General features: G+C 66.2%; 49 protein-coding genes and 1 pseudogene (2 of these 50 cut by a window edge). 12 read left to right on the forward strand and 38 right to left on the reverse strand.

All coding sequences use genetic code 11. The features are described 5' to 3' along the window. Nucleotides 1–344: the 5' portion of a hypothetical protein gene (locus DIE21_RS07105; RefSeq protein WP_124497015.1), read on the reverse strand. 199 nt of this gene lie to the left of the window's left edge; 344 of the gene's 543 nt are visible here — the first part of the coding sequence; it begins with the start codon at nt 342–344; the stop codon falls past the left edge of the window. Between the two features lie 475 nt (nt 345–819). On the opposite strand from DIE21_RS07105, the gene DIE21_RS07110 reads away from it, so the two are divergent. Continuing rightward, nucleotides 820–2,073, forward strand: a complete 1,254-nt coding sequence (locus DIE21_RS07110) for a LysR family transcriptional regulator (protein ID WP_124497016.1) — start codon at nt 820–822, stop codon at nt 2,071–2,073. A 166-nt stretch (nt 2,074–2,239) separates the two neighbouring features. Then, a complete protein-coding gene (locus DIE21_RS07115; protein ID WP_124497017.1) occupies nt 2,240–3,157 on the forward strand; it encodes an NAD(P)-dependent oxidoreductase in 918 nt (305 codons plus the stop codon). Between the two features lie 134 nt (nt 3,158–3,291). Here DIE21_RS07115 and DIE21_RS07120 read toward each other — a convergent pair whose 3' ends face one another. The 20 genes from DIE21_RS07120 to hisD form a co-directional block, all read right to left on the reverse strand. Further along, nucleotides 3,292–4,539: an MFS transporter gene (locus DIE21_RS07120; RefSeq protein WP_124497018.1), complete on the reverse strand. Its 1,248-nt coding sequence runs from the start codon at nt 4,537–4,539 to the stop codon at nt 3,292–3,294. 266 nt (nt 4,540–4,805) lie between these two features. Next, nucleotides 4,806–5,135, reverse strand: coding sequence for an H-NS family nucleoid-associated regulatory protein (locus DIE21_RS07125; RefSeq protein ID WP_124497019.1), 330 nt, complete (start codon nt 5,133–5,135; stop codon nt 4,806–4,808). 343 nt (nt 5,136–5,478) lie between these two features. Beyond that, nucleotides 5,479–6,828: a reverse transcriptase family protein gene (locus tag DIE21_RS07130; RefSeq protein ID WP_124497020.1), complete on the reverse strand. Its 1,350-nt coding sequence runs from the start codon at nt 6,826–6,828 to the stop codon at nt 5,479–5,481. A 469-nt stretch (nt 6,829–7,297) separates the two neighbouring features. Then, nucleotides 7,298–8,242: an SDR family oxidoreductase gene (locus tag DIE21_RS07135; protein WP_124497021.1), complete on the reverse strand. Its 945-nt coding sequence runs from the start codon at nt 8,240–8,242 to the stop codon at nt 7,298–7,300. 166 nt (nt 8,243–8,408) lie between these two features. Beyond that, on the reverse strand, nt 8,409–8,822 hold the full coding sequence (locus tag DIE21_RS07140) for a DoxX family protein (protein WP_124497022.1): 414 nt from the start codon (nt 8,820–8,822) through the stop codon (nt 8,409–8,411). A 1,005-nt stretch (nt 8,823–9,827) separates the two neighbouring features. Continuing rightward, nucleotides 9,828–10,895 carry a porin gene (locus DIE21_RS07150; protein ID WP_124497023.1) on the reverse strand — a complete coding sequence of 356 codons (1,068 nt, stop codon included), beginning with the start codon at nt 10,893–10,895 and terminating at the stop codon, nt 9,828–9,830. A 443-nt stretch (nt 10,896–11,338) separates the two neighbouring features. Continuing rightward, on the reverse strand, nt 11,339–12,448 hold the full coding sequence (iolG, locus tag DIE21_RS07155; protein WP_311767435.1) for an inositol 2-dehydrogenase: 1,110 nt from the start codon (nt 12,446–12,448) through the stop codon (nt 11,339–11,341). Continuing rightward, entirely contained in the window at nt 12,381–13,247 is an 867-nt protein-coding gene (locus DIE21_RS07160; RefSeq protein ID WP_185642731.1) for an SMP-30/gluconolactonase/LRE family protein, read from the reverse strand. The genes iolG and DIE21_RS07160 overlap by 68 nt, the downstream gene beginning before the upstream one ends. Next, nucleotides 13,244–14,167: a TIM barrel protein gene (locus DIE21_RS37125; protein WP_185642732.1), complete on the reverse strand. Its 924-nt coding sequence runs from the start codon at nt 14,165–14,167 to the stop codon at nt 13,244–13,246. Before DIE21_RS37125 ends, DIE21_RS07160 begins: the two co-directional genes overlap by 4 nt. Next, entirely contained in the window at nt 14,164–15,297 is a 1,134-nt protein-coding gene (locus DIE21_RS07170; protein ID WP_124497025.1) for a Gfo/Idh/MocA family protein, read from the reverse strand. The genes DIE21_RS37125 and DIE21_RS07170 overlap by 4 nt, the downstream gene beginning before the upstream one ends. Nucleotides 15,298–15,377: 80 nt before the next feature. Further along, the gene (locus tag DIE21_RS07175; RefSeq protein WP_124497026.1) at nt 15,378–16,190 is read right to left on the reverse strand and encodes an ATP-binding cassette domain-containing protein; all 813 of its coding nucleotides are present in this window, start codon (nt 16,188–16,190) and stop codon (nt 15,378–15,380) included. Next, entirely contained in the window at nt 16,191–17,309 is a 1,119-nt protein-coding gene (locus tag DIE21_RS07180) for an ABC transporter permease (RefSeq protein WP_124497027.1), read from the reverse strand. 12 nt (nt 17,310–17,321) lie between these two features. Further along, a complete protein-coding gene (locus DIE21_RS07185; RefSeq protein WP_124497028.1) occupies nt 17,322–18,269 on the reverse strand; it encodes a substrate-binding domain-containing protein in 948 nt (315 codons plus the stop codon). Nucleotides 18,270–18,321: 52 nt separating this feature from the next. Beyond that, nucleotides 18,322–19,602, reverse strand: coding sequence for an MFS transporter (locus DIE21_RS07190; protein WP_124497137.1), 1,281 nt, complete (start codon nt 19,600–19,602; stop codon nt 18,322–18,324). Between the two features lie 145 nt (nt 19,603–19,747). Further along, the gene (locus DIE21_RS07195) at nt 19,748–20,518 is read right to left on the reverse strand and encodes an HpcH/HpaI aldolase/citrate lyase family protein (RefSeq protein ID WP_124497029.1); all 771 of its coding nucleotides are present in this window, start codon (nt 20,516–20,518) and stop codon (nt 19,748–19,750) included. After that, complete coding sequence (locus DIE21_RS07200) at nt 20,505–21,488, reverse strand: hydroxyacid dehydrogenase (protein WP_124497030.1); 984 nt, start codon at nt 21,486–21,488, stop codon at nt 20,505–20,507. The genes DIE21_RS07195 and DIE21_RS07200 overlap by 14 nt, the downstream gene beginning before the upstream one ends. 26 nt (nt 21,489–21,514) lie before the next feature. Further along, entirely contained in the window at nt 21,515–22,342 is an 828-nt protein-coding gene (locus DIE21_RS07205) for an NAD(P)-dependent oxidoreductase (RefSeq protein WP_185640686.1), read from the reverse strand. A gap of 8 nt (nt 22,343–22,350) precedes the next feature. After that, on the reverse strand, nt 22,351–24,198 hold the full coding sequence (iolD, locus tag DIE21_RS07210; protein WP_124497032.1) for a 3D-(3,5/4)-trihydroxycyclohexane-1,2-dione acylhydrolase (decyclizing): 1,848 nt from the start codon (nt 24,196–24,198) through the stop codon (nt 22,351–22,353). Nucleotides 24,199–24,236: 38 nt separating this feature from the next. Then, nucleotides 24,237–25,004 carry an SDR family NAD(P)-dependent oxidoreductase gene (locus tag DIE21_RS07215; RefSeq protein ID WP_124497033.1) on the reverse strand — a complete coding sequence of 256 codons (768 nt, stop codon included), beginning with the start codon at nt 25,002–25,004 and terminating at the stop codon, nt 24,237–24,239. Between the two features lie 10 nt (nt 25,005–25,014). After that, nucleotides 25,015–26,346, reverse strand: coding sequence for a histidinol dehydrogenase (gene hisD, locus DIE21_RS07220; protein ID WP_124497034.1), 1,332 nt, complete (start codon nt 26,344–26,346; stop codon nt 25,015–25,017). Nucleotides 26,347–26,639: 293 nt separating this feature from the next. Here hisD and DIE21_RS07225 point away from each other — a divergent pair, with 293 nt between their 5' ends. Further along, nucleotides 26,640–27,443, forward strand: a complete 804-nt coding sequence (locus tag DIE21_RS07225) for an IclR family transcriptional regulator C-terminal domain-containing protein (protein ID WP_124497035.1) — start codon at nt 26,640–26,642, stop codon at nt 27,441–27,443. Nucleotides 27,444–27,810: 367 nt separating this feature from the next. Here the strand turns inward: DIE21_RS07225 and DIE21_RS07235 are convergent. From DIE21_RS07235 to DIE21_RS07270, 8 genes and pseudogenes are all read right to left on the reverse strand, one after another. After that, nucleotides 27,811–27,972 (reverse strand): annotated as a pseudogene (locus tag DIE21_RS07235) (TetR/AcrR family transcriptional regulator); the annotation flags it as partial. Continuing rightward, nucleotides 27,969–29,987 (reverse strand): sigma-54-dependent Fis family transcriptional regulator, encoded by a 2,019-nt coding sequence (locus DIE21_RS07240; RefSeq protein WP_260432333.1) that lies wholly within the window; start codon nt 29,985–29,987, stop codon nt 27,969–27,971. The pseudogene DIE21_RS07235 and the gene DIE21_RS07240, both read right to left, overlap by 4 nt. A gap of 383 nt (nt 29,988–30,370) precedes the next feature. Continuing rightward, nucleotides 30,371–30,877: an acetone carboxylase subunit gamma gene (locus DIE21_RS07245; protein WP_124497036.1), complete on the reverse strand. Its 507-nt coding sequence runs from the start codon at nt 30,875–30,877 to the stop codon at nt 30,371–30,373. A gap of 38 nt (nt 30,878–30,915) precedes the next feature. Beyond that, the gene (locus DIE21_RS07250; protein WP_124497037.1) at nt 30,916–33,240 is read right to left on the reverse strand and encodes a hydantoinase B/oxoprolinase family protein; all 2,325 of its coding nucleotides are present in this window, start codon (nt 33,238–33,240) and stop codon (nt 30,916–30,918) included. 11 nt (nt 33,241–33,251) lie between these two features. Continuing rightward, entirely contained in the window at nt 33,252–35,396 is a 2,145-nt protein-coding gene (locus DIE21_RS07255) for a hydantoinase/oxoprolinase family protein (protein ID WP_124497038.1), read from the reverse strand. A gap of 741 nt (nt 35,397–36,137) precedes the next feature. Next, on the reverse strand, nt 36,138–37,211 hold the full coding sequence (locus DIE21_RS07260) for a lysozyme inhibitor LprI family protein (RefSeq protein WP_124497039.1): 1,074 nt from the start codon (nt 37,209–37,211) through the stop codon (nt 36,138–36,140). A 36-nt stretch (nt 37,212–37,247) separates the two neighbouring features. Next, complete coding sequence (locus DIE21_RS07265; protein WP_124497040.1) at nt 37,248–37,517, reverse strand: hypothetical protein; 270 nt, start codon at nt 37,515–37,517, stop codon at nt 37,248–37,250. Nucleotides 37,518–37,597: 80 nt separating this feature from the next. After that, nucleotides 37,598–38,482 carry a LysR family transcriptional regulator gene (locus DIE21_RS07270; protein WP_124497041.1) on the reverse strand — a complete coding sequence of 295 codons (885 nt, stop codon included), beginning with the start codon at nt 38,480–38,482 and terminating at the stop codon, nt 37,598–37,600. A gap of 127 nt (nt 38,483–38,609) precedes the next feature. Here DIE21_RS07270 and DIE21_RS07275 point away from each other — a divergent pair, with 127 nt between their 5' ends. Together DIE21_RS07275 and wrbA are read left to right on the forward strand one after the other, a co-directional pair. Beyond that, on the forward strand, nt 38,610–39,335 hold the full coding sequence (locus DIE21_RS07275) for a pirin family protein (RefSeq protein ID WP_124497042.1): 726 nt from the start codon (nt 38,610–38,612) through the stop codon (nt 39,333–39,335). Nucleotides 39,336–39,396: 61 nt separating this feature from the next. Then, complete coding sequence (wrbA, locus tag DIE21_RS07280) at nt 39,397–39,999, forward strand: NAD(P)H:quinone oxidoreductase (protein WP_124497043.1); 603 nt, start codon at nt 39,397–39,399, stop codon at nt 39,997–39,999. Between the two features lie 132 nt (nt 40,000–40,131). On the opposite strand, the gene DIE21_RS07285 is transcribed toward wrbA, so the two are convergent. From DIE21_RS07285 to DIE21_RS07295, 3 genes are all read right to left on the reverse strand, one after another. Further along, the gene (locus DIE21_RS07285; RefSeq protein ID WP_124497044.1) at nt 40,132–40,467 is read right to left on the reverse strand and encodes a hypothetical protein; all 336 of its coding nucleotides are present in this window, start codon (nt 40,465–40,467) and stop codon (nt 40,132–40,134) included. A gap of 231 nt (nt 40,468–40,698) precedes the next feature. After that, a complete protein-coding gene (locus DIE21_RS07290) occupies nt 40,699–41,433 on the reverse strand; it encodes an LrgB family protein (protein ID WP_124497045.1) in 735 nt (244 codons plus the stop codon). Next, on the reverse strand, nt 41,430–41,798 hold the full coding sequence (locus tag DIE21_RS07295; protein WP_124497046.1) for a CidA/LrgA family protein: 369 nt from the start codon (nt 41,796–41,798) through the stop codon (nt 41,430–41,432). The genes DIE21_RS07290 and DIE21_RS07295 overlap by 4 nt, the downstream gene beginning before the upstream one ends. A gap of 388 nt (nt 41,799–42,186) precedes the next feature. Between DIE21_RS07295 and DIE21_RS07300 the strand changes: the two genes are divergently transcribed. The 4 genes from DIE21_RS07300 (at nt 42,187) to DIE21_RS07315 (ending at nt 45,472) form a co-directional block, all read left to right on the forward strand. Continuing rightward, entirely contained in the window at nt 42,187–42,468 is a 282-nt protein-coding gene (locus DIE21_RS07300) for a hypothetical protein (RefSeq protein ID WP_124497047.1), read from the forward strand. 78 nt (nt 42,469–42,546) lie between these two features. Continuing rightward, entirely contained in the window at nt 42,547–43,218 is a 672-nt protein-coding gene (locus DIE21_RS07305) for a cupin domain-containing protein (protein ID WP_124497048.1), read from the forward strand. A gap of 2 nt (nt 43,219–43,220) precedes the next feature. Continuing rightward, nucleotides 43,221–44,432, forward strand: a complete 1,212-nt coding sequence (locus tag DIE21_RS07310; RefSeq protein WP_185642734.1) for an FAD-dependent oxidoreductase — start codon at nt 43,221–43,223, stop codon at nt 44,430–44,432. Continuing rightward, nucleotides 44,429–45,472 carry an alcohol dehydrogenase catalytic domain-containing protein gene (locus DIE21_RS07315; protein ID WP_124497049.1) on the forward strand — a complete coding sequence of 348 codons (1,044 nt, stop codon included), beginning with the start codon at nt 44,429–44,431 and terminating at the stop codon, nt 45,470–45,472. Before DIE21_RS07310 ends, DIE21_RS07315 begins: the two co-directional genes overlap by 4 nt. A 19-nt stretch (nt 45,473–45,491) precedes the next feature. On the opposite strand, the gene DIE21_RS07320 is transcribed toward DIE21_RS07315, so the two are convergent. The 3 genes from DIE21_RS07320 to DIE21_RS07330 all read right to left on the reverse strand — a co-directional run bounded on the left by DIE21_RS07320 (nt 45,492) and on the right by DIE21_RS07330 (nt 49,220). Next, nucleotides 45,492–46,400: a LysR family transcriptional regulator gene (locus DIE21_RS07320; protein WP_124497050.1), complete on the reverse strand. Its 909-nt coding sequence runs from the start codon at nt 46,398–46,400 to the stop codon at nt 45,492–45,494. A 31-nt stretch (nt 46,401–46,431) separates the two neighbouring features. After that, nucleotides 46,432–47,697 carry an MFS transporter gene (locus DIE21_RS07325; RefSeq protein WP_260432334.1) on the reverse strand — a complete coding sequence of 422 codons (1,266 nt, stop codon included), beginning with the start codon at nt 47,695–47,697 and terminating at the stop codon, nt 46,432–46,434. A 200-nt stretch (nt 47,698–47,897) separates the two neighbouring features. Beyond that, nucleotides 47,898–49,220: a tetratricopeptide repeat protein gene (locus DIE21_RS07330; protein WP_124497051.1), complete on the reverse strand. Its 1,323-nt coding sequence runs from the start codon at nt 49,218–49,220 to the stop codon at nt 47,898–47,900. On the opposite strand from DIE21_RS07330, the gene DIE21_RS07335 reads away from it, so the two are divergent. Then, on the forward strand, nt 49,219–50,232 hold the full coding sequence (locus tag DIE21_RS07335; RefSeq protein WP_260432335.1) for a helix-turn-helix domain-containing protein: 1,014 nt from the start codon (nt 49,219–49,221) through the stop codon (nt 50,230–50,232). The two genes, DIE21_RS07330 and DIE21_RS07335, sit on opposite strands and share 2 nt — an antisense overlap. A gap of 24 nt (nt 50,233–50,256) precedes the next feature. Here DIE21_RS07335 and gcvA read toward each other — a convergent pair whose 3' ends face one another. Beyond that, a complete protein-coding gene (gene gcvA, locus DIE21_RS07340; protein ID WP_124497052.1) occupies nt 50,257–51,168 on the reverse strand; it encodes a transcriptional regulator GcvA in 912 nt (303 codons plus the stop codon). Nucleotides 51,169–51,434: 266 nt separating this feature from the next. Between gcvA and DIE21_RS07345 the strand changes: the two genes are divergently transcribed. Continuing rightward, nucleotides 51,435–52,208 carry an SDR family NAD(P)-dependent oxidoreductase gene (locus DIE21_RS07345; protein ID WP_124497053.1) on the forward strand — a complete coding sequence of 258 codons (774 nt, stop codon included), beginning with the start codon at nt 51,435–51,437 and terminating at the stop codon, nt 52,206–52,208. A gap of 187 nt (nt 52,209–52,395) precedes the next feature. On the opposite strand, the gene DIE21_RS07350 is transcribed toward DIE21_RS07345, so the two are convergent. Both DIE21_RS07350 and DIE21_RS07355 read right to left on the reverse strand, forming a co-directional pair. Then, the gene (locus DIE21_RS07350) at nt 52,396–53,829 is read right to left on the reverse strand and encodes an amino acid permease (protein WP_124497054.1); all 1,434 of its coding nucleotides are present in this window, start codon (nt 53,827–53,829) and stop codon (nt 52,396–52,398) included. Between the two features lie 306 nt (nt 53,830–54,135). Next, nucleotides 54,136–55,374, reverse strand: a complete 1,239-nt coding sequence (locus DIE21_RS07355; protein ID WP_124497055.1) for a MalY/PatB family protein — start codon at nt 55,372–55,374, stop codon at nt 54,136–54,138. A 578-nt stretch (nt 55,375–55,952) separates the two neighbouring features. Between DIE21_RS07355 and DIE21_RS07360 the strand changes: the two genes are divergently transcribed. Beyond that, nucleotides 55,953–57,671, forward strand: the 5' portion of a protein-coding gene (locus tag DIE21_RS07360; protein WP_124497056.1) for an ABC transporter ATP-binding protein. The gene runs 135 nt beyond the window's last position; the window shows 1,719 of its 1,854 coding nt (coding positions 1–1,719); its start codon is at nt 55,953–55,955; the stop codon falls past the right edge of the window.

Genomic DNA, 57,671 nt, shown 5'->3' on the forward strand with positions numbered 1-57,671 from the left:
GTCGCCTCGAAGCCGCGCCGGCGAAACCACGGCCAGATCGCCGCGAACACGATGCCCCACGACAGTGCGAAAACGAAGTGGATCGCGGTGCCGATGAAGTACGCGCCGATGCCCAGCGCCTCCTGCGCGGCCTTGCCGAACACGAGCCCCGTCGCGTTGCGCGGAATGCCGGCGAGCGGCATCAGGTGCTGCGCGCCGACCCAGACGAGCGCCTCGTACACCCAGATCAGCACCGCACCCGCGAGGCCGCCGCGAATACCCGCGCGTACCGTGTCGGCAAACGTCGTGCTGCCCCGCGCCGCGTCCGTCGATCCGCCGGCCCCGATGATGTGCTGTCGTCCCATTGCGCTGCCTCGCTCGTGTATGCGGGCGCCGCGCGACGCGCAACGCCCTTCGTGATCGGACGAACAATGAATCAGATGGCGGCCCGATGCGCCGGCAACCGCGTGCTTGCGGTCCCCGGGATCGAAATTACGCATTCGGCGGCCACACGAGACAGTCAGGGTAAACCCTTGCATTTCGACGAAACGGCCTGTCGGACAAGCTTTGAGCCACCATGCGAACCGCCACGCCGATGCCCGGGAAGCCCGCCGGACATGGCGCTCGCGGCTGGACACGCGCCGGGTCGCCGTTCGCGGCCGGTCGCCGGACGATTCACGACCGATAAACAAAACAGATAGGCGGATAAGCACGACGCAAGCTCCGCCGCCACCGTTCCGGTAAAGTCGGTCAACCCGCTCCGCCGCCGGCGCGGGCCGCACGGATGCAGGCATGTCATCCCCGCGTTCGCCGCCGCGACGCACACCGCCCGATCGCCCCATGGACAACACCGAACTCCCGAACCTCGCCTGCCTGTACGCGGTGCAGCGCGTTGCCGAAACGGGCAGCGTGAGCCGGGCCGCCGCCACGCTGTTTCGCGCGCAGTCGGCCGTCACGCGCGCGGTGCAGGAACTCGAAACGGCCCTCGGCGAACCGCTGTTCGATCGCAAGCCGTCGGGCATGCTCGCGACGCCGGTCGGGCGTGCGGTGCTGAAGCGCGGCGAACGCGTGTTCGCCGAACTCGGCGCGCTCGCGAACTGGTGCACGCTGCGCCAGTCGCGCCGCCGCGCATCGGCCGAAGGCGGCCTGCCCGCGTTCCTGCTCAACACGCGGCGGCTCCAGCTGTTCTCGACGCTCGCGCGGCACCGGCACATGCCGAGCGCGGCGCGTGCGCTCGGCGTCACGCAGCCGGCCGTCAGCAGCGCGATCCGGATTCTCGAGAGCGGCGCGGGTTTCGCGCTGTTCCATCGTCATCCGCGCGGCCTGCTGCTGACGACCGACGGCGAGACGTTCCTGCTGCACGTGCGGCGCGCGCTGAACGAACTGCGGCACGTCGCCGACGACGTCGCCGCGCTGCACGGCAGCATCCAGGGTGTCGTGACCGTCGGCGCGCTGCCGCTCGGCCGCACGCTGATGCTGCCCGAAGCGGTCGCGCGCGTCGTCACGCGCTACCCGAAGGTGCGCGTGATCACCGACGAAAGCGCGTACGAGGCGCTCGTCGCCGGCGTGCGCGCCGGTGACATCGACTTCATCCTCGGCGCGTTGCGCGCGAGCGATCCGGCGAGCGACCTCGAGAACGAACGGCTGATGTCCGAGAATCTCGTCGTGCTCGCGCGGCACGATCACCCGCTCGCCGGTGTGCGCAACCTCGGGCTCGCGAGCCTCGCCCGCGCGCAATGGATCCTGCCGCGCAGCCACTCGCCCGCGCGCGGCCTGTTCGAATCGCGGTTCCGGCGCATGAAGCTCAAGCCGCCGATGCCGACCGTCGAGAGCGCCGACCTCGCGGTGATTCGCGGCCTGCTGCTGCACACCGACATGCTCGCGGTACTGTCCGCGCAGCAGCTGCACTACGAATGCGAAGCGGGGCTGCTGGCCGTTCTCGACGTCTCGATGCGCGAAACGACCCGCGACATCGGCCTGATGACGCGCGCCGGCAGCCCGCCATCGCCGGCCGCGCGCGCGTTGATCGATGCGATTCGCGTCGTCGCGACCGAGGTCGCGCGCACGCCGCACGCCACCGCCGCCGCGCGATAAGGAAAGCGCATGGCTGCCGCACCCGATTCGCATCGCGGCCGGTACTTGAATCGACCGACAATGCAGTCGATATGCGGTTCGGCGTCCGGCCGCTGCGCGGCACCGCCATAAGGCATCGCGATACCGCCCGCCCCGCCCGCGCATCACCTTCCTGAGGAGCGACACGATGATCGACCCGGCGATTGCCTTCATCGGTTTCGGCGAAGCCGGCGGCCTGCTCGGCGGCGCGCTGGCCGCCCGCGACGTGCGCGTGACGATGTACGACCGGCAGCTCGACGATGCACGGTCGGCGCCCGCGATGCGCGACAAGGCCGCGCGCCTGCGCGTCGAAGCCGCGTCGACGCTCGCCGCCGCGATCCGCGACGCACGCTGGATCGTGTCCGCCGTGACGGCGTCGTCCGACGCGGAAGTCGCCGCGGCGGTCGCCACGCACATCCGCCCGGGCCAGACCTTCATCGACATCAACTCGGTATCGCCCGCGATGAAGCAGCACGGCCAACGGCTGATCGAAGCCGCCGGCGGCCGCTACGTCGAAGCGGCCGTGATGGCGCCCGTGCCGCCGCACGGCCTCGCCGTGCCGATGCTGCTCGCCGGCCTGGCGGCCGAAGCGGTCGCGTGCGAGCTGAACGCGCTCGGCTTCGACGCGCAGCCCGTGTCGACCCGCGTCGGCGTCGCGTCGGCGGCGAAGATGTGCCGCAGCGTGATGATCAAGGGAATCGAGGCGCTGACCGTCGAATGCCTGGACGCCGCACGCGCATACGGCGCCGATGCGCTGGTGCTCGCGTCGCTGCGGCAGACCTTCGGCTCGTTCGCGACGCTGCCCGACCTGCCCGGCTACCTCATCAGCCGCGTCGCCGAGCACGGACGCCGGCGCGCGGCGGAGATGCGCGAAGTGTGCGACACGCTGCGCGAAGGCGGCGTGGCGCCGGAGATGAGCGATGCGTGCGCCCGCGTGCAGGATCGCTTCGTCGACAGGATGGCCGCGCGCGGGCTCGCCTACGACGCTCTGCTGCCGTTCGACTGGAAGCAGGTGCTCGACCGGCTGGACGAACGGCCGCCGTCAGCGCCCACGGCGGGCGACTGATGCACCCGCGCGCGGCGGCCCAGTCGCGGCGCCTGTTCCGCGTCCGGCGAGCATCGTGAATTCCGGTGATGAATCGTTGAACTGCATGGCGGCGTGACGCCGGGCCGCGACACCCGACCGGGCGCCGCGCCTCGTCATTCGAGCTCGACGCCCTTGAGCTCGGGGATCAGGAACAGCGTCGCGATCATGTCGAGCACATAAAGGCCCGCGAGCAACGCGATCGCCGTCTGGAACGAGTAGCGCGCGGCCAGCGCGCCGACGGCCACCGGCCCGAAGCCGCCGACCGCGCGGCCGATATTCCACAGCACGTTCTGCGCGGTCGCGCGCGCGGCGGTCGGATAGCCCTCGGACATCAGCGCCCCGTAGCCGCCCACCATCCCGTTGACGAACATCCCCATCAGCGCGCCGGCCCACAGCATCGCCGTCGGATCCGACAGGCGCGCATACGCAACGACCGTCACGACCGAGCCGAGCTGGTACAGCAGGAACGTCGGCTTGCGGCCGATTCGATCGGCGAGCTGCCCGAACGTCCAGACGCCGATCATCATCCCGACGACGGTCGCCGCCGTCCACAGCCCCGACTTCGTCAGCGAGAAGCCCATCTGTTTCGACAGGAAGGTCGGCAGCCAGATCATGATCCCGTAGTAGCCGAAGTTCTGGACCGAGCACAGGATCACGATGCCGAGACTCGTGCGCGCGGTGCGGGCGTCGGCGACGAGCATCCGGAACGCGTTGGCGCGCGGCTGCGTCGCGCGCTGCACGAAGACTTCCGGCTCGTGCAGCCGGTTGCGCAGCACCCACGCGAGCAGCGCGGGCAGCACGCCGACCACGAACATCCCGCGCCACCCGACCTGGCGCAGCAGCAGCGGCGTCAGCAGCGCGGCCAGCAGCACGCCGGCCTGCCAGCCGAGCGCGACGTAGCACGACACGCGGGCCCGCTTGCTCGCCGGCCACGCTTCGGCCGCGAGCGCCATGCCGATCCCGAACTCGCCGCCGAGGCCGATGCCGGCGATGGTCCGGTACACGAGCAGATCGCGGAAGCCCTGCGCGAACGCGCACAGGCCGGTGAAGACAGCGAACAGCATGATCGTCCAGGTCAGCACGCGCACGCGGCCGTAGCGGTCGCTCAGGGCACCGAACAGAATGCCGCCCGCGACGGCGCCGATCAGCGTCCACGTGACGAGCGCGCCGCCCTGTCCGGGCGTCAGCTGCAGCGCAGCCGTGATCGCGGGCAGCATGAAGCCGAGAATCAGCAGGTCGAAGCCGTCCATCGCGTAGCCGATCGCCGAGCCGGCCAGCGCCTTCCATGCGTACGACCCGACCTGCTCCGTGCGCGGCGCCGCCGGATCGCCGAGCGTCGAAGATTTGATGTTTGCTGCCATGATGTCCTGCCGGAAATGTCCGGGCGACATTCTAAAGCCAGTTCCCGCGCATGACGGGCCGGCAAGCGCACGCGCACGGAAAGCGCCGCACGCCCGCTTCCGGGAACGGAAACGGGCGGCAGCGGTAATGAATTTGAAAGATTCGGAAGCCGGGACCCGCAATCAGGCGGGACACCGAAAGAAGGAGGAGAAACCGGTGTTGCGTGGCCGGCGTCGCCGCCGGCGCGGGTCGAACGGCACCGGAGTGGTGCCGGTGCGATGCTGGGTCAGCCCTGGTCGTCCCCGGGCCACCAGGTTTTGGCCTCGCGGTCGACGAGCAGCGTGTCGAGATCCTTGCCTTCGAGCCATTTGGGTCGCGGGCCGCGGCCCGACCATGAGCGGCCGGTCGTCGGATCGTAATACTTGGCAGGCGCCTTGCGTTTTCGCTGGACGATGTAGCCGAGGGCGCTCAGCACTTCCTGCTGCGAGATGCCCAACAGCTCGACCTGCTCCTTGAATGCCGAGAGTGCGGCTTGCTTCTCCTTCTGCTTGGCGTCCGACAACTTGATGTTCAGGTCCCGAAGTTGTGCTTCGAGTTCCTGCAGGGCCTGGGTCATGTATTCATCCTCTTTGGGCATGTTTTATTCAAAAAACCTCCGATGGCTGAACCTATCACGAAGTTCCGCCAATCTGTGTTGCGATACGTGAATCGTTTGCCTGGACCTGCGAGGCTTTCGCAGTGTGCCGCAGGCAACGCGATCGTCGAAAGCCGGATGACATCGATACGCAACACGCGGCGAGCCGTCGGTGGCGACCTCGTCGCCACCGGGCGTCGCACCCTTGCACGGGCGCGGCATGGCGCGAATGATAGCAGTGCGCATCCATCGTGTTTGAAGACTTTTGCGGTCCGGCGCACGCGCGGCTTCGTCGGCCCGCGAGCATCGACGCCGGCGCGGCGAATTACGCACCGCAGCCGCGCCCGTCCCACGCGATCCGTGTGAACAATGCATGCAGCTTCGCGCCGCGCGCGGCGTTCAGCGCGCTTGCATGGGCGACGCGTCCGGCCAGGTGCGCGCGGAAATCCGCGTGCGCGGCGCGATTCTGCGACACCGGTCCGTGGCGGATGCAGTTGGTCAGGATGGCCTTCAGGACATCGAACTCGTCGCGCGCCAGGTTCGGATGGCGATTGACGACCACGCCGGCCAGTTGCTGCCGCACGCCGCGCCGCATCACGCGCGTCTTGCGCAGTTGCAGCGCGAAGCCTTCCTCGAGTGCGATCGCGGCGACCCTCGCCTGCAGCCGCCCCGCCTCGCGCGCGAACGCGCCGCCGCCCGAGAACGCGAGATCGTCCGCATAGCGCGTGTAGGTCGCGTCGAGCGAACGCGCGAGCGCCGCGAGCCGCATGTCGAGGCGGAACGCGCACAGGTTCGCCAGCGCCGGCGAGGTCGGCGCGCCCTGCGGCAGATGGCGGCTGCGGTAGCGCTGGCGGCCGGCCCAGTCGAACCGGTCGCGCAGGTCGGGCGCGAGCAGCCGCGCCGACGGCACGCGGTTGGTGCACAGCGCGGTCAGCGTCCGCGCCACTTCCGCCGGATAGCCGAGCGTCGTGAACAGCGCATGGACCCGCGCCGCGCGCACCGACACGAAGAAATCCGCGAGATCGAAACGGACGACGACGTCGCGATCCGCATGCGGCGCGGCGAACGACACGATCCCCCGCCCCTTGCGAAAGCCGTGTGCCGCATCGTGCGGCGGGATGCGATCGAGCAGCCCGTGCAGGATGCGGCGCTGCGCTTCGCGCAGCCGGCCCTTCGGGATCTCGATCAGGCGGCAGCCGCCGCGACGCTTGTCGTAGCCCGCGTACGTGTAGTGATGCAGCGGCGAGTCGCTGCCGCGCGTGTCGACACGCCAGCGGTCGGACAGCCAGTCGAGCTCGGGCGCACTCACGCCGAGCCAGCGTGCAAGGTCGCCGCACGTCGGCCATGGCGGCACGTCGATGCCGGCGAGCCGCGGCGGCAACGGTCGCTGAACCGGCGGCCGGCGCACGATGCGCATCACGACCGGCCGATTATTGCCGTACCACGCGATCATGAACGCCGACGTATCGGCCAGCGCGCTTGCCAGCAGGTCGGTATCGACGCCGGTCCAGTGCGTGCCGAAGTGCGCGATCGCGTGATCCACGAGCGCGTGCCCCCACGACGGTGCGGCGCCGAGCACGGTCGCGATGCGCTCGAGCATGCCGCCGCGTTCGGGCGGGCCGGCCAGCATCGCTTCGGCAATCGCGCGGGCTGTATCGAACCGGGATGCTTGCATGGAGAAGAATGGGCGGGACGATGAGTCAACGTGACAGGTGCTGCGAGAGCAGTCGTTGCGCAACGCGCAACCTGCGCTCTTGCGACGCATCGGGGTGTCGGTCTCATCCACGGGGTAGCCCCGTAGTCCTGGAACTTCGGCTGCCTGTTCCGGGGGTGTGCTTGACCCACCGCCCCGCGACGCGACTTTAATGGCCGGGCGCGCGGGGTGTCAAATGACGGGGCGCGCGACGCTCATGCCCGGCGTCGCGCAGGTCGCGCGCGATCGGGTCCGGCACGAAGACGTGCCGGCATGGGCCCGCCCGTGCGCGCGTGATTTGTTCGTATGCGTCAGGCTATCGGCGAGCCGGACGCGCCGCCCCGCGGCCACGACGTTTCCCGGCAATCGGGAATGTTGCGCAGTGCAACGTCTTGCCGTGCGGCGACGATGACCGCCGCCGCGCGTTTCGGCAGCGCGGCGCACGCCGCGCTTACGGCAGCGGCGGCGCGTCGCGCAACACGGCTTGCAGCCCGGTCGCGAACGGTGTCGCATGCTCGATCCCGAGTGCGCGCAGGCTCGCAGCATCCAGATGGCAATCGTACGGGCGCGGCGTCGCATCGGCCGGCGTGTCGATCCGCGCGAGCGCTGCGTCGACGCCGAGCGCGGCCGCGATCCGCTGCGCGATGTCGTACTTCGTCATCGGTTCCCGGCCCGACCAATGACGGATGCCGGTGACGGACGCGCCCGCGAGATGGCGCAGCGTCAGGTCGCGGATGACCTCCGCGACGTCGGGCGTGTAGGTCGGATAGCGGATCGCCCACGCGTCCATGCCGGCCGCGTCCGCGCCCGGTCGCGCGGACGCGGCGATCGCCGGCACGAGGCTCGTGACGGCCGACTCGCGCCAGTCGACGATCGGGCCATAGAGCAACGGCAGGCGCAGCACGCAGGCAAGCGGCGACGCGGCGAGCAACGCGGCCTCGCCTTCCAGCTTGGTGCGGCCATAGACGTTCAGCGGGTTCGGCGTGGCATCTTCGCAGTAAGGCGCGGCCTTGCCGTCGAATACGTAGTCGGTGGAGATGCCGAGCGTCCACGCGCCGTGGCGCGCGGCGAGCGCGCCGATGCGGGCCGGCGCGTCGACGTTGATCGCACGCGCGGCCGCGGGGTCGCGTTCGCAGACGTCCGGGCGGCGCTCGGCAGCGCAGATGATCACGGCGGCCGGCCGGTGGGTTTCAAGGAGATGTTCGAGCGCCGGCTGGTCGAGAGCGTCGAGTCGGGCGATGTTTTCAGGCGGCAACGCGAGATGCCGCGCGCCGGCGGTGTCCGGGTTGCGGATGGTTGCGACCAGCGTCAGCGACGATTCGCGGGACAGCGATGCGGCGACTGCACGGCCGAGCAGGCCGGACGCGCCGATGAGGAGAATGGTCGGGTGCGACACGGTAGCCAACGGTGAAAGGGGATGAGGGCCCCAATCTATACGAGAACCGGCGACCGATGTCGATTTCGATCCCACGGCGACGACGTGCGCGCGATGAAACAAGGCCCGGTGCGCGATTGCTTCCGCGCACCGGGCCCGTCGTGCGGCAGGAAACTGCCGCGCTGTCTCACTTCCGGTCGAACGAATACCGGCCCGGCCCGCTGACCGCGAGCAACAGCAGCCCGCCGATGATGCTGATGTTCTTGTAGAAATGGATCATCGCGAGATACTGGTCCATGCCCTGCAGCGCCCAGTAGCGATGCCCGATCAGCGCGGTCACGAGCGTATAGGCCGCGAACACCAGCGCGAGCGGACGCGTATAGAACCCGACCGCGATCAGCGCGCCGCCGACCAGCTCGACCGCCACCGCGATCACCGCCGACAACTCGGGCGACGGCGCCCCCGTCGAGACCATGTACGCGACCGTGCCCGAGAAGCCGTTCAGCTTCTGCCAGCCGAACAGCACGAACAGGATCATCATCAGCACACGAGCCGCCAGCAGCAGCTCGTCCTTCTTCGACTCCAGCGAAACGTAACGCATAGCAATCACCTTGAATTGACGGTTTGACGCATTCGGTGCCGACGTCCGCCGCAACGGCGAACCTACGGATCGACAACGAACCCTCCTCGCACGATCGAACCGCGAGCCGGTCGGCCCGCCGCCGAAGAATCCGTCCGGTCGCGCCGTCATGGCGCGCTGCGGAACGGTTCTGGCGAAGCACGGGTGCAGTCTACTGTCTCACCGGAAATCATCAATCCGTCAAAACAATATTGGCTGTCTCGAATTAGTGGACAATTGTCACGTAACAAACGTGTCATGCGTGGCCGGTTGGGCATCGCAAACGAAATCCGAACTGGAGCAAACAAACCTGTTTTCGCTTTTCCTTGAGATGGACGTACGGGTCGTACAGCCGTCCCGCGATCAGCATGTGACCGGCGGCCGTGCGCAAGCCAACATGACTCCGAGGACCGAACGGCCGGCGGCCCTGATTAGCTCGGCCGTTCACTGCATTGAAACCATTCTCGAGTGAAAGTAACGCTGCCCCACCGCCGCTCAGCGCCTCACCGCCTTTCACGCCGACGCGAGCACCGGACAGACTGCCGCTCTGCAATTCGATTCTGCCGGGCGTGCCGCCGCTTCGTGATTATCCGATCATGAACGTAATACGCTGCGCCTCCCTACCGCGGCCCACGCCAGCTGCGATGGCCGCGTACAGCGTGACCATCGATGTCGACCGACCTCCTTCAGCAGTTCGCCGAGTCGCTATCGCAGGCGCTGAGTTGGCCTGGAACTCGAGTGCGTACGCCCATCGGCCGGAAACGTGAGTGACGGACCGGGCGAGTGTGCTCTCGAAGAGGATTCGCTTGCTCATGTTTTGTCTTGCTCCATGGGAGACTGCCGCGAGGCCGTGCCGTCGAGGTCGAATGACAAGCGCAGTTCGCCGCCACCCCGATTCCGGCATAAGCGAAGCGCCCCGCGAAACCGGGGCGCCCGCCGATGAAGGACCAACGCCGACACGCCAGCCCTCCCGGCGTCCGTCATATTTCAGAAGTAGTGCATCATGCCGACGTACCCGCCTTGCTGGTTGTGCCCCGGCAACGGCAAGGAGTCTGCCGTTTCGACCGGGAAGTTGGACGTCCGGCCATTGAACATGGCGCCGAACGTCGCATACACGAACGTGCGCTTCGACAGGCTGTACGTCGCACCGACAACCCCGAGGTTGCCGCTGCCGCCGCCATGATTCGCGTTACCGTGGTACCACCCTGCCTGGAATGCCAGCGCGGGGTTGGCCTGATAGGTTGCCCCCAGCCATTCCTGTTCATTCCGCGTGGCGCCCGCCGGATTATCGGAACTGACGACCGTATCGCGCCCAGATGACACCAGGGCCTGATACCCCGTGTAAACCTTCAGCGCGCCGAACTGATAAGTGCCGCCAATCATGTATTCGCGCGACGCGGTGTAGGGATCCGAGAATTTCCCGTTGGCATCGCGGATCTCCTCGTAGACCCCGTATGCGTTGAAGTCACCGAGAGAATAGGCCGCGCTTCCACTGAACTGCCGGCTCCCGCGAAAATTTCCGGCCTGGTTGCCGAAGCCGTTCTGAAGACGGAAGGAGAAGCCCGCCCACTTCGGTGAGTTATAGGTCAATGAATTGGAACGCGAACCCCACGCACGCCCCTTCGCAAAGTTCGCGATGCCCGTTGCCTGCTGCCCGAACGGGTCAAGATAAAATCCGGTCTCGTCGGTCAGACTCATGACCTGGCCGGCCCACACGCTTCCCCAGCCGTCCTTGCCGAGACCCACGTATGCGTACCGGTTGAACAGGCTTTGTCCCGGCAACTGCCCCGTTCCGGCGGTGAACATGCTTTCGAGCTTGAATTCCGCTTTCAGCCCGCCGCCAAGATCTTCCTTGCCCGTCAATCCCCACCAGCTGATCCCGTACTGATTGCTTCCGAAACGATAGTTGGTCTTCGACTGACCGCTTGGCGTCGCCACGTTCGTAACGAAATCAAGCCCGGAAGCAACCCGCCCGTAAAGCGTCACGCTGCTCTGCGCGTGAGCGCCGCATAATCCGGCGGACAAAATGAGGCCACACATCGATTTCCTGTACATTTCGTTTTCCTTAACGAAAAGATCTCCATTAACAACATCCTGGCCTCTAGCGGGCCGTTACAGTCACTTCAAATCCACCACCATGCCCACGCGTCGAGAAAATTCGCCACCCATGCCGGCAAATTCCTCGTTTCCTCTCTCAGGAGTTTTTCTCAGTTATCCTATTTAATTAGACGAAAAATCAATTCGACAACTGCAATTCGAGCCAACAGCTGGACGCCGGATGGCTATTCACTCGGCCATGAAACCGGACGATGAAGGCACGCCATGGCCGACATCCAGATCGGACGATCACGCGGGGCCGCCCGGGCGGCGACCGGCATCCCGGACACCAGCCAGGCGCTCGACATTGCGCTGGCTCGCCGAAAAGCGTGCCATGCCTCTCTCCGGCACGGTGCATCGAAGCGTGCCGGAGGAGGAAGCCATCTCATCGGATCGGATCTTCAGAGGCGCTCGCCGGGGCCGATGTCAACCACGACGATCCGTCCGGCCCTGCTGGACTCGCGCGCCGCATCGGCCAGCAGCAGTGCGCGCCGGCCGCTTTCGAAGTCGGGAGCAGCGCGAGCAGCGCCACACACCACATCCAGGAATGCATCGAGTTCCGCCGCGTACGTCGGCCAATAGCGTTCCATGAAGCCCGGGTTGAGCACGTCGCGGGCGGCGGTTGCGTGCACCGAATACCGCTCGATCGCGGTGCGGCCGGGATTGGCGGAACATACCATGCCCTTCGACCCGAACACCTCGACCCGTTGATCGTATCCATACGCGGCGCGCCGGCTGCAATCGATGCGACAAAATGCGCCGCTCTCGAATCTCAACGTCACTTGAGCCGTGTCGGAATCGCCCAACTCGCCGATCGCGGGATCGACCAGATTGCTGGCCATCGCGAAGACCTCGACGCGTCCCGCCGCACCCGACAGCCACAGCGCCAGGTCGAAATCGTGAATCATCTGGTCGTGAAACTGACCGCCGGAGACGGCAATGTAGGCAGCCGGCGGCGGGCTCGGATCGCGGCTGACGATCGAGATGACCTCGACGTCGCCGACCTCGCCGCGCGTTACCGCGTCGCTCACGGCGCGGTGCGTCGCATCGAACCTGCGCTGGAAGCCGATCATGATGGGGACGTTACAGCCCTCGATCGCCTTCGCGCACATATCGACCCTCGACATGTCGAGGTCGATCGGCTTTTCGCACAGAATCGCCTTCCCCGCCTTGGCCGACGCAACGATCAGGTCGACATGGGTGTTCGTCGCGGACGAAATAATGACCGCATCGACGCTCGGGTCCGACAAGGCCACCGACGGTTGGTCGACCGCCCGGGAACCGTACTTTCCAGCCAGCGCGGTCGCACGGGACAGGTCCGTATCGACGACGTACGCGAGTTCCGCGCGCTCGTTCGCCGCGACGTTCGCAATGTGCCGCTCGCCCATGCGGCCCGCACCGAAGACGCAAATCCTTACTTTTTTCGACATGGTGATGTTCTCTCTAAAGCAACGCGAGTCGTGGCGACTGCGCAGGCACGGCGACATCGGCGACAAACAGCCCGCCCGCATGCGGGGCACTGTCCAGTTCTTCTTGCGTGTGCCTCACACGCAGCGTCGTGATGAAAAGACGATTGCCGGCCGGGCCGCCCAATGCCACGCACGTGGGGCCTTTCGTCGGCAGGTCGATCCGATCGGTCACCGCGCCGTCGGCGGATAGGCGCACGACGCATCCGCCCCACACGCGTGCGCTCCAGTAGCCGCCGTCGCGATCCACGATGGCGCCGTCGGGCGACCCGGGCGCCACCTGCGCGGCGGCCAGCGGCTCGATCTCGTCGAGGCTTGCGAACGCCGCGCCGACCTTGAACCGCCGGATGACACCAACGGGCGTGTCCGCGAAATACATGATCTGCCCGTCCGGCGAGAACGCGATCCCGTTACTGATCGTGACGTCGCGAAGGAGCTGTCGCAGTTCGCCCTCGGGGGACAGCCGGTACAGGCTCGCCACGGGCTGCCTGTCGCGCTCGTCGAAGGTGCCGAACACGATGCCGCCGAACGGGTCGACCGCCGCGTCGTTCACGCGGGTTTGCGCAAGCGCCGGCTCCACCTCCGTCACCGTGTCGAAGCGCGAGAATCCCGCGTCGACCCGGGCGATCCGGCTCGCCAGCCCGACGATGAATCCGGCGTCCTTGCGCGGCACGATGAAACCGGCCCGCTCGGGCAGCGCGTACGAGGTGACCTCCTGTGCTGACGACAGCCGATAGATCCGGCTCTCCTCGATGTCCGTCCAGTACAGGCTGTCGTCGCGCGGATCCCAGACGCACCCTTCCCCCAGGGTATTGCGTGCGTCGACGAGGCAGGTTGCATTCATGCGACGGACCTGCGTGCAGGCGCGATGCCGACCGATTCCAGATAGTCGTAGCTCTCGCGCGCGTTGTCGAAAGGCGACGCGGCGCCCGACGGATCGACGTCCTGCTCGACCACCGCCAGCCCCTTGTAGCCGATCCGGCTCAACGCATCGCGCACGGCCACGAAATCGACAACGCCTTTGCCCAGCGGACAGAAGACACCGCGTGCAATGGCGCTGAAGAAATCGACACCCTCCGCAACGCATTGAGCGTGCACGTCGCGGTCGATGTTCTTGAAGTGCATGTGACCGATTCGCGAACCGTACCGCTCGATCAGTTTCACCGGATCGATTCCGGCATACGCCGAGTGACCGGTATCGACGCAGAGACCCACGAGGTCTTCAGGAAGGTCACGCATCGCGCGATCGACCTCGTCCTCGAACTCGATGTAGCAGCCCGCGTGCGGATGCAGATACGACTTCACGCCGTACTCGTCCCGCGCGATCAGCGCGATCTGGATGATCCGCTGTATCATCGCCCCCCACTCCGCATCGGAGAGCCGCGGTGCGGCGGCCGACTGCCCGGCCGTCTTGCCGCGTTCGGTCGACACGCAGTCGATGATCACCAGGCGCGGCGCATCGAGTGCCTTCAGGATTTCGCAGGTCCTGCGGGTCTTGTCGAGCACCTTCGGCAAGGCCGCGGCATCGGTGAGCGGATCGAACAGGCCGCCCGCGGACAGGCCCAGACCGCGTTCGCGGAGTTCATGCGCGAGACGCACCGGGTCGGTGGGAAGGTAGCCGACCGGCCCGAGGTCGATGGCCGCGAATCCCGAGGCGGCAGCCTCGTCGAGCACACGGGTCCAGGCCGGGTTTTCCGGTCGGTCGGCAAAGTCCACGCCCCACGAGCACGGCGCATTGGCAAGACGGTAGTTCGACGACATCATGCAATCTCCTCGGTGCTGGCCCAGCGATTCTGTTCGACGGAAGTCAGTACGGCTTCGACCACACGGTCCACGCGATAGCCGAACGAAAAATCGGCGATCCAGCGTTGTCCGAGCGCGACGGACTCGATGAGGCGACGCGCTTCGATGATCTTGAGATCGTTGTAACCGAGCGGATTCCCCTGCAGGCCGAAGAAGGCTGCATAGTCGGGATGCTCGGGCGCCGCCAGAATCCGCTTGTAGCCACGTTCGGCCGGATCGTCGGTCTGGCGATAGAAGTAGAGTTCGTTCATGCGCTCCTGATCGAACAGCAGCGAACCCTTCGTGCCCTGGATTTCGTAGGCGAGATAAAGCTTCCGGCCGGTGCCGATGCGGCTGGCCTCGATATAACCCGAAGCGCCGTTCCCGAAGCGGCAGACGAACTGCGCCAGATCGTCGTTCTCGACCTTGCGCGCCACGCCCGCAGCCGTCTTGCGTTCGGCGTGCAGAACCTGCCGGGTGCCGCATACCTCGGTGACGTCACCGACCAGGTAGTGCGCGAGACTCAGCACATGACTGGCCATGTCGCCCAGCGCGCCGGCCCGGCCGGCCACCGCGGCGTCGGTGCGCCAGGTAAAGGGGAACTCTGGCCCGACCATGTAGTCGTTGTCGAACATGCCGCGGAAATGGAAAATCTCGCCGAGCGCGCCGGATTGCACGAGCTGGCGCGCATACGCTTGAATAGGACTGCAGAGGTAGTTGAAGCCGACTATGGTCACGACGCCCGCGGCCTCCGCGGCGTCCCGCATGGCCTTGGCTTCGGCGGCCGAGTTGGCCATCGGCTTCTCGCAATAGACGTGCTTGCCCGCTGCAATCGCGGCCAGCGCGATTTCCGGATGCACGTCATTGGGTGTGGTGATATCGATCACATCGATGTCGGGATCGTTCACCACCGTGCGCCAATCCGTCGTCCAGCGGTCGACGCCAAAACGTTGCGCGAAATCGCCGGCCGCCGCCTCGCTCACGTCTGCCACTGCAACAATCTTGAGTGTTGCGGGTTCAGTACCGAAAATGCGTGTCGCGCTCTCGAACGCCGCCGCGTGCGCACGCCCCATCCAACCGGCGCCGATCATTCCGACTCGAATCACTGACATTTCAAACGTTCCTTGAATCTGGTTTTGAAAACTGCGGGCTTCGGACGAGCGTCGTCCTCTCCCCACGTGAATGGCATTACTCAATGCGATACCGCATCGCGACTACGACTGATGCTGCTTTCGTTGACATCGTTGGCAATTTCGTTGAGCTCGTCGCCGCCACCCATCAGGTTGTACAGCTCCTCGAGGGTCACGTCGCCGCGCTTGCGCGTCTCGAGCGTCGTTCCGCGCTTGAGAATGACGAACCGATCGCCTACGGTATGCGCGTGACGCACGTTGTGCGTGATGAAGATCACGCCCAGGCCCTTTGCCCGGACCTGATTGATGTATCGCAGCACCATCGCGGTCTGACGCACGCCGAGGGCCGAGGTTGGTTCATCCAGAATCAGGACCTTTGCGCCGAAGTAGACCGCACGTGCAATGGCCACGCACTGCCGCTCGCCGCCCGAAAGCGTGCCGACAGCCTGCTCCGGATCGCGCACGTCGATACCGATCTTGAGCATCTCTTCACGCGTCACCTTGAGCGCATGCTGCGCGTCAAAGAACTTGACCGGTCCGAAACCTTTCTTCGGTTCGCGCCCCATGAAGAAGTTGCGCGCGATCGACATGAGCGGAATCATCGCGAGATCCTGATACACGGTCGCAATGCCCTGATCCAGCGCATCCCGCGGACTGTCCAGCTCGACCGGCTTGCCGCTGACCAACAGTTCACCGGAAGTCGGCTTGTGTACGCCGGACAGCGTCTTGATCAATGTCGACTTGCCCGCCCCGTTGTCACCCAGCAGACATAGCACCTCGCCCGGGTACACCGTCAGCGACACACCGTTCAACGAGATCACCGAACCGAAATGCTTGACGAGATTGCGAGCTTCGATAAGTGGCGTGGTTTCCATTTAACGCTCCCCCGTCGCGCGCTTGCGCACGACATTATTGAAAAGCACGGCCACGAGCAGCATGGCGCCCAGGAACACCTGGTACCAGTCCTGGTCGATACCCGTGTAACTCAAACCGATGACCACCATGCCGAAGATGAGCGAACCGAAAAACGCGCCGATGACGGAGCCATAGCCGCCCGTGAGCAGGCACCCGCCGATGACTGCCGCGATGATGGCTTCGAACTCCTTCTGGAACCCGCGACTCGCATCCGTGGACCCCGCGTCCAGCACCGTCAGCACCGCGACCAGCGCGGCGCAGCAGGCCGTCGTCATGAACAGGATGAGCTTGACGCGCGTGACCGGCACGCCCGAATTGCGGGCCGCCGCGGTGTCGCCGCCGACCGCGAAGATCCAGTTGCCGAAGGTGGTCCGGACCAGGATGACCGTCGCGACGATCGTCAGGCCGATAAACCACAACACCGAAACAGGCACGCCTTTCACGCTCGGCTCGCCATTCGGGAACGTCGCGATCAGGTCGTGCTGGGCGAGCCAGCTGAACAGCCCTGTCAGGGCATTGCCGGAGAACACGTGAACGAGCCACGAGGAATCCGCTGCTTCGGTGATGTCACGAAGCTGGGTCAGCCCGCCCGTCGCCTTCTTCAGGCCGACCAGCGTGAGCCCGCGCAGCATGAACAGAAACGACAGCGTCACGATGAAGGATGGCAGCCCGGTGCGCAGAACGATCTGCGCGTTGATCGCGCCGAACACGGCAGCCACCAGAAACGTGATGCCGATTGCGATGACGAGCGGCAGGTGGAACACCACCAGACAGGTGCCGAAAACAAGCCCCGCAAACGCGATCATCGATCCGATCGAAAGGTCGAACTCGCCGCCGATCATGAGCAGCGCCGCGCCGATGGCCAGAATGCCCAGCTGCGAGGCGGGCGTCATGAAGTTCATGATCCCGGCGACGGAAAACATCGAGCTGCTTGCGGTCGCGAAGAAAAACAGACCCACGAGGATGAGGCCCGCCATTGCGCCCAGCTCGGGGCGCCGCATCAGGCGCCGGAGCTGCGAGACGTTCTTGAGCCGCTCATCCGGCATGGCTGGCGCTCTCGAAGCACGAATGTGTTGCATGGTTTCCTCCTGTTACCGGATGGCCTTCGCGGACAGACTCGTCACGCGTTGCGCATCGGCTTTGGTGATGAACTTGGGCCCCGTCTCGATGACCTTGTTGGTCGGGAGCAGGCCATAGCGGATTTCGTTGACCAGCAACACCGTGCCGAGGTAACCGAACAGATAGGGCTGATGCTCGACGGCGAAGAGCGCTCTGCCTTCGGCCACATCTTTCAGAAAGCCCGGCGAGAGATCGAACGACACGACCTTCAGATTCGCGCGCTTCGACTCCTGCGCCGCGGCCACGGCCGGTTCGCCGGACTGGCCCGCGCTCAGTGCGACGACCGCGTCGACCGAGGGATCCTGCGCGAGCGCGGCTGCGACCTTGGCCTTCACCTGCTGGAAATCGGCGGCCGTCGGCAACACCGTCACGTTGCCGCCGAATCCGTCCTTCACGCCGCGGCAACGATCGTCGAGTGCCGTGTTGCCCACCTCGTGATTGATACAGATGGCCTTCTTCAGGCCCAACGCCTTCAGGCGCTCCCCTACCGCCTTGCCGGCCGGGTATTCAGGTTGTCCGATGTGAAGGAGCGTGCCGAACTTCGCTGCCACATCCGCGCCCGAGTCGACCGAGATCACCGGGATGCCGGACGCCACGGCGTTCTTGATTGCACCGCTCAACGCGTTTGCATCGGGGATGCTGACGATGATGCCCGCGGGTCGCTGATTGACGGCCGCATTGATGAGATTCGACATTTGCACCATGTCGAACGTAGGCGGGGAACGGTACTCGACGGTAACGCCCAGCTGTTTGGCTGCGTCGTTGGCGCCGTGCTTGACGATATTCCAGTACGGATCGCTCGCCAGGCCGTGCGTGATCAGAATGATCTTCTCCGATTCCGCGGCGCCTGCATGTACCGCGGCAACAGCCAGGGTACCGGCCAGCACGAGGGTCTTGAGTTTCTTCCATGCATTCAACATTTTCGTCTCCTGATATCGATAGTTTTTCGGTCTACGACAACTGATGGGCACGTTAATGCGCAATACCTCCGGTTCGAGCAGTCGGGGCAGAAGAGCCGGCCGGCATGGCATCCGTACTGTCTCGTCTGCGCCGGGCCAGCATCAGTAGCGTCCCGCCCAGAACGATGAAGAGACAAACGGCCGGCATCAGCATCGGCGCCGCGGCGCTGCCGGTCTGGTTGCGAATCCACGGCGCGAGGTTTTGCGCCAGGAAGCCGCCCATGTTCCCGATCGAATTGATGGCCGCGATTCCCGCCGCGGCCCGTGCGCCAGAAAGGAATTCGGCAGGCAACGTCCAGAAACACGGCACGATGATGTACATGCACGGAGCGGCCACGCACAACGCTGCAAATCTCCATGCGTTAGCGGGGAACAAGGCACTGAACACGAAGGCGACGGCGCCGATGGATGCGGCAATGGCGATTCCCTTGAGCAGCTTCGTTCCGCTTCCCATACGCTTGGGAAGCCACATCAGGATTGCAGTCACGATCAGCCATGGGATCGTGCCGAGCAGTCCGTTCGCCGTATTCGACACGCCGAACCCTTTAACGAGCGTGGGCATCCAATAGCTCACTGCCGCGATCGACATCGACACCATCATGAAATAGCCGGACAGCAGCAACACGCGGCGATCGACCAGAACCTTGAGCACCGGACCGTGCGCCGGATATCCCCCCGCATCCTTTTTCAACTCCCGGGCAAGCCACGCCCGCTCGTCGTGGCTGAGAAACCGGGCCGCGGCCGGACCGGCGGGCAACAGGAAGCACGTGACGAACGCTACAGCGATGGGCGGGAGACCGGTCGCAATGAATACCCATTGCCAGCCATGCAGCCCCCAGAGTCCTTGCAGGTCGAGGAGCGCGCCGCAGATCGCGGCACCGGACATGTTGCCGACCGCGCTCCCCAGCACGAAGTAGCCCATGATCCTGGCCCGATGACGCGCCGGGAACCACAACGTCATGTAATAGATGATCCCCGGATACAGGCCCGCTTCCGCAGCGCCGAGCAAAAAGCGCAGAACGTAGAACATCGGCGCGTTGCGGGTAAAGGCCAGCATCAGCGTCACCGCCCCCCACGTCAGCATGATTCGCGCGAGCCAGCGTGGTGCACCGACGCGATACAGCGCCATGTTGCTCGGCACCTCGAAAAGCAGGTACCCGATAAAGAAAAGCGACGCACCGAGTCCGTAGCTGACCTCGCTCATGTGCAGGCTATCGATCATCTGCAGCTTGGCGTAGCTCACGTTCTGCCGGTCGATGTACGCCATGAGGTAAAGCAACCCCAACAGCGGCATCAGATGCAGCGTCAATCGATCGATCAGTCGCTTTTCATTGACAGTCTCGTACACGTCTCCTCCACTCACTTTGATCGGGCTTCCGCCTTCAACGCAGTTCGGCAAGCTCACCCGAACGTCGACGGCGCTGGCCGTGACGGATTTCTTATGTCCGGCAATGCTCGCGCGCCGCCCGCACCTCGGCCGCCGTCGCAGCCTTGAGATGGTTGGCATCGCTATTGGGTACGACGAAGTCGAATCCTTGCGCGGACCAGCGCGCGGCGACCGCTCCCGACGGGCAGAAAATGCCGAGGTGCTTGTTCGCGCGCCGGGCAGCTTCCCTGCATCGTTCGATTGCCGCCAGCACAACCGGGTCGGTCGGGTCCGAGGCCGTGCCCTTGCCCAATGTCAGTCCCAGATCGTTGGGCCCGATGAAGATGCCGTCCAGGCCATCGACCGAAACGATCTCCTCCACGGCATCGAGGCCGGCGACGGTTTCGATCATGGCCAGGCGAACGATCGTCCGGTCCGCGTGCTCGAAATAATCCGGACCGCCATAGAGCAACCCTCGGGACGGACCGAAACTCCGGTCTCCGTGCGGCGGATAACGGGTCGCGGCGACAAATGCGCGCGCCTGCGCGGCGTTGTCGATCATCGGACAGATGACGCCGTAAGCGCCCGCGTCGAGAGCCTTCATCAGCAACGCGGGGTCGCAATCCGGAACCCGTACGAACGGCGTCGCGGGTGTGGCGGAAATGGCCTGCAGCATGCCGATCATCGTCTGAACGTCGGTCATGCCATGCTGAAGATCCACGGTGACGCAATCGACGCCGCTCCACCCGATCATTTCCGCGCTGTAGCTATTGCCGATCGACAACCACGCCGATACCGCGGCGGCGCCGCGCTCCCAGCACTCTCGCACCTTATTCGGACGCATTGGAAACCTCATCATTGAGAACCGAGCGATTCACGACCAGCGCGGGATCGAGATTCCCGTCGAGGCCGGCCAGCGCATTCCTGACCGCCATCACGCCCATGCCGATCAGGGCTTCCGTGCTGAGCGCCGCCGAGTGCGGACTCAGCACGACGTTTTTCTCGATGGCAAGCGGTGAATCAGCGGAAAGCGGCTCGACCGCGAACGTATCGATACCCGCTCCGCGCAGATGTCCATTCCTGATCGACTCGGCGAGCGCCGCCTCGTCGACGATGCCGCCGCGTGCGCTGTTGATCAGAACGGCGCCTGCCGGCATCAGCGCGAGTTCACGCGCGCTGATCAGGTTGCGTGTTTCAGGTGCGAGCGGCACGTGCAGCGTCACGATGTTGGCGCTTGCCAGCCCCTCGTCGAGGGTGTTCGCGAACGCAACACCCGGGAAATTCGCCTGCTTCGCGAACGGATCGAAAACGAGGACGTCCATGCCGAAGGCTCGCGCTCGCGCGGCAACCTCCTGCCCGATTCGCCCATACCCGATGACAAGCAGCCTGCGGCCCCGCAATTCGAAGCACGGAATCTTCGCACGGGCCGAGAAGTCTCCGGCGCGCACCGCGGCATCCAGCTGGATCCCCGAGCGCGCGACCGCCAGCATCAGGAACAGCGTGTGTTCGGCGACCGAATTCGAATTGACGTCGCCGACGACCGTCACCGGTATGCCTCGCCCGGTACAGTATTCGACCGGGATGTTGTCGTAGCCGACGCCATGTCGCGATACGATCTGAAGCCCCGGCGCAGCATCCAGAACGTCGGCGGGCAACAGCGCGTCGCGCACCGTGATCGCATTGGCGTCGCTCACGTGCTTCAGCAGGTTCTCGCGCGAGAAATCGGTCACGACCTCATAGGTGATGTCGGCTCGCGCATCGAGCAGGCGAAGCGCTTCGGGATGGAGCGGTTGGATGCAAAGTATCTTTTTCATGTCTGTCTCATGTATTACCAGCGGTCTCACCAGCGGGCACCGAAAAGCGGCACCGACGCGCCCGTCGGAACGAACCGTTCGCGTAGCGCGGCGCCGCGGTCCTTAATCAAGTTTCCTGCAGTCAATATCGGCCGGTGGGACTCGACCGGCAGGTAGCCGATCGTGTCCTTCGCCTCGTCCAGGTCCCACCGGCTGCCGTGATTGCGGGACACGATATTGAGAACCGCGGCGCCTTCGTACGAACTCGATACGGACCGGATGACCGCTTGCGCCCAATCTTCGTTACCCAGCCACATTTCCTGGCCCCAACGCCCGAACGCCATATGCGGTCCGGGCACGTTCGCACCGGGCTGGCAGTAGCCGATCCGCAGCGAGATGACCGACATGCCGGTGCGCTCGGCGGCAGCCAGTCCGTAGCGCTCGACGAAAAGCTTGGACGCGCCGTACGGATTGACAGGCCGCGGGCTGAGCCCGCTCGTCAGTCGCTCGTCGCCGAAGCGATAACCCCCCAGCACCCAGTTCGAACTGGCGAAGACGAACCGCCTGACGTGCGCCTCCTCGGCCGCACGAAACACGTTCAGCGCCAGTTCGATGTTCAGCCGCGTGATCGAATCCCACGACCCGACCGGTTTCGGATCGGCCGCCAGATGCAGCACGGCATCCACCCCTTCGAAGTGTTGTGCCCACGAGCGGTCGTAGCACTCCAGATCGGCCGTGATGACGTTCGGGTCGCCCGTCGAATTCCGCCCGATACCCGTGACTTCGTGGTTGTCGAGCGTCTTCAACGCTGCCATCGCCTTCGCTCCGAGGTTTCCGGTGGACCCGGTCACCAGAACGCGCTTAGCCGCAGTCATGACGCCTCCTAGATGCCTTTGCGCTGATGGGAGCGCTGCGATTCCTGCGCGATGCGGGCTTCTTCGATCGATGCGCGACGCGTCACCTCCGGCATACCCACATCCCACCAGGAGCCGCCTTCTGCCCATTCATACGGATGCGTGCGAATCGCGATGACGTAGGTCCGATCGGCTTCTCTCGCGCGCACGAGCGCCGCTTCGAACTCCACGATCGTCGTGACGTTCTCCGAGAGCGCCCCCATCGAACGCGCGTGCATCGCAAAATCGATTCGCGGCACGTCGCCGGAACGCTTCGACGACGCAAAAAGGTTGTTGAACTCGGCGCCCCCCTTGCTCGTCTGCAAGCGGTTGATGACTGCAAATCCGCCGTTGTCGCACACGATGCAGATGAACTTGTTCCCGGTCAGGACCGACGAATAAATGTCGGAATTCATGATCAGGTACGACCCGTCACCGAGCATGGCAAATATCTCGCGGTCCGGATTGGCGATCTTCTGCCCATACGCGCCGGCGATCTCGTAGCCCATGCACGAAAAGCCATACTCGGACTCGAACGTACCCACGCCGACCGACTTCCACATGCAATACAGTTCCCCGGGCAAGCCGCCGGCTGCCGAAACGATGACGTCGGTCGGCCGGGCATTGCGTTGAACGGCGCCGATGACCTGCGCGTAGTTCGGCACCGGCTGCGCTCGAAACGCCGTATCCCGCTCGACGATGGCGTCCCACGAAGCCTTTTCCTCGACGGCACGCTCGCCCCACGCCGCCGGCGCGGTCCACCCCTCGAGCCGCCGGGTCAATCCACTCAGCGAGAGCTTCGCGTCGCCGACGACCGGATGCGCCAGATGCTTGTTGGCGTCGCAGCGGTTGGTGTTGAGCGAGACGAACCGGACGTCGCCATTCCGGAAAACGCTCCACGACCCCGTGGTCATGTCGGCCAGACGGGTGCCGATGTTGATGACGACGTCGGCTTCCGCCGCGATCCGATTGCCGGCATGGCCCCCCATCACGCCAATCGAAGCCAGGTTGAGCCGATGCTCGTGCAGAAGCGCCGAGCGGCCCATCACGGTCTCCACGACAGGAATGCCGAATGCATCGGAAAATCGGGCAAGTTCCTCGCAGGCGCCCGAGTAATGAACTCCGCCGCCGGCAACGATCAGCGGCCGCTTCGCGGCACGGATGATCTCGGCGGCTTCGTCCAGCTGAATGTCGGGCGCCTGATAGCGCTCGATGCGATGCACACGCTCCTTGAAGAACTCGACCGGGTAGTCGAACGCCTCGCCCTGCACGTCTTGGGCAAGCGAAATCGTGGCGGGCCCGCAATCGGCCGCATCGAGCAGCAGCGACACGGCCTGCGGCAGCGAGCTGAGAATCTGCTCCGGGCGCGTGATCCGGTCGAAGAATGCCGACACCGCCTTGAACGTATCGTTCGTGGTGATCGTCAGGTCGTGGAAATGCTCGACCTGCTGCAGGACCGGGTCGGGAAAACGCGACGCGAAGTTGTCCCCGCACAAGAGCAATACGGGCAGGCGATCGGACAATGCAACGCCCGCGGCGGTGACCATGTTCGACGACCCCGGGCCCACCGACGCCGAGCAGACGTGGATCTGCTTGCGCCGCCGTGCTCGAGCGTAGGCCACGGCCGCGAGCGCCATGGATTGCTCGTTCTGACCGCGATAGGTCGGCAGCGTGTCCTGGACCTCTTCCAGTGCCGAGCCGAGGCACGTGACGTTGCCATGCCCGAAGATGGCGTGCACGCCCGAGAACAGCGGCAGCACTTCCCCGTCCGTATCGATCTTCTGCGCGATCAAAAACCGGACGATGGCTTGTGCGAGGGTCAAACGAACCGTTTCCATCCTGATTGTCTCCAAATGATTTTGTTGGGGGGCGCGGGTCAGCTCGTGGTTGTCCAGCCGCTGTCGAGCATCAACGCGGACCCGGTCATCAGCGCCGACGCATCGGAGGCGAGAAACACGACCGCGCCCATGATGTCTTCGGGTACGCCGAGGCGGCCGAGCTTCAGCTTGCCGAGCACGAAATCGCGAAATGCGGTGTCGGCGAAAAACGGCTTCGTCATCGGTGTTTCGATGAACGTCGGACAGATCGTGTTCACGCGTATCCCGTGTTCACCCAGTTCAGCCGCGATAGCCTTCGTCATGCCTTCCACCGCATGCTTGGTCGCGCAGTAGACGGTTCTGCGGGCCGCACCGACGTGCCCCATCTGGGACGACACGTTGATGATCGAGCCCGGCCGGCCTTCGCGCACCAGCTTTCGGGCCACCGCCTGCGCAACGAAGAACGCGGCGCGCACATTGACGTCGAACACGAAGTCGTAGTCGCTCGCTTCGGTGTCGAGGAAGGCGGCCGGCCGATTCGTCCCGGCGTTGTTGACGAGGATGTCGAACGTGGCCGCTTGTTCGAGCCAGGCCGACGCCGCCTCCAGGTCGACGACATCCAGTGCGATGCCGCTTGCCTTGCCGCCGGCCTCGCGAATCGCCGCTGCCGCCTCGTTCACCTCGTCCGGTGAACGGGCCGCCAGAACCACTTCGGCACCCGCCGCGGCCAGCGCCGACGCAGCGGCAAGACCGAGGCCGCGGCCCGCGCCCGTGACCAGCGCACGACGGCCGTCCAGGCGCAGGGAAGGCGTGACAGGGAGCATCATGATCGTTCGCTCAGCCGATCGCGTTCACCGCGGCGCGGGGAGCGGCGGTATAGGGTTTCACGTCGAGACCGCCGAACCGGCGCAGGCGGATATTCGCCTGCTCGCCGTGCCCGGCGAACCCTTCCAGCGCACACAGGCGCGAGCAGTACTCGCCGACCAGGGTCGTCGCTGCGTCGGTCTTCACATACTGATAGGTGCAGGTCTTGAGGAACTTGCCGACCCACAACCCGCCGGTATAACGCGCCGACTTGAGCGTGGGGAGCGTGTGATTGGTGCCGATCACCTTGTCGCCATACGCAACGTTGGTCCGGGGCCCGAGAAACAGGGCGCCGTAGTTCGTCATGTTTTCAAGGAACCAGTCGTCACGATCGGTCATGACCTGCACATGTTCCGATGCAATGCCGTCGGCCACGCGCAGCGCGTCTTCATAGTCGTCCGCAACGATGATCTGGCCGTAGTCGTTCCACGCCGCACGAGCGGTCTGCCCCGTGGGCATCAGGTCGAGCAGGCGCTCGATCTCCCGCTGGGTGTCGCGTGCCAGCTGCTCCGAAACCGTGAGAAGGATTGCCGGCGAATTCGCCCCATGCTCCGCCTGCCCCAGCAGGTCGACCGCGCAAATTTCGCCGTCGACGGTGTCGTCCGCGATGACCAAGGTTTCCGTCGGCCCCGCAAACAGGTCGATGCCGACTCGCCCGAACAGTTGGCGCTTCGCCTCGGCGACGAAGGCATTGCCCGGCCCGACCAGCATGTCGACCGGCTGAATCGTCTTCGTGCCAACGGCCATCGCCGCGATCGCCTGGATACCGCCCAGCACGTAAATTTCGTCAGCGCCCGCCAGATGCTGCGCAGCGACGATCGCCGCCGCCGGCTTGCCCTTGAACGGCGGCGCACACGTCACGACTCGCTTCACGCCGGCGACCTTCGCCGTGAGCACCGACATGTGGGCCGACGCGAGAAGCGGATATTTCCCGCCGGGCACGTAACAACCGACCGAATTCATCGGAATGTTCTTGTGGCCGAGAAACACGCCGGGAAGTGTCTCTTGCTCGACATCGAGCATCGACGCACGCTGGATTTCCGCGAAGTTGCGCACCTGCGCCTGGGCAAACCGGATGTCCTCGAGTTCACCTTCCGACAACTCGCTCAGGCAGGCCTGAATTTCCTGGTCGCTCAACCGGTAACTCTCGCGATCGAGGCCATCGAACCTGATCGACATTTCTCGCACAGCCTCATCTCCGCGAACCTCGACGTCGCGAATCGCGTCCTCGACGGTCTGCCTGACCTTGCTGTCAATCTCGCGCCGCGCTGCTTCGTCCATGCCCTGCTTGAGCCAACGTGCCATTTCGTTCGTCTCCTGAAAAGTTCATCGCCTACATGCGGTTGATGAGTTCAGTGTAGGAGTGGCCCCGACCAGTGTCAACATATCGCGCACTTGTGCGTTAATCGCACATTCATCACCAGGCACCTCTGAAACTTCTCCGAGACGCCCGTCCTATAACGAGCCATGCCGATTTCGACGAATCTGGCCGGAGCCTGTTCGATCCTGCATTTCCGGGAAAACACCTAACATTTCGCACGATTGCGCGTTTATCGCACACATGAGACAATCGGACATAACATCCGGTACCGGTGGCTATGGACTCGACCAAGGAATTACAGAAGCAGGACTTCGCCCAAACGCTCGCGAGAGGCCTTGCATGCCTCGAGGTGCTGGCGGATGCGTCTGCCCCGTTGGGATGCAGCGAAGTCGCGACTGCAATGGGCGTGAGCCGCGCGGCGGCACGCCGCATCCTGCTGACGCTCACGCATTTGGGCTACGTTGCCGAAGACCGCGGCGAATACAATTCGTCGCCCAAGGTGTTGTCCCTGGGTCGCGGCATGCTGGCGAAAGGCAGCCTCTGGAGCACGGTTGCGTCCGAGGTTCTTCAATTCGCCGACCGCCTCGATGACGCGTGCTCGATCTCCGTGCTGGAGGGGCTCGACATTCTGTTCGTGTGCCGCGACGCGACACGTCGCATCTTTACGTCACGGCTCGGTATTGGCGACCGGCTTCCCGCCCATTGCTCGGCGAGCGGCAAGGTTCTCCTCGCCAACCTGCCGGAAGCGGAACTGGATCGACGGCTGGAAGGCGTGACGCTGAAGGCGCAAGGCCCGGCGTCGATCACCGACATTGCAACGTTGAAGATTGCCCTGCAGCAGATCAGGACGGTGGACTACGCACTGGCGATCGATGAAATGGAACCCGGGACGCTGTCACTTGCGGTCCCGCTGCGGGAACGGACAGGCAGGGTCATCGCCGCCATGAGCTTTGCCTCTCACAGGTCGAGGCGCACACCCGAGGATTTGTCAGCTAACGTTCTACCCGACCTGCGCGATGCGGCTAACCGGGTGGAAGCAACCGTCCGCGACTTCCAGGATCGCGGATGGGTCATCATCTAGCATCGCGCCGCGGGGCGGGGGCAAAACGCGCTGCCGTCTGGGCGACCGTTCAAATCGAGTTCGTTCGGTAGATGCGCCACCCTGGTCGCGCAACTCCGCGCCGCTGCCGACGACCTGGTCCGCGCCCAGCTGGAGCGCAAGACCGCGCTTGTCTGCGGAATGTGTAATGGCCACGGTCTCGAAACCGTACGCACTGGACAGTTGCACGGCCACGTGCCCCCTAATCCGCCAATCCCCGGCACGGCGACCTTCTCGTGCGGCTGCGGCGCGGCATCGCGCAAGCCGCTCCAGGTGGTGTATCCGGCGCACATCATCGGCGCAGCATCGACAGAGTCGAGACCGTCAGGTAACAGCACCGTCCCGTCGAGAGAATCAGCAGCTTCGAGTCGAAATACACATACAGGTTCGCCACTGTCGTCCCCGCGGCACGCGCGATCTCCGACATCGTCGTCGACGTATAGCCTTTGCGGCAAAATAAATCTGCAATGAGCGCATGCGCGCCGCCCTTCTCGACGATCTCGATGTTCAGCCATCCCGGCGCCGGCGCACGTCGCTCACTTCCGCATTCAGATCGTATCGGCGAATCTTTTCGTAAAGCGTGCTTTTCGCAATGCGCAGCTGATTCGCTGTCCGGGTAAGGTTCCCGGCATTTCGATCGAGCGCACGGCGAATCGTCTCCGCTTCAGCCATTTTGAGCGATTCCTCGGGACTCAACTGCGCTGCTCTTGCAACCGGTTCCCCAACCCGGTTGGCAATGGCACCAGCCGCACGAATTTCGGCGGGCAATTCGTCAGCGGTGATCACCGATCCTCCTGCCAGCAAAAGCGAGCCTTCGATCGCGTTGCGCAACTCGCGCACATTGCCCGGCCACGCGTAATTCAGGAGGAGACCATAGGCGTGGTCGTCGAACGAACTGGCCGGCATGCCATACGAGTTGCATAAACGCTCGAGCCAATAGGCGATCAGGGCAGGCAAATCCTCGCTTCGCTCACGCAGGCTCGGAATCGAAATGGTCGTGACGGCGATCCGGTAGAACAGATCCATGCGAAACGTGCCGCCGGCAATGGCCTCCTTCAGGTCACGATGCGTTGCCGCAACGAGCCGGAAGTTCACCTTGCGCGGGGTGTTTTCCCCGAGCCGGTAAATTTCGTTCTCCTCGAGAACCCGCAACAGGTGAGGTTGGATATCGATCGGCATTTCACCGATCTCGTCGAGAAACAGCGTGCCGCCGTTGGCCGCTTCGATCTTGCCGGCCGCCCCCGACTTGCGCGCGCCCGTGAACGCGCCTTCCGCATACCCGAACAGCTCGCTGGCAAGCAGATCGCGCGACAGGCCACCACAATTGAGCGCAATGAACGGACCATCCATGCGCTCGCTTCCCTGATGGATACCCTGCGCAAAAAGCTCCTTGCCCACGCCCGTTTCGCCGAGCAACAGAACCGGAACGCGCGACCGCGCGAGCTGACGCGCCTTGTCGACGGCGCCCCGCAACACGCCGCTGTCGCCGACGAGACGCTTGAACGCACCGGCCGTATCGCCGTCGTCCTTCCGTCGCGGGATCGAAACCGTTTCACGCGCCACGTCGACGCCCGGTATCACCACCATGAAGCCCAGTATCGTGCCGCCTTCGCGCAGAATCTCGACGTGGGCGTAACGCAGCCATGCCGGCGCGGCAGCCGACGTCCCCGCCATGCCGTTCAGCCCCGGCAACACGAAGCCGGCATCGACCCGGACATCGAATCCGAGACGCCGCAATGCGGGCCCGACCTGGGCATTCGCCTTGACGAGGCGCCCTCGCTCGTCGACGATGAGCACCCCGTCCGATGCCAGGGAACCAAAGCGAGATGCGCATCGGTCCAGCATGCGCAAACGGCGCTCCATCGCATCCTTCGCGATACGGCTTTCGATGCGCCCCGCGAGCGACACGGCCAGCGCGAGACTGTAACGGCTGTACGTATCGGCAAGACCGGACACATCGATGACACCGAGTACCTGACCGTCGAGCGGATCGCGGATAACGGTTGCCGAACACGTCCACCGCTTGATGCCGGCACAAAAGTGCTCGGCGCCGTGGATCTGAACCGGCTGGCGCAATGCGAGCGCGGTGCCGATCGCGTTGGTGCCGCAACTGAGTTCGGTCCAGTTGCAGCCCGGGATCAGCCCGACCTCCCTTGCCGGATCGACGATATGCACGTCGCCCTCGTGCTGCAGGATCATGCCTTCCGGATCGGCAAGCAGCATGACGGTGCCGGTCTGCGACAGCAACTCGCGCGTCTGCTGCATCAGCGGCAGGCTCGCGCTGACGAGCCGCTCGTTTGCCGCCCGCCCCTGTCCGAGCTGGTTTTCGTCGATCGGCGGCGGCGCGCGGTTTCCGGCCGGATCGACGTGGCCGACGAGACAGCGCTGCCATGAATCGTCCACAACGCCGCGCACCGTGTTCGACTGGCGCTCGCCGCCGCCGACCAGGTGTTCCCATGCGGACATGATGCTGCCGTCGTGCTCCGGGCTGGAAAACCAGTCCATTGGCGTACCGGTATGTTGCATGCGTGTCTCCTGGCGATTCGCGTGGCCGCGAATCGCGAAGCCGTATGTTTCGGCTCCTTGTGTAGGTTGTGCACCGCGGCACCCACCACGACCTGCGCCGCGGTGTGCCGTCGGTGTGCCGACAGTGTGCCTCTTCGCATCGTACTCTGATCCAGCACCGTGGCCCCACCGTTGCGAGACCGGACAAGCAAGGTACACGCCAGACGGAGCCGCACGGCGCACTTCGCGATGCCTGCCCGAATGCACCCGCCCGTGCCATCCGCAATCCGGCCGGAAACACGCCGCGCGTCCGGAAATCGAACGTTCGAAAAACAAACGCCCCGCTTCGCGTGGACGAAGCGGGGCGCACCGGCGCCAATGCGCCGGCCGGGTCAAACATCACACTAATCGGCGCGCTCGGGAATCGGCAGCTTCAGCCATTCCCCGTAGAACCCCTCGATGTCCGGTTCGAAGTCGTGGACAACGGGATACCACGGCGTCGGCGCTTCGACGTCGTGCATCGCCCCGCATGTCGGACAGTAGTACTCGCGGTACACCTGCCACTGCGTGTCCGGTGCCATGAGCCGCGGATAAACCTCGTCCATCGCCTCCTCGGAGTCCCGCACGAAGATGTTCGCGTTCAGCTTCCAGTTCTCCCGGTAGTCGCCGAACACATGCCCGCAATCGCATTGCGTGACCCATCGCTTCGTTGCCTGCTGCTGGACGATATAAAGGTGCGGGCCAAGCGGCAGCACGATCCGGTCCTTCCAGCCGAGCTTGCGCTGCAGCGCGTCGATATACATCTCGAAGCGCTCGCCGTCCTTCGGCATCGACAACATGCGCAGCGTCGTGTCCCAATCGAGCGTTCCGTCGACCAGGTTCCTGACCTGTTCCTTCGTGTAAGTAGACATCCTGAATCCCTCCATTGACAGATTGCGCGACAAGCCCGTTATTCCTCGACCAGCACGACGGTGTTCACGTCGGGCATCTTGGACAGATCCATCCGGAACTTCGAGCCGTAGGTCGGCACGCCGAGCTCGTCCTCGGTCAGCGTCCACGATTCGGGGAGTTCCCAGAACGCGCGGAACTTCGCTTCGAACTTCGGCGACAACCCGAAGCTCGTTGCGAACATGTGCTTGACCTGTGTCGACGCATGCTTGACCAGGATCCGCTCGCGCTCGCCCTTCATCCACTCGCGCGTCGGCTGCGAGCGCGCGAGGCGCTGGTTGCGAATTTCGATACGCAGCAGTGCCGTCCGCTTCGCATCGACGTGCCATATGCCGTTCGCGTCTTTTGTCGCGATCGCGCCATACACCTTTTGCGCATACTCGGGCAGAAGCGCCGCGTTGTTCAGGTCGCGCTCGATCGCTTCGACCTCGCGGTCAAGCGGGTCGCCAAACCCCGGCCCGCCGCGCAGATAATTCAGGTACAGGTCGTGATTGTCGTAACAGTCCTCCGTCGTCATGCACTGCTGATCGCGCTTGACGAGCGCGCCGGCATTCAGGTGGTTCTCGTAGTCAGGGAAGTCCGGATGGGTGTCGCCGCCGAGCGGCAGGCTCTCGCCGTGCGCGATACGCTGATCGAGGCCGGTGCGGTGGGCCTCGAATCGATAACCGGTCGCCGCCGGATACCCGCCCATGAGCCCCCAGTCGCTATTCATGTAGCCGTTGCCCATGAAGAACATCGTCCAGTCCTGGGCTTTCCAGACCATGCGCAGCGTTTCGAACCCGCAGCCGCCGCGATACTTGCCATAGCCGCCCGAATTGGCCTTCACGTTACGGCCCAGATAGAGCAGCGGCTCCGCCATCTCCCAGATCTCGATATCCCCCATGTCACCCTCGGGATTCCAGATCGCCGCCGCATGATTGAGCCCGTCCTTGATCGCGCACGCGCCGGTGCCGCACGACGACGCCTCGAAGCTGTTCACCGCGTGGATGTCGCCGTCCTGATTGATGCCCCCGCCCTGCAGCCAGTTCGATGTGTTCGCATTGCCGGCATTGACCTCCTCGAGGTAGCCGCGGCTGAAGTACGCCTGCGACAGGCCGCGCCAGAGTGCGCTCCAGCCGGACACCAGGAAGTGCCACGCGTACGCATGCCCGGTGCGCCGGTCGTCCGGGTTCATCCACGCGCCCTTCGGCAAGTGGAATTCGGTGCCGAAGTACGCACCGTCGTTGATCCGCTGCGTCGGCACGAGCGTTTGCGTCATCATCACCCAGATGCCGCTCGTGAAGGCAACCTGGTGCGCGTTGTACGAGTGCCAGCCCCAACGGCTCGCGCCGTCGAAGTCGAGGCGCCACGTGCCGTCGCGGCGGATCTCCATCTCCACCGGCGAGTGCATGATCGAATCGAGCTTCGCGAATGCCGACGAAGTCTGCACGTCGGGATGGTTGTACGGCACGTCGACGAACGCGACCTTGCGGTACTTGCCGGGCAGCGTCATCGCCTTGATGCGCGTCTGCAGGCCGCGGCGCCCTTCCTCGATCACCTCGTACGCGAATTTCTCATAGGCGTCGAGCCCCTCCTCCTCGATCACTTCCTCGATCAGGTCGCGGATCATGTGGCAGCCGGCGATGCGGGTGCGCTCGTCGAGGATCCAGTACTTCGGCGTTCGCACCGAGCGTTGGCTTTCATGCAGCCAGTCGCGCAGCGGCGTATCGTTCACGCCCGTCTTGCGACACGTGATCATGTAGCCGTCGCCGAAGCGCTGCACCTGCCCCGTCGACATCGACCCCGGCGTCACCGCACCGGTGTCGATCACATGCGTCACGCCGCCGACCCAGCCGACCAGCTTGCCGTGCGCGAAGATCGGCACGATCGTCGCGATGTCGCACGGATGGACGTTGCCGATCGAGCAGTCGTTGTTGGTGAACATGTCGCCGGGATGGATGCCCGGATTGGCCTCCCAGTTGTTCTCGATCATGTACTTGATCGCTGCCCCCATCGTGCCGACGTGGATGATGATCCCGGTCGACGTCAGCACGCAGTCTCCCGCCGCGTTGTAGAGCGTGAAGCACAGCTCCCCTTCCTGCTCGACGATCGGGCTCGCCGCGATCTTCTTCGCGGTCTCGCGCGCATGCACGAGGCCGCCGCGCAACTTCGAGAACATCTTCTCGTAGCGGATCGGGTCGCTTTCGCGCAGATCGAGCCGCAAGAGGCCGTTGTAGCGCCCCGTTTCGGCAGTGCGCTCGAGGATCCCGTCGCGGAACTGCTTGAGCGTCTGGCCGTTCTTGAGGAGATCGGCGAAACCCACTTCCTGGCTGGACATCATGTTCATGGCGTATCTCCTTATCGGACTTCTCTGAGATGGAAGAGGCGATGCTTGTCGAGCGTGGTCGCGAAACCTTTCGGAACCACGAAGGTGGTCGCATCCGATTCGATGATCGCGGGACCCACGATCTCGTTGTCCGGCTTGAGCGCTTCCATCTTCCAGACGACGGCGTCGTGCCACTGCTTGTGGCGGTACAGCTTGCGCGTGCCGACGCGCGCAGCTTCGGGCGGCGTGGCGCCGCCCGTGGCGTCTTCCGGCAGCACCGGTTTCTGGGTCAGCACGGTGCCGCGCATGATCGCGCCCGTGACGGAAAAGCCGAGCTCCGGAGAACGCGCTGAACTCGCATAGACGCGTCCGTAGGTATCCTCGAATGCGTCGACGATCAGGTCCCAGTCCTGCGCGGTCGCGGCACATGCGACCGGCGACTCGATCTCGAGGTCGTTGAGCTGGCCCATGTACTGCATCCGGAAGCCCGGCCGCAGGATCACGTCGCGCTCGCTGAAACCGTTGATGCGGAACTCGTCGATCACCTTCGCGGCGAGCTCTGCCCAGGCCTTCTGGATCGTCTGCGCGGCCTGCACCTTGTCGGCATCGGGCGCGAGCTGCGGCAACGCGAGATCGACGCTCTTGTCGTAGCGGTATTCAAAATCCGCGCAGGCGCACCCGAACGCGGAAAAACCCGCGGCCCAGGCCGGCACCACGACATCCCTGAAGCCGAGCCCTTCCGTGTAGCCGTACGTGTGGACCGGGCCAGCCCCGCCGTACGAGAAGCAAACGAACTCCGTCGGGTTGTAGCCTTTCGCGCTGACGTTCGATCGCAGGTACTCGCGCAACTGAAGGTCGAGCAGTTCGATCACGCCGGCCGCCGCATCCTCGACCGTGAGGTTGAGCGGATCGGCAATCTGCGCCTTGATGTGCTCGCGCGCCCGGTCGACGTCGAGCTTGATTTGCCCGCCGAGGAAGTTGGTCGGATTCAGGTAGCCGAGCACGACGTGGCAATCCGACACCGACACGGTCGTCAGGCCGCTTTCCGGCCAGCAGGTGCCGACCCGGTAGCCGGCACTGTCCGGGCCGAGCTTGATCGAGCCGCTGTACGGATCGAGCCGCACGAAGCTGCCCGCGCCCGCGCCCACCGAGTCCATCGTGACGAGCGGCAGCGACAATACGAGGCGCGCCATGTCCGGATCCGACGCAATCGCGAACTTGCCCTTCGTGATCAGCGCCATGTCGAACGACGTGCCGCCGATGTCGGAGCAGGCGATATTGTCGTAGCCGAGTGCCTCGCCGAGCAGCTTCGAGCCGATCACGCCGCCGATCGGCCCCGAGACGATCGTACGTGCGAGTTCTTTCGCCTTCCAGCTGATCGTGCCGCCGTGCGTCGCCATGACCCGCAAGTCGAACTTCGCACCGTGCTTGTGAAAGCGATCGCTCACCTTTCGGAGCGTCTGCCGCGACGGCTCGGCCGCATAGGCCTCGAGCACGGTCGTGTTCATCCGGTGGCTTTCCTTGCGCTGCGGATAGTAGTCGACCGACGCGAACACCGGCACATCCACACCGATCGCCTTCAGTTCGTCGTGCACGATGTCGCGCGCCTGCCGTTCGCTGGTCGCATTCTTGTGCGATTGCAGGAAACAGATCACGATCGCCTTCGCGCCGGCGGCGGCGAGTTCGCGCGTCGCCTGCCGCACCTCGCCTTCGCGCAGCGGAATCACGATATCGCCCTGCACGTCCGTACGCTCGGTCACGCCCCGCGTGCGGGCAAGCGGAACGAGGGGTTCGTCATAGCGGTGCGTGTTCAGATGGATCCGCTCCTCGAGTGCATATCCCAGATAGCTCTGGATCGCACGCCCCATCAAATGCACGTGCTCGAAACCCTTGTTCACGAGCAGGCCGACGTCGAGCCCCTTGCGCTGCACGACACGATTGAGCATGGCCGTACCGGAATACACGCAGGTCACGAGTTCCGGGTACACCTGATCAACATCGCGCTGCCAGTGCGCCAGTGCGTCCTGCGACGAATTGAGGATCGCGAGCGACTCGTCCTCCGGATTGCTCTGCGCCTTGCCGACGACGAACCGCCCGTCGGCACGCACGAAAAAGGTATCGGTCATCGTGCCGCCGGCATCGATGCCCAACACCTGGACTTGCGAAAGCCCTTCCATGTTTTCGTCTCCAAAGATTGATGTCATGACGGCGCGGTGGCGACCGTTGCGTGACCATGTCGCCGGGGCACGACGTCGATGCGCTTGATGCAACAGGCATGCCATCTCGCGGCGGACGCCCGGCAACCCCAGGTACGGCAAGGCAGCGCAGTCTCGCGCACGGTGATCGAAGGCGCGCGGAAGACGTCGGTTCGAACACGCAACGAACGGAATCCGGACACTCGAGTCGACCGGATATCGGCCGCCCGATCGACCGGCTTGTGCCGCATCAGGCGGGAGTCGGGAAGTTGTCGGGCACTTCACCGGCAAGGCGGTGGGGGTGTTCCCGCACGCCAACGGCGGGGCAGATATCGAACCTGATATACGAGTGACGCGCTACGCGGCCATCCGGGTCCGCCTGGGCCCGAGCGCGTCGCGTAACCGACGCCAGCCGGATCGGGTTGAGCGAATCGAACCACATGTCGTCGACATCGGGACGCAAGAGCGACAATCGCTCCATCGCGAATTGCGATCGGCACACACGGCCCGTGCGATGCAATCGCTGGCGGTCGGTCCCGGTGTGAACGAGTGTTGAGGATCGCATCGTTCTCGACAGCAGATCGCGCGCGGCATATGGCGATCCCGCACCGCCCGGTCCTCTTCGCTGATCCCTCTATGGGCAAAGCAAAGCGTGGTTCGTCGGAACATTGAATCGCAAACGCAAGGCACCCATGCGCGTGCAGTGCTCGCCACCCGACCGGATCACATCACGTCGATCGGCAGCGTCTTGTCGAGATTGTCGTGCCACGCGCGAATCGTCTTCGGCACCGTCTTTTTCCACGCCGGCACGTTCGTGTAGTAGCGCATCCGCACCTTGTCATGCGCATCGAATACGAGCAGCCCGATCCACAGGTCGGTGTCGCGGCGCATCACGATTGCGGCGTTCGTCGTCGCAATGCCGCGCACCCAGTAAGACTTCGCGCTGGCGTGCAGGTCGTCGAGATCCTTCTCGTCCGCGCTGTAGTTGATCATGTCGACGAGCGTCTGATAGTCGGCGCCGAGCAGCGTGTGCGCGATCGCGTTCTGCCGGGCGTCGGACAGCACCTTCAGGGTCACGAGATCCGCCGGCGGGCTTGCCTGCGCCTTCGATGCCGTCACATAGTCGCCCGAATACGTCACGCCGGCACCGGCGCCGCAATCGGCATCGCTGCCCTGCTGCGCGACCTGCATGCGTCCACCCTTGCGGCTGAAATCGAGCCGGCACGGGTCCTGGCGAAACGCGCCGCGGTCGCCATGCAGTTCGATATCGCCGCTGAGTCCGCCGGTATTCGCGCCATTGTTGCCGCTCAGCTCGAAGTGAAGGCGCGGTGCCGTGCCGGTGAACGTCAGCACGCCGCCGAACGACGGGTTGTCGCTGTCGCGATACCACGTCTGCTGCCACCGGTCGGCGGCAAGCGGCGCACCGTTCAGGCTCGCGAGCCGCTCGCGATAGCGATCGCCGAGGCACGACGCGTCGTTGCCGCAGCGGTCGCGCTGCTTGAGCCATTTCAGCTGCGCGGCCTTCAGCGCGGCGGTATCGCCACCTTTCGCGAGCGCCTTCTTCCACGCCCCGGCCAACTGGCCGTCGAGTGATGACAGCCCGGCGTCCGCGCAGATCGCCTTCTCGGTCGGCGAAGCGGCTTTCGTGCAGTCGAAGCCGGCCGCGTGCGTGGCCAACGGCGATATCGTCAGTACTGCCAATATCATCGCGGATCGCAGGTTCGCGCGCCGCGCATGCCGGCCGCGACGCGCGGCTTGCCCCCGCTCGCCGGCGCGAGCATTCGATCGGTTCTTCATTGCATTGGACTCGTCGTGGATCGCAGTGAGTAAAAGCTACGTGCGCGATTCGATTTGAGGTAAAAACACCCGGCCCTGCATGCGCTGCGGACCGTCGGCCCCGCCGAAGCCTAACGCGAATACGCGCCGCCGATCAATCGGTGCCTGACGATGCGCGCGAACGGATCGGCTGCCATGCGGGATCGACATGCCCGTGCCGAAGCCGGCACCGTGTCCGCCGTGCGCGGCCGCTTGCCGGCGGCCATCGCGCACTCGGCTGCTACGCGCACTGCGCCGCTCGACGTCCGGCCCGGTGAACACCGTCATGACTTTCGCCGCGCGTGAAGCATGCACTTCGTTCCCTTGGAAAAAAGCCGCCGCGCGCGACACGCATACCGTGCCCGCCTCTACCCCCGCGCACCCAGCCGCTCCGCCAGAAACCCGATGAACGTGCGCAGCGTGACGAACCCTTCCCGATGCTGCGGAAACACCGCGTTCAGCGTGATCGGCGACGGCGCGTACGCATCGAGCACCGGCACGAGCGCGCCGCGGTCGAGCGCCGCGCCGACGATGAAATGCGGCAGCAGCGCGATGCCGAGCCCCGCGATCGCCGCGTCGCGCACGACTTCGCCGTTGTTCGCGACGAGCGGCCCCTGCACGTCGAACGTGCGCGCCGCGCCGTCGATCCGGAATTCCCAGCCGACGCGCCGCTCGCGCCCGTATAGCAGGCACGTATGCGCGGCGAGGTCGGCCGGCGTCGCGGGCGTGCCCTGCCGTTTCAGGTAAGCGGGGCTCGCGCACGCGATCATCTTCCACGCGCCGAGCGGGCGCGCGATCAGCGTCGAATCCTCGAGCGCGCCGATCCGCAGCACGAGGTCGAAGCCCTCGCCGATCAGGTCGACGCGCCGGTCGGTCAGGTCGAGGTTCAGCCGCACGGCCGGATGCGCGGACAGGAATTCGGCGATCAACGGCGACACGTGCGTGATCCCGAACGACAGCGGCGCGCTGATCTTCAGCGAGCCGTGCAGCTCGGTGCTGCGCACCGACATCGCCTGCTCGGCGTCGGCGATCTCGGCGAGGATCCGCTGCGCGCGCACATAGAACTCCTGCCCCGATTCCGTGACCGCGAGATTGCGGGTGTTGCGAAGCAGGAGGCGCACGCCGAGCGACGCCTCGAGCGCCATCGTGCGCCGGCTGACGAACTGCTTGGACAGCATCAGCTGGTCGGCCGCCGCCGTAAAGCTGCCCGCATCGACGGTCGCGACGAAGATCTTCAGGTCGTTGAGTTCCATATTGTCCACTCCGAAGTGACAGTCATTATCTCTACGGCCATTTATTTGTCAAATCGATTGACCTAAGATGCATCTCAACGAACGGCCGGGCCCACTTCCGAGGTCCGGCGGACATCCAGGAAAAATCATGATCGAGACTCGTGCAGCAAACCAACGTGGCCGTGCCGAGCATGGCTGGCTCAGCTCCCGTCACACGTTTTCTTTCGCGAATTACTACGATCCGAAGCAAGTCGGCTTCTCCGACCTGCTGGTGATCAACGACGACCGCGTCGCACCGGGCCGCGGCTTCGGCACGCACCCGCACCGCGACATGGAAATCCTGTCGTACGTGCTCGAAGGCGCGCTGGAGCACAAGGATTCGATGGGCACCGGGTCGGTGATCGTGCCGGGCGACGTCCAGTTGATGAGCGCGGGTACCGGCGTGCGTCACAGCGAGTTCAACCACTCGCAGGAAACGCCCGTCCACTTCCTGCAGATCTGGGTCGGGCCGGCCGAGAAGGGTGCGGAGCCGCGCTATCAGCAGACGAATGTCGCGGCGGCCGACAAGCGCGGCAAGCTCACGCCGATCGTGTCGCCTGACGGCCACGGCGGCTCGCTGAAGATCCGGCAGGACACGCGGATCTACGCAGGCCTGTTCGACGGCGACGAGCGCGCCACGCTCGAACTGGCACCGGACCGCTTCGCCTACGTGCACGTCGCACGCGGCAGCGTGACGGTCAACGGCGTGACGTTCGGCGAAGGCGACGGCGCGCGCATCCGCGGCGAACAGGCGCTGACGTTCACCGACGGCAAGGATGCCGAGGTGCTGGTATTCGACCTGCGCCCGGTCGAAGTGACGGCCGAGTGGGCATGACGCCCGTTCGGAACATCGGGCCCCGCTGAAGGCGGGGCCTTCTTATTCGGAGATTCGCAACATGGCCAAGGTACTCGTTCTTTACTACTCGTCCTACGGGCACGTCGAAACGATGGCGCAGCACATCGCGGAAGGCGCGACATCGGTGCCCGGCGTCGAGGTCACGCTCAAGCGCGTGCCGGAAACCATCCCCGTCGACCAGGCGAAGGCCATCGGCGTCAAGGTCGACCAGGCCGCGCCGGTCGCCACCGTGGACGAACTCGCGAACTACGACGCGATCATCTTCGGCACGCCGACCCGCTTCGGCAACATGGCCGGCCAGATGCGCACGTTCCTCGACCAGACCGGCGGACTGTGGATGAAGGGCGCGCTCGTCGGCAAGATCGGCAGCGTGTTCGCCTCGACCGGCACGCAGCACGGCGGCCAGGAAACGACCATCACGTCGTTCCACACGACGCTGCTGCACCACGGGATGGTGATCGTGGGCGTGCCCTACGCGTGCAGCGGGCTCGTCAACATGAACGAGATCACGGGCGGCACGCCGTATGGCGCGACCACGCTCGCGGGCGCGGACGGCAGCCGTCAGCCGAGCGCGAACGAACTCGACATCGCGCGCTACCAGGGCAGGCACGTCGCGGAACTCGCCGCGAAGCTCGCGTCGTAACGCGGGTTGCCGCCCGTCCCGGGAAGCCCGGGACCGCGGTGCGTGCCGCGTGCGCGGGACGCACACGAACGAACGGCGCCGGTCGACCCGGCGCCGTTTTTCATCGCCCGAACGCCGGCCGCTACTGGCCCGCTACTGGCCCGATGCCGGCGCGGCCGGCGCCGGCGTCGCCTTCGTCGCCGGCGCCTTTTCCACCGCGTTCTGCGGATAGTTGCTCTGGTCGTTGGTCAGCCGGTAGCCGGTGCCCGTGCCGATCGCCTTCAGGTCCTTCGCATGGCGCGCGCGTGCCGCCTTGCGGGCGGCCTTCTTCTGCGCCTTGTCGAGCTGCTTCTGCGTCGGTGCCGATGCCGGATTCTGCATCGGTGCGGACGCCGGATCCTGCGCGTATGCCGCCGGCGCGGCGGTCAACAGCAGACCGAACGACGCCGTCACTGCCACTGCCACCGAAACCACGCGAGACTTCGTCATGGCGGATCTCCTTGTCGATTGTTGGTTGTGGGTCAAACGCCGGCACGCACGCGACGGACGTCGGCGTGCGACGACGGCGCCGATGCAACGTTAGCCGATCGCCGCGCAAATGTCCGTGCCGGTTCCTGAATTCTCCCGATAACGGCCGCGATACATGCGCGGCGGACGCCCGGCCGGCCGGGCGGCGCATGCGGCCATCAGGGAAACCGATAGCCTCGCGCGCGGCACCGCTCAGATCCAGCGCGACAGCACCGGCAGCAGGATCGGCACGACGAATGCGGTCAGCACGCCGTTCAGCCCCATTCCGAGGCCCGCGAACGCGCCGGCCTCCTCGCCGACCTGGAACGCGCGCGCGGTGCCGATCCCGTGCGACGCGACGCCGAGCGCGAAACCGCGCACGGCCGGCTCCTCGATGCGCAGCGCGTTCAGGATCCCGCGCGCGCACACGGCGCCGAAGATTCCCGTCGAGATTACCAGCACGGCGGTCAGCGACGGAATCCCGCCGATCGCCTGCGCGACGGCCATCGCGATCGGCGTGGTCGCGGATTTCGGCGCGAGCGACGCGATCGTCTGGTGCGACGCGCCGAACAGCGCGGCGATGCCGACCGCCGACACGATCGCGGTCAGCGAGCCCGCCAGCAGCCCGACGAGCAGCGGCACCGCCGCGCGCCGCAGCTTCGACCACTGGCGGTACAGCGGCAGCGCCAGCGCGACGGTCGCCGGCCCGAGCAGGAAGTGGACGAACTGCGCGCCCTCGAAATACGTCGGATACGGCGTGTGCGTGATCGTCAGCAGCACGACGATCAGCGCGACCGCGATCAGCACCGGGTTCGCGAGCGGATTGAAGCGCGCGCGTGCATAGACGGCCTGTGCAATCAGGTAGGCGATCAGCGTGATCGTCAGGCCGAGCAGCGGGCTCGCGGCGAGATAGACCCAGATCGCGCCGAGTTTCGGGAAGGCCGTCATTGCGTGCCCTCCGCGCCGTCGGCGCGCCGCTGGCGCCGCAGCAATGCGCGCGTGACGAGCGCGGTCACGGCGATCGCGAGCGACGTGCTCACCGCCAGCGCGACGACCACCGCGAGCGCGTCGCCGCGCACGCGGTCGGCCGACACCATGATGCCGACGCCGGCCGGCACGAACAGCAGCGACAGATGGCGCAGCAGCTCGAACGCGGTCGGCTCGATCGCGTCGGCCACCTGCGGGCGCAGCATCACGAAGCCGAACAGCAGCAGCATGCCGATCACGGGGCCCGGCACCGGCAGGCCGAACAGCTGGGACACCCCTTCCCCGAGACACTGGAAAGTGAGCAAGACCGCGAACGCCTGCAGCATGAACCGCTTCTCCCGAACGTGGCCGCGCTTCCGTGCAGGCGCACGGCCGATGGGCCGGCGGCGTGCGACGCCGGCGTGGACGATACGCGCGATCGTACCAACAACGGATGCGGGGCGGGCAGTGGGACGTCATCGAGCCGGTGCGCAAGGTGTACGCGATCCATTGATCGCGTCGCCGGTCCCGGGCCGCGAGCCGCCGCGCGCCGGCTCGCCGCGACAAACATTTTCTTTACCTCACACACACTTTATCTCGCTTGTCGGACCGCAGCGCCGTGCCAAAAATGGCACTCACGTCGCGGCGTCGCCGCACGTGACGAACCGGCGCCGGACCCGTTCCCCTTGCCACCCCGGCAAGCGCTGGCCCGGTGCACTGAACAAGGAGATTCGGATGTTCTATCTGCAGATCACGCTCAGGATCGCAGCGGCAAACCGCGCGGCGGCCGCCCGCGTCTACCAGGAATACAAGGCGCCGTTCCTCAACACGATCGCGGGCGCGCAGTCGAAGGAACTGCTGGTGCGCGACGCGGACGTGCAGGTCCTGCACGGGTTCGACAGCGAGGCCAACGCGCTCGGCTACCTGTCGAGCGACCTGTTCGAAACGGACGTGGTCGGCGCGCTCGAGCCGCTGCTCGACGCCGCGCCCGACGTGCGCGTCTATCAGGTCGCATAACGTGACGCCGCACATCCGACGCGCCGCCGTGACCGGTTCCGGTCAGCCGGACCCGCCATCGCGGCGTGCGACCGAAGCATGATGATCAACGCAGATTTTTCACGCCGCGTCGCCGTTCGCGCAGACGAATACCGGTGGATCGCGTCCCCGCAGACGGGCATCGAACGCGTGATGCTGGATCGCACCGGCGGAGAACAGGCGCGCGCGACGAGCGTCGTGCGCTATGCGCGCGGCGCGTCCTTCCCGCGTCACGCGCATCCGGGCGGCGAGGAGATCCTGGTCCTGTCCGGCGTCTTTTCGGAAGGCGACCGGCACTACCCGGCCGGCTGGTACCTGCGCAATCCGCCCGGCTCGTCCCATCAGCCGTCGAGCGCCGACGGCGCCGTCATCTTCGTCAAGCTGCGCCAGATGGCGCCGGACGAAAGCGAGCCGACTCGCGTGGATACGCGCGCGCCGTCATCGTGGCACCGCACGAACCATCGACTGGTCTGCCCGCTGCACGAAAGCGGCGTGGAAACGGTCGCGCTGCACCGCCTCGCGCCCGGCGAACCGCTGCTCCGCGGCGCCGCCACGCACGGCGCCGAGCTGTTCGTCCTGGCTGGCGCACTCGCGACGCACCGGCGCACGCATGTGCGCGGCGCGTGGATGCGCTTCCCGGCCGGCACGACACCGGACGTCGTCGCCGGCGAGTCCGGCGCGACCGTCTACCTGAAGACGGGCCATCTGACCCACCTCGAAACAGGAGCCTGACCATGCCGGCACCACGCATTGCCATCGTCGGCGGCGGACTGAGCGGACTGCATGCCGCCTGCCTGCTCGAGCAGCGCGGCATCCGGGACTACGTGCTGTTCGAGGCACGGGAGACGCTGGGTGGACGCATTGCGTCCGCCCCATCGCCCGCACTGGCGCCGGCGCCAGCGCCGTCGATTGGCGGCACGGCAGACCGGAACGGCCGCGCCGACCGATTCGACCTCGGCGCGACCTGGTTCTGGCCCGAGGTTCAGCCGCAGCTCGACGCGCTCGTGCGCGCACTCGGCCTTGCAACGTTCGCACAGCCGGCCGCGGGCGACATGATCGTCGAGCGATCGCGCAACGATCCGCCCGTCCGGACGCGCGGCTACGCGACCTACCCCCCATCGATGCGGCTGGTCGGCGGCATGTCCGCGCTGGTCGATGCGCTGGCCGGCCAGCTCGATCCGGCGCGCCTCGTCACCGGCGAAACGGTACGGCGGCTGCGTTGCACGGAGACCGGCATCGACGTGGACAGCGAAGATGCCACCGGCCACGCGATGACGACGCCCGTCGCGCATGTGCTGCTGGCCGTGCCGCCGCGCCTGGCCGAGGAACGCATCGGGTTCGCGCCGGCGCTGCCCGCGCCGCTCGCGCGGCAGTGGCGGCACACCGCGACGTGGATGGCGCCGCACGCGAAGTACGTCGCGCGCTATCGCACGCCGTTCTGGCGCGAGCACGGCCTGTCCGGCGAAGCCCGCAGCGCATGCGGCCCGCTCGGCGAGATCCACGATGCGTCGATGGAAGGCGGCGGCGCCGCGCTGTTCGGTTTCTTCGGCATGCCGGCCGGCGTGCGGGCCCGTGTGCCGGACGACGTGCTGCGCGCGCAGTGCCGCACGCAACTGGCGCGCCTGTTCGGTTCGCCGGCCGCGCTCCCGGAAGCCGACTTCATCAAGGACTGGTCGCGCGACGCCCATGCCGCGACGCCCGACGATCGCGACGGCCACGCGGGCCACCCGGCGCCCGCATCGCCCGGTGCGCCGTCCGGTCCGTGGCACCGGCGCCTGATCGGCATCGCCAGCGAATGGTCGCGCGCGTTTCCGGGCTACGTCGCCGGCGCCGTCGATGCCGCCGCGCACGGTATCCGGTTGCTCGAATCGTTCGGCATTCAGGCCATCGATACGGACCACGAATCTTCTCCGCGCACCACACTCCACCTGGACGAAAGATCATGAATCAGACAAGCTATCGCGCGATGCAGATCGCCCGGCCGGGCGTACTCGAACGGGTCGAACGGGCCGTCCCGATCCCGGGCCCCGGACACGTGCTGATTGCCGTCGACGCCTGCGGCATCTGCGGTGCTGATGCACGCGATATCGAGCACGTCGACCCCGCTGCTTGCGGGTCGCGCGTACCGGGCCACGAAGTGGTCGGGCGCATCGCCGCGATCGGCCCGGACGTGCCGCCGCTGTGGTCGGTCGGTCAACGCGTCGGCGTGGGCCGCCTCGGCGGTCACTGCAACGCGTGCGCCCCATGCCGGCAAGGCAACTTCCAGCTATGCGAGAACCAGCCGGTCGTCGGCTCGACCTGCGACGGCGGCTACGCGGAAATGATGCTCGCGCGCAGCACCGGCCTCGTATCGATTCCCGACGAACTGGGCGCCGAGGAAGCGGCGCCGATCCTCTGCGCCGGCATCGCCACGTTCAATGCGCTCCGGAAATGCGGCGCCGAACCCGGCGACGTCGTCGCGATCCTCGGTATCGGCGGACTCGGACACATGGCCGTCCAGTACGCGCGCCGCATGGGCTTCAAGGTCGTCGCGATCGGTCGCGGCAGCGACATCGCCGTGGATGCGGTGGCGCTCGGCGCGCACGTCTATATCGACAGCCAGGCGGAGGACGCCGCGGCGCGGCTGCGCCACCTCGGCGGCGCCCGCGCGATCGTGTCGACCGTCGCCCATGGCGACACCGTCTCCGGCCTGCTGGCCGGACTGGCGCCTCAGGGCCGTCTCATGCTGCTGGGCGCGGGCAAGGATCCGCTTTCGGTGTCGACGGGGCATCTGGTCGGCGGCGAACGCGGCATCGCGGGTTCGCTCACCGGAACGCCGTACGAAAGCGAGAAGGTGCTCGGGTTCAGCGTGTTGTCCGGCGCGCGCCCGCTGATCGAAGTGATGCCGCTCGAGCAGGCGAACGCCGCCTACCAGCGGATGCGATCGGGCGACGTCAAGTTCCGCATGGTTCTGTCGATGGCGCGTACGGCACGTCCGGCCGGTTGAACGGCTCGCGCGGGCCGCGTCATCCGGCGTCCTGACCGGCCCCGATGCCCGCATCGCGGGCCAGTGCGAGAAATCCCGCGATGTAGGCGATCTCCTCGTCGCCACGCCGGACCCCGAGATTGATCTGCTTGCGGATGCCCTCGGGCCCGAGCCGCACCGTGCGCACCGGGAATGGCGCGCCCTCCTCGACCACCAGCCAGTCCGGCAGCACGGCCACGCCGCGCCGCGCGGCGACGAGTTGCAGCATCAGGTCGGTCTGCTCGGCGGTCCGGTGAAACTTCGGCCGGCAGTGCCCGGGCACGAGAAAGCGCGTATAGATGTCGAGCCGCTCCTTGCCGACCGGCACCGTGATCAGCTCTTCGTCCAGCAGGTCGCGCGGCAGCGCGAACTCGCGCGCCGCCAGCGGGTGCGCGTCGTGGACGACCAGCACCAGTTCATAGTCGATGATCGGCACGAACGCGAGCTCCGGCAGGTCGACCGGGTCGGGCGTGATCAGCAAGTCGACCTCGAAGCCGAGCAGCGCGGCCACGCCGTCGAAGCGGAATGCCGTGCGGACGTCGTAGTCGACATCCGGCCAAGCAGCGAGATATTGCGACGTCAGTCGCGTCAGCCATTTCTGGCACGGATGGCATTCCATCCCGACGCGCAGCGCGCCGCGGCGCCCTTCCGCGAAATCGACGAGCGTGCGTTCGGCATGCTCGATCTGCGGCAGCACGCGTTCGGCCAGCGACAGCAGGTACTCGCCGGCCTGCGTGAACCGCAGGCCGCGCCCGTTCTTCGTCCAGAGCTTGACGCCATGCCGTTCCTCGAACTTGCGGACCATGTGCGACAGCGCCGATTGCGTCACGTTCAGCCGCTCCGCCGCGGCCGTCACGCTGCCCAGACGCTCGACTTCCATCAGGATCGACAGGTACTGAAGGTCTAGCATGCGCGGCCTCCGTTCGTTGCGCGCGGCGGCGTCATGCCGCGCGCCGGGTGTCGCGCGCGGCGGGCGACATCCACGCGAACGACGCCAGCCCGAACAGCGGCCCCGGCACCAGCAGCCACGTCGCATCGAGCCCGACGTGCTCGAGCAGCGCCGTCGTCGCGGCGATCGACACGACCGTGACCGCGAACCCGATCGAGTTCTGGATCGCGAGTGCGCTGCCGACCAGCGCCGGCGGGCACGCATTCGCCGCGAGCGCCGAGAATTGCGGCGAATCCGCGACGACCGACGCGCCCCACACGATCAGCAGGATCGCCATGGCCGCGGGCGGAAGAAAACGCCACGTCGTCGCGAACGTGAGCGCGCAGAGACCGGACACGGCCAGCGCGCCGATGGCGACCTTCGCGCTGCCGATCCGCGCGGACAGGCTGCCGCCGATCAGCGAGCCGAGGGCACCGACACCGATCACGCCGAACGCGATGCCGGAAACGCCGGCGTGCGCGACATGCGACGCGATCGACGTGCGCGCGACGAGCAGCGGCACGATGGTCCAGAACGTGTAGAGCTCCCACATGTGACCGAAGTACCCGAACGTCGCCGCACGAAAGGCGCGGACCCGGAATGCCTGCGCGACCGATGGCCGCGGATCCGGTGCCGCGCGTCCGTTGCCGGACGGGATGCGGCGGCGCATGCGCGCATGCGGCCCGTCGCCGAGCGTGGCGATCACGCCCGCGCCGAGCAGCGCGAGGACCGACGACGCGGTGATCACCCATTGCCACGACAGCCCGGTACCGACGACGCGCATCGCGTGCGGCAGCGCGGTGCCGAGCGTGAGCATCGCGACCAGCTGGGCGAGCGCCGGCCCGGCCCGATCGGGCACCCAGCCGACGATCAGCTTCATGCCCATCGGGTAGATGCCCGCCAGGCATACGCCGACGCCGAACCTGAACACGGCACCCGACACCAGCCCGCCGGACAGCCAGGCGAAACACACGTTGAACATCGCGCCCACGATCGCGCTGCACACGAAGATCCGGCTCGCCGGAAAGCGGTCGGCCGCCCCGCTCAGCGCGATCGTCAGCGTGCCGAGAATGAAGCCGAGCTGCACCGCGTTGGTCAGCCAGCCGATATCGGCCGCGCTCGCATGCCACACGCGCATCAGGTCCGCGGCCGCGCTGTTCGCGCTGAACCAGAGCGCCGTGCCGAACAGCTGCGCGATCGAGATCGCCGCGACCGGCCCGATCCCGCCGACGAGCCGTCTGCGCAGCGCGGCGCGCTTCATCACGTCATCAGAATTCATTGCACTTCCTCAACCGCGCACCGGGTCAGGTACGGCGGCATGGGTTCGCCGTCCCGCCGTACCTTTCAGCATGAATGCATCGACGGAAAATTGATAAGTAAAACTATTTAATTCGATCGGCCTGACACCCGCGTTCGCGTTGTGGCGTCAGCCGGCGCGCGCGGCCTGTCCGGCAGCGCTCGCCTTCGCCGGCGGTCGCGTCAGGCGCCGCCCAGCTGGCCGAGCCAACGTGTGTCGCGCGGCGACGGGCGGCGCTGCAGCCGCTCGGCGAGCAGCGCACGGGCCTTCTCCACGTTGCCGCTTCGCATCCAGGCGACCAGCAGCGTGTCCTGAACGATCTCGCGCTGCGCGCCGCTGCCGCCGATCCGCACGACGTCGTGCGCGACGGGCTCGAGCAGGTCCGCGCAGCGCGCGGGCTGGTCCTCCGCGAACGCGAGCGCGGCCCGGCAGATCGCCGGAACGACGGAGCCGGCCGGGAGCGTCGCGGCATCGATGAGCGTCGTCAGTGCGTCCACGCGCCGCTCGAGCGCCGCCTTGTCGCCGACGGCGGCGGCAATGAGCGCCATGTGCACGTCCGCGAACGCAAAGCCGGCCTGCGTGAAATAGCCCGACGCATACCGCGCCGCGTCGTCCCACATGCCTTCCGGCACGGTGTGGCCGTATGCCTGCATGCGCCACAGGAACGACGCCGTATCGCTGACCACGTTGATCGGCACGCCGAGCGACGCCGACGGCGCGACATGCGCGTCGTAGATCGCGAGCGCGCGTTCCGTGTCGCCGCGCTCCAGCGCGATCAGCGCGGCATGCCACGCGATGTGGCTGTGGAGCACGCCGCTGCGGTCGTATTCGGGAAGCCAGCCGGCAATCAGCGCCTGCGCGTCGTCGTTCGCGCCGGCTTCGTACAGCACGTGCGCGACCGCATGCGCGGCGTTCACGTTGTGGCGCCGCAGTTCGAGCGCGCGTTCGGTCAGCGCGCGGCCGAGCCGGACGTCGCCGTTCTCGCCATGCGCCCAGCCGCGGTAGGTGAGAAACCACCAGTCGTCCGCGTCGAAGTGGCGCGCATGGCGTTCGCACAGATCCACACGCGCCTGGTCATGGTCGGCCATCCCGGAGAACGCGAACAGGCCGAACGCGCCGAGCGGCAGCGACAGGATCACGATGTCGCGCGGCCACGTGTCGGCATGCGCGAGCGCATCGGCGAGCGCCTTCGCCGACCGGCCGTTGATCGCATGCGACAGCACCGCGACATGACTGCGCTCGCGCTCGGTGCCGTTGCGGTTCACGAGTTCGAGCGCCGTGGCGATCTTCGCGCGGGCGTCCGTGACTTCCGCGCGAATCGCGTGCAGGCGCGCCCGCGCGGCATGCGCGAGCGCGAAGTCGGGATCGGCCGCGATCGCCTCGTCCAGCGTTTGCGCAGCGCCCGGCCACAGCGACAGCAGCAGATCGATGCCCGCACGATAGCGCTCGGCCGCAAGGTCGGAAGTCGTCGAAAGAGGCAGGCTGTAGCGGTCGTGACGGGCCATGAAGCAGATTACTCCGGTGGAATTCGAGGGCGCCGGGCGGCGGCGGTGCGGGTCGCCGATCCCGTGCGACGGGACAGGCACCCCGGTCATTAGACCAATTTTCCCGGTGTCGGTATTTCGATTGATTGCCAACGTATATAGAATATCTGCCAATCGGAGGACGACCATGACGTGGGAGACAATCGAGCCGCCGGCAGGCGTGGCGCCCCCTGCGCCGCTGAAGGTGCGAGCGCAGGCCATCCCGCCGCGGCACCGCTTTCCCGAGCATGCGCATCGCTGGCACCAGATGGTCTATGCGATTTCCGGCGCGCTCACGGTCATCGTCGAAGGCAAGTCGTTCGTCATTTCGCCGGAGCAGGCGGTGTGGCTGCCCGGCGGACTGCGCCATCGCGTCGGCTCGCTGCTCGGCGCCGAATTCCGCAGCCTGTGGATCGCGGAGGCGGTCGGACAGGCGCTGCCGACCGGGCACCCGGCCGTGTTCGCGGTTTCCCCGCTACTGAAGGCGCTCGTCATCGAGGCAACCGCGATCGACGGCCAGCCCGATCGCGACGGCTATGCGGGCCGCATCACCCACCTGATCCTCGACCAGCTGCGCCGCGCACGCACGCTGCCGGCGGCGTTGCCGTGGCCGCAGGCCGGCGCGCTCGCCACGCTGTGCGAGGCGCTCTACACCGATCCTGCCGACCCGCGCGGGCCCGAGGAATGGGGCCGGATGCTTGGCATGTCGGCCCGCACGCTGGCGCGCCGCTTCGTGGCCGAGACGGGCATGAGCCTGCGCAGCTGGCGCCGGCGCATGCGGCTGTTCCGCGCGATCGAGCTGCTGGGCGGCGGCCTCGGTGTCACGCGCACTGCGATGGAGCTTGGCTATGGCTCGACGTCCGCATTCGTCTACGCATTCCGCAGCGAACTCGGCAGCAGCCCGCAGGCCTACATGCGCGGCCGCGCGGACGAAGCAGTGGCGCACGGGTCGCTGCTCTCGACGGAGCACGCCGACGCGCCACGCCACGGCTGACACGTTCGCCGCCCGCTCGCGCGGCTACGCCGCGGCCTGCGCCAGCAGCCAGTCTCGAAACGCCGCGAGCTTCGCCATGCCCGCGCACTCGGGGCGGTACACGACGTAGTACGCGAGCGGCGACGCGAAACCGATGTCCGGAAACAGCCGCACGAGGCGCCCCGCCGCAAGGTCGTCGCGCGCCATCACGCTGCGCGCGAGCGCGACGCCTTGGCCGTCGATCGCCGCCTGCAGCACGGCCGCCGAATTGTTGATCTGCATGCCGCGCGACACGTCGACATCCTTGACGCCCGAGCGCTGCAGCCACGTATCCCACGCGGGAAAGCCGGTCTGGCTGTCCATCGACAGGTCGTGGATCAGCGTTTCCCGCGCGAGGTCGGCCGGCCGCCGCAAGCGGCGACGCTCGCCCGCCAGCTTCGGCGAGCACACCGGATAGACTTCCTCGTCCATCAGCTTGTCGGCCGCGAGCCCAGGCCAATGCCCGGTGCCGTAGCGCACGCCGATGTCGATCCGCTGCGCGACGAAATCCACCGGCTTCAGATTGGTGTCGAGCCGCACGTCGGTGTCGGGCCACGCGGCCTGGAAGCTTTCGATGCGCGGCAACAGCCATTTCGCGGCAAAGGCCGGACTGACGGCCACCGTCAGCACGCCGCTCGCCGAACCCTCCTTGAGCACCGCCAGCCCCAGCGCGAGGGTGTCGAAGCCGGTCCGGACGTGCGGCAGCGCGCGCTCGGCGGCTTCGGTCGGCACGAGCCGGATCCGTCCGCTGGTGCCGCGATGGAACAGCGGCGTGCCGAGCCACTCCTCCAGCGTACGCACGAGCTGGCCGACCGCCGCCGGCGTCACGTGCAGTTCGGCGGCCGCCGCGGAAAAGCTCTGGTGGCGCGCACTCGCCTCGAATGCGCGCAGCGCGTTCAGATGAACCGGCGATTTCATCGAAGTAAAGATTTTCTTTCGGAGTCGAACACTTTATCTCGTTTGTCCCGGGAACGGAATCGGCGAAAAATCCGCATCGGATCGAAGGTCAGCGCGATCTCCGCACACGGATCACACGGACAACGTGACATCGGGATGGATGGTTTTTCTGTCAGCCGACGGCCTCCGGTCGCCAGGCATGGCACCTGCGACGCACGACATCGTCGCGCGCTGCCGTTCTTCAATCAATGCCTGTCGATCGACGGGCGGACACGGAGATTTCCAACATGAGCAACGCATTCAACGGCAGGAAGCTGCTGGTCGTCGGCGGCACCAGCGGCATGGGGCTGCAGACGGCGCGGACGATTCTCGCCGCGGGCGGCAGCGCGGTGATCGTCGGCAATCGCCCGGCGAAGACCGAGGAAGCGCGCCACGCACTCGCGTCGCTCGGCGACGTCCGTGCGCTGACCGCGGACCTGTCGGACGACGCCGGCGTCGCCGCACTGCTCGAACGCATCGACGCGGAGCATGCCGACGTCGACCTGCTGGTCAACGCGGCCGGCGTGTTCTTCCCGAAGCCGTTCCTCGAGCACCAGGAAGCAGATTACGACCAGTACATGAAGCTGAACAAGGCGACCTTCTTCATCACGCAAAAGGTCGCGGCCAACCTGGTGGCGAAGGGCCGCCCCGGCGCGATCGTCAATATCGGTTCGATGTGGGCGAAGCAGGCGATCGCCGCGACGCCATCGTCCGCGTATTCGATGGCCAAGGCCGGCCTTCATTCGCTGACGCAGCACCTCGCGATGGAGCTGGCGCCGAAGGGCATTCGCGTCAACGCGGTGTCGCCGGCAGTGGTGCAGACGCCGATCTACGAAGGCTTCATTCCGAAGGCAGACGTGCATGCGGCGCTGCAGGGCTTCAACGGCTTCCATCCGATCGGCCGCGTCGGCACGCCGGAGGACGTCGCCGAGGTCGTCGCGTTCCTGCTGTCGGACAAGGCGGGCTGGGTCACGGGCGCGATCTGGGACGTGGACGGCGGCGTGATGGCCGGCCGCAACTGACCTGCGGCTGGCGCGGCCCAATCGGGCGCGCAGCCGTTCACGCCGGCGGGCATTCCAACTCGGCATGCGTGCTCGACGCGCACGCGCAACGGCCGACTGCGTGAGTCGCGCTCCGTCGCGATGAACGCACGGCCCCGATCCGGTTCGGGGCCGCGCGCATGCAGCGAACGGGGCCGCCGGACATCCGTCAGGCCGGCACGTCCTTCGGATCGCGCGCCGCATCGTGCGCCCCGTCGCGTGCGGTCTCGCGCCGCGTGTGGATCTTGTATGCGACGAACACCACGCCGACCCATGCCGCCGACACGATCAGCGACATCCGCATGTCCGGCAGGATCGCGATGCAGATCATGACCGCCGCGACGAACAGCAGCGCCAGGTAGTTGCTGTACGGATAGAACGGCATCGGGTACGCGATCTGGTCCGCGTCGCCGTTCAGCATCCGGATCTTGCGGAACTTCAGATGGCTGATCACGATGGAACCCCACGCACACACCAGCGCGAACACCGTCACCGACGAGAACAGCTCGAACACCTGCTCCGGCATGATGTAGTTCAGCAGCACGCCCGCGAACATCGTCGCGAACACCATCAGGATCGCGCGATGCGGCACCTTGCGGTGGTTGACCACGCCGAGGAACGCCGGCGCATTCTTCTGCAGCGACAGGTTGTAGAACGTGCGGCTGTTCGTGAACACGCTCGCGTTCACGGCGGACAGCACGGCCATGATCACGACCAGGTTCATGATGCTCGCCGCCGCCGGAATGCCGATCTTCGTGAACACGTCGACGAACGGGCTGCCCCTGGTCGTCAGCGACGTCCACGGAAACACCATCAGCAGCACCGCGATCGCGCCGACATAGAAGATCAGCAGGCGCCAGAACGTCGAATTGACGGCCTTCGGCATCGTCGTCTTCACATCCTTCGCTTCGCCGGCCGCCAGCCCGAGATTCTCGACACCGCCGAACGAGAACGCGACCATCACGATCGCCAGGAACGTGCCGCCCAATCCCTTCGCGAAGAAGCCGCCGTGCGCGACGAGGTTGTGATAACCGATCGGCACCCCGTTGTTGCCGATGCCGAACACGATCATGCCGGCGCCGAACAGGATCATCGCGACGATCGCCACCACCTTCACCAGCGCGAACCAGAACTCCGCCTCGCCGTATATCTTCACGCCGATGATGTTGACGAAGAACATCAGCGAGACCGCCGCACCGGCCGTCACCCAGATCGGAATCGCCGGGAACCAGAAGTGCACGTAGTTCCCCAATGCGTTCAGGTCCGCCGCACTCGTCGCGAGCAGGAAGATGAACGCGTTCCAGCCGTTCAGGAAACCGGCGAACCGGTGAATGTAGCGGTTCGAATACGACACGTACGAGCCCGACACGGGCTCTTCGACGGCCATCTCGCCAAGCGCCCGCATCACGAAGTAGATCGCGATCGCCGCGATCGCGTAGACCAGCAGGATGGCCGGTCCGGCCGTGCGGATCGCCCACGACGAACCGTAGAACAGCCCGGTGCCGATGGCGCCGCCGATCGCGATCATCTGGATGTGCCGGTTCGACAGATCGCGTTTCAGGTCCTCCCGTTCGTATGCCGGGGTCTGGTCGTCTTGCTTCATGTCGCCTCCATGGGGGTTGTCGTGTATTCGTGTATTCAGGTCTGGCCGATGGTCTTCACGACCAGGCCGCCGGCGCGCCGGTTTCGCGGCGCGCATGCCGGCCGCCGCGGCATCCCGCAGCCAGACCATTCGCAGTACTGATATAAATGAACGCTTCGCTCGCGAGCCGCCCCGTTCATCGTCCCGTGTGCCGCGCCGGCCGGCCGTCATCACGGGCCGATGCCCGGCGACGTCGCGCCGGGCCGATCGTTTCCCGTCAACCGCCGTTCCGGATGTTCCCGTCGGCGCTGCCGCGCGCGGCGCGGTTCAAAGCGCGGCCAGCGCGTTGGCGAGACGATCGATCGCGTCGTCGACCACGGCGCGCGGGCATCCGAGGTTCGCGCGCATGTAGCCGTGCCCCTCGAGCCCGAACTTCTGTCCCTTGTCCAGCCAGATCCGGGCCTTGGTCAGCATGAAGCGGTTGAGCACGTCGGCGTCCAGGCCGAGCCCGCGGCAGTCCATCCAGGACAGGTAGAGCGAGTCGGCGGGCAGGACTTCGATCCGCGACGTCATCCCGTGGATCGCATTGCGGAAATGGGCATGGTTGTCGCGAAGGTACGGCAACAGCGCGTCGAGCCATGGCTCGCCGTGCGTATAGGCGGCCTCCGCCGCGATCATGCCGAGCGTGTTCACCGACTGATACATGTTGCGGTCGAACTGCCGGCGCAACGCGTCGCGCACGCGGCGGTCCGGCACGAACAGGTTCGCGCTCTGCAGGCCCGGCAGGTTGAACGTCTTGCTCGGCGCCGTGCACGTGATGCTGTTCCACGCGAACGCGTCGCCGAGCGATGCGAACGGCACATGCCGCTTCGACGGGTTGATGACCAGGTCCTGGTGGATCTCGTCCGAGATCACCAGCACGCCGCGCCGCGCGCAGATTTCGCCCATCGCGCGCAGTTCGCCCTCGCTCCACACGTTGCCGGTCGGGTTGTGCGGATTGCTCAGGATGAACAGCCGCGTGTCGTCGCGGATCGCGGCCTCGAACGTCTTCTCGTTGAAACGGTAAGCCGTCCCGGCACGCTCGAGCGGCGCGAGCGCCAGCCGGCGCCCGTTCAGCAGCACGTCGTCGTGAAAATGCGCATAGACGGGCGGCTGGATCAGAACGCTTTCACCCGGGGCGGAGAACGCCTGGATGGCCGTCTTCAGCGCCGTGATGACGCCGCTCGACTGCAGCACCCATTCCGGGTCCACGTGCCATCCGAAGCGCTTTGCCTGCCAGTCGACGACGGCGCGCACGTAGCTGTCGGTCGCCCCGCACGAATAACCGAAAATGCCGTACTCGACCGCATCGTGCAGCGCATCGATGACGGGCTGCGGCGCGCGGAAATCCATGTCCGCAACCCACATCGGCAACGGATCGGCCGCGTGTTCGTCAGCGGCGAGGAGCCGCTCGCCGAACGCCCATTTCAGGGAATTGGCGTGCCTGCGGTCGACGACCTCGTCGAAGATCGACGCCGCGTTGCCAGTCGCTGCACCACGACCGGGCCGTTCCAGATGTGCCTGCATGCTCAATTTCACTCGCGATAGGACGGCCACGCCGACGGCGTGGCTTCGTATGGCGACTAGAGTAGCAGCGCGATTTTCCGGGCAACAATGGTATCTTTTCATGGTGCAGTGAGCGCTGCTCATGGATGGCCGCGCGGCCTCGCCGGGCCATGCCTTTCAGATCGCCAGCGCCACCAGGAAACGGGAAACCATGTTGTACGCGGCCGGCCACCGTCGCCACCGCCTCCACGGTTTGCTGCTCGCCGAACAGCGCCTTCAGGGCGTCGACGATGCCGGTGCTTTGACGAGGGCAAAGAAAACCTTTCTCGGCCATGCAGAACCGCGCCGACGCGTGAGGTCAATGCCGTGCCACCTGCGCTCCCGCCGAGCGTCGCAGGCGTCGCGAGCCGATGCCGGCAACGCGGCGGCCCGACGTACCGCCGGCGTCAGACAACCGGCCTGCAGCCGATTCGAATCGATGCGACACTCGCAGCCGAACCGCGCGAGATCGACGAGCCATGCCGGCACTATCGCGCCGTTCACCGGGCACGCCTGGCCGGCCGGGCCGACGGCCCGGGCCGCATCAAGGAGAAGGTTCAATGTTTTCGTGGTTTGAACGGCGTTTGCCGACATTCCCGCTCGAGGATCCCGTCACGCCGCCGAAGGGGTTCTTCACGTTCGTCTGGGCCTGCACGAAGGGCGCGCGCAGCTGGATCCTGCTGATCGCGCTGACATCGGCCGCGCTCGCCGCCTACGAGGCTGCGCTATTCGCGATGATGGGGCGCGTGGTCGACTGGCTGTCGTCGGCGACGCCGGCCGACTTCGGCGGCCGCCATTTCGGCACGCTCGCCGGCTTCGCGGCGATCCTCGCGGGCAGCGCGCCGCTGATCGTGCTGCATACGATGGTCAAGCACCAGGTGCTCGCGATCAACTTCCCGATGCGGCTGCGCTGGCTGTTTCACCGGCTGATGCTCGACCAGAGCCTGTCGTTCTACGCGAACGAGTTCGCCGGCCGCGTGACGACCAAGATCATGCAGACCGCGCTGGCGGTGCGCGACGCGCTGTTCATGTCGGTCGACGTCGTGATCGGCGTCGCCGCGTACCTGATCGGCATTCTCGCGCTGGCAGCCAGCTTCGACTGGCGGCTGATGATTCCGCTCGTGCTGTGGGCGCTCGGCTATGGCGCCGCCTGTGCGTTCTTCGTGCCGCGCCTCGGGCGCGTCGGCAGCCAGCAGGCGGACGCGCGCGCGCTGATGACGGGCCGCATCACCGACGCCTATTCGAACATCACGACCGTGAAGCTGTTTTCGCACACGCGCCGGGAAGCCGATCACGCGCGGCGCGCGATGGAGGCGTTCAAGGCGACCGGCGACGCGCAGATGCGGCTCGTCAGCGCGTTCGAGATCGTCAACCACCTGCTGTCGACGCTGCTGCTGGTCGGCTCGGCCGGCCTCGCGCTCTACCTGTGGATGCACGGCGAGGCGAGCGCGGGCGTGGTTGCGGCCGTGATCGCGATGGCGCTGCGCCTGTCGAGCTATTCGCACTGGATCATGTGGGAGATGACCGAGCTGTTCGAGAACGTCGGCACGATCCAGGACGGCATCAACACGCTGACGAAGGTGCGCAGCGTGATCGACGCGCCCGACGCGAAGGCGCTCACCGTGCAGCGCGGCGGCATCGTGTTCGACAACGTGCGCTTCGCGCACGACGACAACGACACGCCGGTGTTCGACGGGCTGAACCTGACGATCCGGCCGGGCGAGCGGATCGGCCTGATCGGCCGCTCGGGCGCCGGCAAGTCGACGCTCGTGAACCTGCTGCTGCGCTTCTACGACGTGGACGGCGGCGCGATCCGGATCGACGGGCAGGACATCGCGCACGTCACGCAGGACAGCCTGCGCGCGGCGATCGGGATGGTCACGCAGGACACGTCGCTGCTGCACCGGACGATGCGCGAGAACATCCTGTACGGCCGCCCCGACGCGACCGAGCGCGAGATGCACGATGCGGCCGTGCGCGCGGAAGCGTCCGACTTCATCGACCGGCTGCGCGACCGGCACGGGCGCAACGGCTACGACGTCGAGGTCGGCGAGCGCGGCGTGAAGCTGTCGGGCGGCCAGCGGCAGCGCGTCGCGATCGCGCGCGTGATGCTCAAGGACGCGCCGATCCTCGTGCTCGACGAAGCGACCAGCGCGCTCGACTCCGAAGTCGAGGTCGCAATCCAGCGCAGCCTCGACGGCCTGATGCGCGGCAAGACGGTGATCGCGATCGCACACCGGCTGTCGACGATCGCGGCAATGGACCGGCTGATCGTGCTC

The organism is Burkholderia sp. Bp9140 (genome assembly GCF_003853425.1).
Lineage (GTDB): Bacteria > Pseudomonadota > Gammaproteobacteria > Burkholderiales > Burkholderiaceae > Burkholderia.

Coding starts and splice junctions, on each gene's coding strand:
- DIE21_RS07300 (WP_124497047.1), top strand. CDS start 42,187: ATGTTCTATCTGCAGATCACGCTCAGGATCGCAGCGGCAAACCGCGCG.
- DIE21_RS07225 (WP_124497035.1), top strand. CDS start 26,640: ATGGACTCGACCAAGGAATTACAGAAGCAGGACTTCGCCCAAACGCTC.
- DIE21_RS07265 (WP_124497040.1), bottom strand. CDS start 37,517: ATGACGGTGTTCACCGGGCCGGACGTCGAGCGGCGCAGTGCGCGTAGC.
- wrbA (WP_124497043.1), top strand. CDS start 39,397: ATGGCCAAGGTACTCGTTCTTTACTACTCGTCCTACGGGCACGTCGAA.
- DIE21_RS07295 (WP_124497046.1), bottom strand. CDS start 41,798: ATGCTGCAGGCGTTCGCGGTCTTGCTCACTTTCCAGTGTCTCGGGGAA.
- DIE21_RS07140 (WP_124497022.1), bottom strand. CDS start 8,822: ATGCGTTACGTTTCGCTGGAGTCGAAGAAGGACGAGCTGCTGCTGGCG.
- DIE21_RS07245 (WP_124497036.1), bottom strand. CDS start 30,877: ATGTCTACTTACACGAAGGAACAGGTCAGGAACCTGGTCGACGGAACG.
- DIE21_RS07205 (WP_185640686.1), bottom strand. CDS start 22,342: ATGACTGCGGCTAAGCGCGTTCTGGTGACCGGGTCCACCGGAAACCTC.
- DIE21_RS07170 (WP_124497025.1), bottom strand. CDS start 15,297: ATGTCAGTGATTCGAGTCGGAATGATCGGCGCCGGTTGGATGGGGCGT.
- DIE21_RS07355 (WP_124497055.1), bottom strand. CDS start 55,374: ATGCAGGCACATCTGGAACGGCCCGGTCGTGGTGCAGCGACTGGCAAC.
- DIE21_RS07260 (WP_124497039.1), bottom strand. CDS start 37,211: ATGAAGAACCGATCGAATGCTCGCGCCGGCGAGCGGGGGCAAGCCGCG.
- DIE21_RS07270 (WP_124497041.1), bottom strand. CDS start 38,482: ATGGAACTCAACGACCTGAAGATCTTCGTCGCGACCGTCGATGCGGGC.
- DIE21_RS07195 (WP_124497029.1), bottom strand. CDS start 20,518: ATGCGTCCGAATAAGGTGCGAGAGTGCTGGGAGCGCGGCGCCGCCGCG.
- DIE21_RS07150 (WP_124497023.1), bottom strand. CDS start 10,895: ATGTACAGGAAATCGATGTGTGGCCTCATTTTGTCCGCCGGATTATGC.
- DIE21_RS07350 (WP_124497054.1), bottom strand. CDS start 53,829: ATGAAGCAAGACGACCAGACCCCGGCATACGAACGGGAGGACCTGAAA.
- DIE21_RS07130 (WP_124497020.1), bottom strand. CDS start 6,828: ATGCAAGCATCCCGGTTCGATACAGCCCGCGCGATTGCCGAAGCGATG.
- DIE21_RS07285 (WP_124497044.1), bottom strand. CDS start 40,467: ATGACGAAGTCTCGCGTGGTTTCGGTGGCAGTGGCAGTGACGGCGTCG.
- DIE21_RS07110 (WP_124497016.1), top strand. CDS start 820: ATGGACAACACCGAACTCCCGAACCTCGCCTGCCTGTACGCGGTGCAG.
- DIE21_RS07250 (WP_124497037.1), bottom strand. CDS start 33,240: ATGAACATGATGTCCAGCCAGGAAGTGGGTTTCGCCGATCTCCTCAAG.
- DIE21_RS07125 (WP_124497019.1), bottom strand. CDS start 5,135: ATGACCCAGGCCCTGCAGGAACTCGAAGCACAACTTCGGGACCTGAAC.
- DIE21_RS07120 (WP_124497018.1), bottom strand. CDS start 4,539: ATGGCAGCAAACATCAAATCTTCGACGCTCGGCGATCCGGCGGCGCCG.
- DIE21_RS07240 (WP_260432333.1), bottom strand. CDS start 29,987: ATGCAACATACCGGTACGCCAATGGACTGGTTTTCCAGCCCGGAGCAC.
- DIE21_RS07325 (WP_260432334.1), bottom strand. CDS start 47,697: ATGAATTCTGATGACGTGATGAAGCGCGCCGCGCTGCGCAGACGGCTC.
- DIE21_RS07185 (WP_124497028.1), bottom strand. CDS start 18,269: ATGTTGAATGCATGGAAGAAACTCAAGACCCTCGTGCTGGCCGGTACC.
- DIE21_RS07175 (WP_124497026.1), bottom strand. CDS start 16,190: ATGGAAACCACGCCACTTATCGAAGCTCGCAATCTCGTCAAGCATTTC.
- DIE21_RS07115 (WP_124497017.1), top strand. CDS start 2,240: ATGATCGACCCGGCGATTGCCTTCATCGGTTTCGGCGAAGCCGGCGGC.
- DIE21_RS07320 (WP_124497050.1), bottom strand. CDS start 46,400: ATGCTAGACCTTCAGTACCTGTCGATCCTGATGGAAGTCGAGCGTCTG.
- DIE21_RS07310 (WP_185642734.1), top strand. CDS start 43,221: ATGCCGGCACCACGCATTGCCATCGTCGGCGGCGGACTGAGCGGACTG.
- DIE21_RS07335 (WP_260432335.1), top strand. CDS start 49,219: ATGAAGCAGATTACTCCGGTGGAATTCGAGGGCGCCGGGCGGCGGCGG.
- hisD (WP_124497034.1), bottom strand. CDS start 26,346: ATGGCACGTTGGCTCAAGCAGGGCATGGACGAAGCAGCGCGGCGCGAG.
- DIE21_RS07315 (WP_124497049.1), top strand. CDS start 44,429: ATGAATCAGACAAGCTATCGCGCGATGCAGATCGCCCGGCCGGGCGTA.
- DIE21_RS07275 (WP_124497042.1), top strand. CDS start 38,610: ATGATCGAGACTCGTGCAGCAAACCAACGTGGCCGTGCCGAGCATGGC.
- iolG (WP_311767435.1), bottom strand. CDS start 12,448: ATGCGGGCGGGCTGTTTGTCGCCGATGTCGCCGTGCCTGCGCAGTCGC.
- DIE21_RS07180 (WP_124497027.1), bottom strand. CDS start 17,309: ATGCAACACATTCGTGCTTCGAGAGCGCCAGCCATGCCGGATGAGCGG.
- DIE21_RS07190 (WP_124497137.1), bottom strand. CDS start 19,602: ATGCCGCTGTTGGGGTTGCTTTACCTCATGGCGTACATCGACCGGCAG.
- DIE21_RS07330 (WP_124497051.1), bottom strand. CDS start 49,220: ATGGCCCGTCACGACCGCTACAGCCTGCCTCTTTCGACGACTTCCGAC.
- DIE21_RS07215 (WP_124497033.1), bottom strand. CDS start 25,004: ATGATGCTCCCTGTCACGCCTTCCCTGCGCCTGGACGGCCGTCGTGCG.
- gcvA (WP_124497052.1), bottom strand. CDS start 51,168: ATGAAATCGCCGGTTCATCTGAACGCGCTGCGCGCATTCGAGGCGAGT.
- iolD (WP_124497032.1), bottom strand. CDS start 24,198: ATGGAAACGGTTCGTTTGACCCTCGCACAAGCCATCGTCCGGTTTTTG.
- DIE21_RS37125 (WP_185642732.1), bottom strand. CDS start 14,167: ATGATGTCGTCGAACTACCGTCTTGCCAATGCGCCGTGCTCGTGGGGC.
- DIE21_RS07160 (WP_185642731.1), bottom strand. CDS start 13,247: ATGAATGCAACCTGCCTCGTCGACGCACGCAATACCCTGGGGGAAGGG.
- DIE21_RS07200 (WP_124497030.1), bottom strand. CDS start 21,488: ATGAAAAAGATACTTTGCATCCAACCGCTCCATCCCGAAGCGCTTCGC.
- DIE21_RS07255 (WP_124497038.1), bottom strand. CDS start 35,396: ATGGAAGGGCTTTCGCAAGTCCAGGTGTTGGGCATCGATGCCGGCGGC.
- DIE21_RS07345 (WP_124497053.1), top strand. CDS start 51,435: ATGAGCAACGCATTCAACGGCAGGAAGCTGCTGGTCGTCGGCGGCACC.
- DIE21_RS07305 (WP_124497048.1), top strand. CDS start 42,547: ATGATGATCAACGCAGATTTTTCACGCCGCGTCGCCGTTCGCGCAGAC.
- DIE21_RS07290 (WP_124497045.1), bottom strand. CDS start 41,433: ATGACGGCCTTCCCGAAACTCGGCGCGATCTGGGTCTATCTCGCCGCG.